General features: G+C 54.8%; 56 protein-coding genes and 1 pseudogene (1 of these 57 only partly in view). 37 read left to right on the top strand and 20 right to left on the bottom strand.

Going from position 1 to position 56,142, the window contains the following annotated elements; genetic code table 11:
• The 4 genes in view from mlaC to mlaF are tightly spaced (at most 11 nt apart) and all read right to left on the bottom strand, a layout consistent with a single transcriptional unit that may run on beyond the window.
• A protein-coding gene (gene mlaC / locus DZE2538_RS01605; RefSeq protein WP_012883044.1) for a phospholipid-binding protein MlaC crosses the window boundary here: on the bottom strand, positions 1 to 529 show its 5' portion. It extends 104 nt beyond the left edge of the window; 529 of the gene's 633 nt are visible here — the first part of the coding sequence; it begins with the start codon at positions 527 to 529; its stop codon lies off the left edge, out of view.
• 11 nt (positions 530 to 540) lie between these two features.
• Positions 541 to 1,140, bottom strand: coding sequence for an outer membrane lipid asymmetry maintenance protein MlaD (gene mlaD / locus DZE2538_RS01600; protein WP_012883043.1), 600 nt, complete (start codon positions 1,138 to 1,140; stop codon positions 541 to 543).
• Positions 1,141 to 1,144: 4 nt separating this feature from the next.
• Positions 1,145 to 1,927: a lipid asymmetry maintenance ABC transporter permease subunit MlaE gene (gene mlaE, locus DZE2538_RS01595; RefSeq protein WP_038915416.1), complete on the bottom strand. Its 783-nt coding sequence runs from the start codon at positions 1,925 to 1,927 to the stop codon at positions 1,145 to 1,147.
• A gap of 7 nt (positions 1,928 to 1,934) precedes the next feature.
• A complete protein-coding gene (gene mlaF, locus DZE2538_RS01590; protein ID WP_019843569.1) occupies positions 1,935 to 2,741 on the bottom strand; it encodes a phospholipid ABC transporter ATP-binding protein MlaF in 807 nt (268 codons plus the stop codon).
• Positions 2,742 to 3,019: 278 nt separating this feature from the next.
• Here mlaF and DZE2538_RS01585 point away from each other — a divergent pair, with 278 nt between their 5' ends.
• The 12 genes from DZE2538_RS01585 to rnk all read left to right on the top strand — a co-directional run bounded on the left by DZE2538_RS01585 (position 3,020) and on the right by rnk (position 11,725).
• Positions 3,020 to 3,982, top strand: coding sequence for a calcium/sodium antiporter (locus DZE2538_RS01585; RefSeq protein ID WP_038903080.1), 963 nt, complete (start codon positions 3,020 to 3,022; stop codon positions 3,980 to 3,982).
• 30 nt (positions 3,983 to 4,012) lie between these two features.
• Positions 4,013 to 4,999 (top strand): arabinose-5-phosphate isomerase KdsD, encoded by a 987-nt coding sequence (gene kdsD / locus DZE2538_RS01580; protein WP_038915415.1) that lies wholly within the window; start codon positions 4,013 to 4,015, stop codon positions 4,997 to 4,999.
• A 55-nt stretch (positions 5,000 to 5,054) separates the two neighbouring features.
• Complete coding sequence (kdsC, locus tag DZE2538_RS01575; RefSeq protein ID WP_012883038.1) at positions 5,055 to 5,621, top strand: 3-deoxy-manno-octulosonate-8-phosphatase KdsC; 567 nt, start codon at positions 5,055 to 5,057, stop codon at positions 5,619 to 5,621.
• Positions 5,618 to 6,187, top strand: a complete 570-nt coding sequence (gene lptC / locus DZE2538_RS01570) for an LPS export ABC transporter periplasmic protein LptC (protein ID WP_038915414.1) — start codon at positions 5,618 to 5,620, stop codon at positions 6,185 to 6,187. The genes kdsC and lptC overlap by 4 nt, the downstream gene beginning before the upstream one ends.
• A complete protein-coding gene (gene lptA / locus DZE2538_RS01565; RefSeq protein ID WP_019843564.1) occupies positions 6,165 to 6,743 on the top strand; it encodes a lipopolysaccharide ABC transporter substrate-binding protein LptA in 579 nt (192 codons plus the stop codon). Before lptC ends, lptA begins: the two co-directional genes overlap by 23 nt.
• A 15-nt stretch (positions 6,744 to 6,758) precedes the next feature.
• Positions 6,759 to 7,484 carry an LPS export ABC transporter ATP-binding protein gene (lptB, locus tag DZE2538_RS01560; RefSeq protein ID WP_016943103.1) on the top strand — a complete coding sequence of 242 codons (726 nt, stop codon included), beginning with the start codon at positions 6,759 to 6,761 and terminating at the stop codon, positions 7,482 to 7,484.
• Between the two features lie 48 nt (positions 7,485 to 7,532).
• Positions 7,533 to 8,966, top strand: coding sequence for an RNA polymerase factor sigma-54 (gene rpoN, locus DZE2538_RS01555; protein WP_023638711.1), 1,434 nt, complete (start codon positions 7,533 to 7,535; stop codon positions 8,964 to 8,966).
• Between the two features lie 24 nt (positions 8,967 to 8,990).
• Positions 8,991 to 9,278, top strand: coding sequence for a ribosome hibernation promoting factor (gene hpf / locus DZE2538_RS01550; protein ID WP_012883033.1), 288 nt, complete (start codon positions 8,991 to 8,993; stop codon positions 9,276 to 9,278).
• Between the two features lie 93 nt (positions 9,279 to 9,371).
• A complete protein-coding gene (ptsN, locus tag DZE2538_RS01545) occupies positions 9,372 to 9,863 on the top strand; it encodes a PTS IIA-like nitrogen regulatory protein PtsN (RefSeq protein WP_016943107.1) in 492 nt (163 codons plus the stop codon).
• A 137-nt stretch (positions 9,864 to 10,000) separates the two neighbouring features.
• Positions 10,001 to 10,855, top strand: a complete 855-nt coding sequence (rapZ, locus tag DZE2538_RS01540; RefSeq protein WP_012883031.1) for an RNase adapter RapZ — start codon at positions 10,001 to 10,003, stop codon at positions 10,853 to 10,855.
• Positions 10,852 to 11,124, top strand: coding sequence for a PTS phosphocarrier protein NPr (npr, locus tag DZE2538_RS01535; RefSeq protein ID WP_019843562.1), 273 nt, complete (start codon positions 10,852 to 10,854; stop codon positions 11,122 to 11,124). Before rapZ ends, npr begins: the two co-directional genes overlap by 4 nt.
• Positions 11,125 to 11,314: 190 nt before the next feature.
• A complete protein-coding gene (gene rnk, locus DZE2538_RS01530; protein WP_019843561.1) occupies positions 11,315 to 11,725 on the top strand; it encodes a nucleoside diphosphate kinase regulator in 411 nt (136 codons plus the stop codon).
• Positions 11,726 to 11,787: 62 nt separating this feature from the next.
• On the opposite strand, the gene pmbA is transcribed toward rnk, so the two are convergent.
• Positions 11,788 to 13,128, bottom strand: coding sequence for a metalloprotease PmbA (pmbA, locus tag DZE2538_RS01525; RefSeq protein ID WP_038915411.1), 1,341 nt, complete (start codon positions 13,126 to 13,128; stop codon positions 11,788 to 11,790).
• A gap of 190 nt (positions 13,129 to 13,318) precedes the next feature.
• Between pmbA and yjgA the strand changes: the two genes are divergently transcribed.
• The gene (yjgA, locus tag DZE2538_RS01520; protein WP_012883027.1) at positions 13,319 to 13,867 is read left to right on the top strand and encodes a ribosome biogenesis factor YjgA; all 549 of its coding nucleotides are present in this window, start codon (positions 13,319 to 13,321) and stop codon (positions 13,865 to 13,867) included.
• Positions 13,868 to 13,927: 60 nt separating this feature from the next.
• On the opposite strand, the gene DZE2538_RS01515 is transcribed toward yjgA, so the two are convergent.
• Complete coding sequence (locus tag DZE2538_RS01515; RefSeq protein WP_012883026.1) at positions 13,928 to 14,554, bottom strand: LysE family translocator; 627 nt, start codon at positions 14,552 to 14,554, stop codon at positions 13,928 to 13,930.
• A 115-nt stretch (positions 14,555 to 14,669) separates the two neighbouring features.
• On the opposite strand from DZE2538_RS01515, the gene DZE2538_RS01510 reads away from it, so the two are divergent.
• The gene (locus DZE2538_RS01510) at positions 14,670 to 15,170 is read left to right on the top strand and encodes a DUF1543 domain-containing protein (RefSeq protein ID WP_038915410.1); all 501 of its coding nucleotides are present in this window, start codon (positions 14,670 to 14,672) and stop codon (positions 15,168 to 15,170) included.
• Positions 15,171 to 15,176: 6 nt separating this feature from the next.
• On the opposite strand, the gene aaeB is transcribed toward DZE2538_RS01510, so the two are convergent.
• The 3 genes from aaeB to aaeX are packed head-to-tail and all read right to left on the bottom strand — an operon-like array spanning position 15,177 to position 18,300.
• A complete protein-coding gene (gene aaeB, locus DZE2538_RS01505) occupies positions 15,177 to 17,129 on the bottom strand; it encodes a p-hydroxybenzoic acid efflux pump subunit AaeB (RefSeq protein ID WP_080638382.1) in 1,953 nt (650 codons plus the stop codon).
• 12 nt (positions 17,130 to 17,141) lie between these two features.
• Entirely contained in the window at positions 17,142 to 18,044 is a 903-nt protein-coding gene (gene aaeA, locus DZE2538_RS01500; protein ID WP_230474235.1) for a p-hydroxybenzoic acid efflux pump subunit AaeA, read from the bottom strand.
• A 52-nt stretch (positions 18,045 to 18,096) separates the two neighbouring features.
• Positions 18,097 to 18,300 (bottom strand): p-hydroxybenzoic acid efflux pump operon protein AaeX, encoded by a 204-nt coding sequence (gene aaeX, locus DZE2538_RS01495; RefSeq protein WP_012883022.1) that lies wholly within the window; start codon positions 18,298 to 18,300, stop codon positions 18,097 to 18,099.
• A 344-nt stretch (positions 18,301 to 18,644) separates the two neighbouring features.
• Here aaeX and aaeR point away from each other — a divergent pair, with 344 nt between their 5' ends.
• Complete coding sequence (gene aaeR, locus DZE2538_RS01490) at positions 18,645 to 19,589, top strand: HTH-type transcriptional activator AaeR (protein ID WP_019843556.1); 945 nt, start codon at positions 18,645 to 18,647, stop codon at positions 19,587 to 19,589.
• 98 nt (positions 19,590 to 19,687) lie between these two features.
• Here the strand turns inward: aaeR and tldD are convergent, their stop codons facing one another.
• The 8 genes from tldD to csrD all read right to left on the bottom strand — a co-directional run bounded on the left by tldD (position 19,688) and on the right by csrD (position 32,225).
• Positions 19,688 to 21,133, bottom strand: a complete 1,446-nt coding sequence (gene tldD, locus DZE2538_RS01485; RefSeq protein WP_038912911.1) for a metalloprotease TldD — start codon at positions 21,131 to 21,133, stop codon at positions 19,688 to 19,690.
• A gap of 45 nt (positions 21,134 to 21,178) precedes the next feature.
• Positions 21,179 to 25,015: an AsmA2 domain-containing protein YhdP gene (gene yhdP / locus DZE2538_RS01480; protein ID WP_038917084.1), complete on the bottom strand. Its 3,837-nt coding sequence runs from the start codon at positions 25,013 to 25,015 to the stop codon at positions 21,179 to 21,181.
• 110 nt (positions 25,016 to 25,125) lie between these two features.
• A complete protein-coding gene (gene rng / locus DZE2538_RS01475) occupies positions 25,126 to 26,595 on the bottom strand; it encodes a ribonuclease G (protein ID WP_012883018.1) in 1,470 nt (489 codons plus the stop codon).
• Entirely contained in the window at positions 26,585 to 27,178 is a 594-nt protein-coding gene (locus tag DZE2538_RS01470) for a Maf family protein (protein ID WP_038915409.1), read from the bottom strand. Before DZE2538_RS01470 ends, rng begins: the two co-directional genes overlap by 11 nt.
• 24 nt (positions 27,179 to 27,202) lie before the next feature.
• Positions 27,203 to 27,691 (bottom strand): rod shape-determining protein MreD, encoded by a 489-nt coding sequence (gene mreD / locus DZE2538_RS01465; RefSeq protein ID WP_016943119.1) that lies wholly within the window; start codon positions 27,689 to 27,691, stop codon positions 27,203 to 27,205.
• The gene (gene mreC, locus DZE2538_RS01460; RefSeq protein ID WP_038915407.1) at positions 27,688 to 28,818 is read right to left on the bottom strand and encodes a rod shape-determining protein MreC; all 1,131 of its coding nucleotides are present in this window, start codon (positions 28,816 to 28,818) and stop codon (positions 27,688 to 27,690) included. Before mreC ends, mreD begins: the two co-directional genes overlap by 4 nt.
• A gap of 102 nt (positions 28,819 to 28,920) precedes the next feature.
• Positions 28,921 to 29,964, bottom strand: coding sequence for a rod shape-determining protein MreB (mreB, locus tag DZE2538_RS01455; protein WP_012883014.1), 1,044 nt, complete (start codon positions 29,962 to 29,964; stop codon positions 28,921 to 28,923).
• 314 nt (positions 29,965 to 30,278) lie between these two features.
• Complete coding sequence (csrD, locus tag DZE2538_RS01450) at positions 30,279 to 32,225, bottom strand: RNase E specificity factor CsrD (protein ID WP_038915406.1); 1,947 nt, start codon at positions 32,223 to 32,225, stop codon at positions 30,279 to 30,281.
• 151 nt (positions 32,226 to 32,376) lie between these two features.
• Between csrD and acuI the strand changes: the two genes are divergently transcribed.
• From acuI to fis, 11 genes are all read left to right on the top strand, one after another.
• A complete protein-coding gene (acuI, locus tag DZE2538_RS01445; protein ID WP_038915405.1) occupies positions 32,377 to 33,363 on the top strand; it encodes an acrylyl-CoA reductase (NADPH) in 987 nt (328 codons plus the stop codon).
• 202 nt (positions 33,364 to 33,565) lie between these two features.
• On the top strand, positions 33,566 to 34,567 hold the full coding sequence (gene msrP / locus DZE2538_RS01440) for a protein-methionine-sulfoxide reductase catalytic subunit MsrP (protein ID WP_019843549.1): 1,002 nt from the start codon (positions 33,566 to 33,568) through the stop codon (positions 34,565 to 34,567).
• A 77-nt stretch (positions 34,568 to 34,644) separates the two neighbouring features.
• Entirely contained in the window at positions 34,645 to 35,244 is a 600-nt protein-coding gene (gene msrQ / locus DZE2538_RS01435; protein ID WP_019843548.1) for a protein-methionine-sulfoxide reductase heme-binding subunit MsrQ, read from the top strand.
• A 239-nt stretch (positions 35,245 to 35,483) separates the two neighbouring features.
• Positions 35,484 to 35,936 carry a type II 3-dehydroquinate dehydratase gene (gene aroQ, locus DZE2538_RS01430; RefSeq protein WP_012883009.1) on the top strand — a complete coding sequence of 151 codons (453 nt, stop codon included), beginning with the start codon at positions 35,484 to 35,486 and terminating at the stop codon, positions 35,934 to 35,936.
• 35 nt (positions 35,937 to 35,971) lie between these two features.
• Positions 35,972 to 36,439 carry an acetyl-CoA carboxylase biotin carboxyl carrier protein gene (gene accB, locus DZE2538_RS01425; protein ID WP_019843546.1) on the top strand — a complete coding sequence of 156 codons (468 nt, stop codon included), beginning with the start codon at positions 35,972 to 35,974 and terminating at the stop codon, positions 36,437 to 36,439.
• 11 nt (positions 36,440 to 36,450) lie between these two features.
• Positions 36,451 to 37,794, top strand: coding sequence for an acetyl-CoA carboxylase biotin carboxylase subunit (gene accC / locus DZE2538_RS01420; protein WP_012883007.1), 1,344 nt, complete (start codon positions 36,451 to 36,453; stop codon positions 37,792 to 37,794).
• Positions 37,795 to 37,967: 173 nt separating this feature from the next.
• On the top strand, positions 37,968 to 38,210 hold the full coding sequence (locus DZE2538_RS01415; protein ID WP_016943127.1) for a YhdT family protein: 243 nt from the start codon (positions 37,968 to 37,970) through the stop codon (positions 38,208 to 38,210).
• Positions 38,200 to 39,651, top strand: a complete 1,452-nt coding sequence (panF, locus tag DZE2538_RS01410; protein ID WP_038912907.1) for a sodium/pantothenate symporter — start codon at positions 38,200 to 38,202, stop codon at positions 39,649 to 39,651. The genes DZE2538_RS01415 and panF overlap by 11 nt, the downstream gene beginning before the upstream one ends.
• A 14-nt stretch (positions 39,652 to 39,665) precedes the next feature.
• Positions 39,666 to 40,553 carry a 50S ribosomal protein L11 methyltransferase gene (gene prmA, locus DZE2538_RS01405; RefSeq protein WP_012883004.1) on the top strand — a complete coding sequence of 296 codons (888 nt, stop codon included), beginning with the start codon at positions 39,666 to 39,668 and terminating at the stop codon, positions 40,551 to 40,553.
• Between the two features lie 333 nt (positions 40,554 to 40,886).
• On the top strand, positions 40,887 to 41,852 hold the full coding sequence (dusB, locus tag DZE2538_RS01400; protein ID WP_016943130.1) for a tRNA dihydrouridine synthase DusB: 966 nt from the start codon (positions 40,887 to 40,889) through the stop codon (positions 41,850 to 41,852).
• A 23-nt stretch (positions 41,853 to 41,875) separates the two neighbouring features.
• A complete protein-coding gene (fis, locus tag DZE2538_RS01395; RefSeq protein WP_012883002.1) occupies positions 41,876 to 42,172 on the top strand; it encodes a DNA-binding transcriptional regulator Fis in 297 nt (98 codons plus the stop codon).
• Between the two features lie 85 nt (positions 42,173 to 42,257).
• Here the strand turns inward: fis and DZE2538_RS01390 are convergent, their stop codons facing one another.
• A complete protein-coding gene (locus tag DZE2538_RS01390) occupies positions 42,258 to 43,037 on the bottom strand; it encodes an SDR family NAD(P)-dependent oxidoreductase (protein WP_038912905.1) in 780 nt (259 codons plus the stop codon).
• A 246-nt stretch (positions 43,038 to 43,283) separates the two neighbouring features.
• Between DZE2538_RS01390 and DZE2538_RS01385 the strand changes: the two genes are divergently transcribed.
• Genes DZE2538_RS01385 through DZE2538_RS01370 form a run of 4 tightly spaced genes read left to right on the top strand, consistent with a single transcriptional unit; the run spans position 43,284 to position 47,533 of the window.
• Positions 43,284 to 43,916 carry a TorD/DmsD family molecular chaperone gene (locus tag DZE2538_RS01385; protein ID WP_236616988.1) on the top strand — a complete coding sequence of 211 codons (633 nt, stop codon included), beginning with the start codon at positions 43,284 to 43,286 and terminating at the stop codon, positions 43,914 to 43,916.
• A complete protein-coding gene (locus DZE2538_RS01380; RefSeq protein ID WP_038915404.1) occupies positions 43,909 to 46,206 on the top strand; it encodes a molybdopterin-dependent oxidoreductase in 2,298 nt (765 codons plus the stop codon). The genes DZE2538_RS01385 and DZE2538_RS01380 overlap by 8 nt, the downstream gene beginning before the upstream one ends.
• A complete protein-coding gene (locus DZE2538_RS01375; RefSeq protein ID WP_016943134.1) occupies positions 46,203 to 46,757 on the top strand; it encodes a 4Fe-4S dicluster domain-containing protein in 555 nt (184 codons plus the stop codon). Before DZE2538_RS01380 ends, DZE2538_RS01375 begins: the two co-directional genes overlap by 4 nt.
• Positions 46,758 to 46,759: 2 nt before the next feature.
• On the top strand, positions 46,760 to 47,533 hold the full coding sequence (locus tag DZE2538_RS01370; RefSeq protein ID WP_038915403.1) for a dimethyl sulfoxide reductase anchor subunit family protein: 774 nt from the start codon (positions 46,760 to 46,762) through the stop codon (positions 47,531 to 47,533).
• A gap of 95 nt (positions 47,534 to 47,628) precedes the next feature.
• Here the strand turns inward: DZE2538_RS01370 and DZE2538_RS01365 are convergent, their stop codons facing one another.
• Positions 47,629 to 48,771: an endonuclease/exonuclease/phosphatase family protein gene (locus DZE2538_RS01365; RefSeq protein WP_038915402.1), complete on the bottom strand. Its 1,143-nt coding sequence runs from the start codon at positions 48,769 to 48,771 to the stop codon at positions 47,629 to 47,631.
• Positions 48,772 to 49,016: 245 nt separating this feature from the next.
• Between DZE2538_RS01365 and DZE2538_RS01360 the strand changes: the two genes are divergently transcribed.
• The 7 genes and pseudogenes from DZE2538_RS01360 (at position 49,017) to DZE2538_RS01330 (ending at position 55,748) form a co-directional block, all read left to right on the top strand.
• Positions 49,017 to 49,787 (top strand): amino acid ABC transporter substrate-binding protein, encoded by a 771-nt coding sequence (locus DZE2538_RS01360; RefSeq protein ID WP_023638691.1) that lies wholly within the window; start codon positions 49,017 to 49,019, stop codon positions 49,785 to 49,787.
• Between the two features lie 27 nt (positions 49,788 to 49,814).
• On the top strand, positions 49,815 to 50,480 hold the full coding sequence (locus DZE2538_RS01355; protein ID WP_019843536.1) for an amino acid ABC transporter permease: 666 nt from the start codon (positions 49,815 to 49,817) through the stop codon (positions 50,478 to 50,480).
• A gap of 123 nt (positions 50,481 to 50,603) precedes the next feature.
• Positions 50,604 to 51,296 carry a CTP synthase C-terminal region-related (seleno)protein gene (locus DZE2538_RS01350; RefSeq protein ID WP_023638689.1) on the top strand — a complete coding sequence of 231 codons (693 nt, stop codon included), beginning with the start codon at positions 50,604 to 50,606 and terminating at the stop codon, positions 51,294 to 51,296.
• 300 nt (positions 51,297 to 51,596) lie between these two features.
• Complete coding sequence (locus tag DZE2538_RS01345; protein WP_038917083.1) at positions 51,597 to 52,622, top strand: amino acid ABC transporter substrate-binding protein; 1,026 nt, start codon at positions 51,597 to 51,599, stop codon at positions 52,620 to 52,622.
• A gap of 72 nt (positions 52,623 to 52,694) precedes the next feature.
• A pseudogene (locus DZE2538_RS01340) lies at positions 52,695 to 53,874 on the top strand (amino acid ABC transporter permease).
• Positions 53,875 to 53,883: 9 nt separating this feature from the next.
• Complete coding sequence (locus DZE2538_RS01335; protein ID WP_038915401.1) at positions 53,884 to 54,978, top strand: amino acid ABC transporter permease; 1,095 nt, start codon at positions 53,884 to 53,886, stop codon at positions 54,976 to 54,978.
• Positions 54,979 to 54,986: 8 nt separating this feature from the next.
• Entirely contained in the window at positions 54,987 to 55,748 is a 762-nt protein-coding gene (locus DZE2538_RS01330) for an amino acid ABC transporter ATP-binding protein (RefSeq protein ID WP_038915400.1), read from the top strand.
• A 1-nt stretch (position 55,749) separates the two neighbouring features.
• Here DZE2538_RS01330 and DZE2538_RS21155 read toward each other — a convergent pair.
• Positions 55,750 to 56,142, bottom strand: a 393-nt coding sequence (locus DZE2538_RS21155; protein WP_236616987.1) for a hypothetical protein, incomplete at its 5' end; no start/stop codon positions are given.

The raw sequence follows: 56,142 nt of genomic DNA, 5'->3' as shown, positions 1-56,142 counted from the left end.
TCTGCTTGGTGGTAATCATGCTCACCCCTTCGGCGATCATGTCATAAGCCTGCCAGTAGCCGGTTTTGGTGTTTTTACGCCACTGAAAGTCCAGTCGAATCGGCGGACGACCACCATTGTCAATAATAGTGACGCGGATAGACACAATCTCGGCGTTGCCCAGTGGTTGTTCCGGCGCTATCTCGTAAGTCTGTCCATGGTAAGACGCCAGCGCCTGACCGTAGGCTTGCTCCAGATACGATCCAAACGCCGTGAAATAGGCTTCGCGCTGTTCTGGCGTGGCACTCTTGTAATACTGCCCCAGCACCAGCGCACCAGCGTATTTTATCTGCACGTAAGGCAGCAGTTCTTCACGTACCACGGTGCGCAGATAGTTAGGGTCCTGCTGAATATGCGACTGTTCGTTTTTAAGACGATCAAACGTTTTCTGCGCCGCATCGCGCATCAGGCTGTAAGGATTAGTTTGATCCGCTGCACTGACAAACGGGGCCACCACCAACAAAGCCACCATCAATAAACGTTTTAACATGCTGTGTCCTCTCAAGGCTGTTGGGCCGGTTTTTCGCTGGCTTCAGGTTTTGCCGCATCACCGTTTTTCTCGGCCGGTTTAGGCGCGGTCGGTTCGGTATGCCCCTGATTCGCATTATTCTGGCTGGCATTGTCAGTATTGTTGCCACCGCTCTTATATAGGAATTGACCGATAAGATCCTCCAGAACCATAGCAGGCTTGGTATCCTGAATAGTCCCGCCGTCCTGCAGAATCGAGGTGCCCATGTCCTCGTCTTCAAAACCAATATTCAACGCCAGATACTGTTCCCCCAGCAGACCGGAAGTACGAACCGCCAGCGAGCTGGTATCCGGAATGTGGTTGTAGCGCTTATCGATATCCATCGCTACCCGCGGCAGATAGGTCTTGGTATCCAGCGAAATATCCACGACACGGCCAATCACCACACCGCCGACTTTTACCGGCGAACGCACCTTGAGGCCGCCAATATTGTCGAACGTGGCATACAAACGGTAAGTCTGCTGTTGCCCGAGCGATTTCAGGTCCGCCACCTTCAGGCATAAAAAGATGATGGCGCACAGTGCGATCAGCATGAACACGCCAACCCCTATTTCATGTTTCTTTGTTTGCATCGACTTATTTCCCAAACATCAGTGCCGTCAGCACAAAATCCAATCCCAGTACCGCCAGCGACGAGTGCACCACCGTGCGGGTCGTCGCGCGGCTGATGCCTTCTGACGTCGGAATCGCGTCATAACCGTTAAACAGCGCAATCCAGGTAACGGTAATGGCAAACACCAGGCTCTTAATCACACAGTTAAGTAGATCTTTCTGCCATTCCACCGCGTTTTGCATCGCCGACCAGAAAAAACCACCGTCGATTCCTTTCCAGTCCACGCCAACCAGTGCGCCGCCCCAAATACCAACGGCGACAAAAATCACCGTCAGCAAAGGCATGGAAATTACCCCGGCCCAAAACCGCGGCGCGACGACACGGCGCAACGGGTCTACCGCCATCATTTCCATACTGGATAACTGCTCGGTCGCCTTCATCAGTCCGATTTCCGCCGTCAGGGCAGAACCGGCACGCCCGGCGAACAACAACGCCGTCACCACCGGCCCCAGCTCACGTAACAATGACAGCGCCACCATCATGCCCAGGCTGGCTTCCGCACTGTAGGTGGTCAGAACCAGATAGCCCTGCAGACCCAATACCATGCCGATAAACACGCCGGATACCATAATGATCAGCAATGATTGCACGCCAACGCTATAGAGTTGCTTACGCAACAGCGGCCACTGTCTGGCCGGTTCCGGCTTGCCCACCAGCGCATTGAACAACATCAGCCCGGCACGCCCGAAAGAGGCACAAACCTGGATGCCAACACGTCCTAGCGACGCTAATGCCTGTACTAGCATGAATTACTTACTCCCCCAAACCTAACAGCCCACGCTGGTAATCGCCCGCCGGATAGCGGAACGGTACCGGGCCATCGGCAATGCCATCGAGAAACTGCCTGACACGCGGATCGTCATTCTGCTGCAGTTCAGCCGGTGCGCCCTGTGCCACGACACGCTGATCGGCAATAATGTAGGCATGATCGGCGATACTCAGCACTTCCGGCACATCGTGAGACACCACGATACAGGTCACGCCAAGCGCGTGATTTAATTCATCGATGAGCTTCACCAGCACCCCCATCGTGATCGGGTCCTGGCCAACGAAAGGCTCATCAAACATAATCAGTTGCGGATCCAGCGCAATCGCACGCGCCAGTGCTGCACGCCTTGCCATACCGCCCGACAGTTCTGACGGCATCAGTTGTGCCGCACCGCGCAACCCCACCGCTTCCAGCTTCATCATCACCGTGCTTTGCAGCAACGGTTCAGGCAGACGCGTATGTTCCCGTAGCGGCCAGGCAACATTGTCGAACACATTCAGGTCGGTAAATAACGCACCGGACTGAAACAACATGCTCATTTTCTTACGTGTTTCATACAAACGGGAACGGGAAAGTGTCGGAATATTTTCCCCGTCGAACCAGATTTCACCGCTGTCTGGTTGCAGTTGACCGCCAATCAGCCGTAACAGCGTGGTTTTACCGATGCCGGACGGCCCCATGATGGCCGTAATTTTTTGCTTTGGCACATTCAGCGAGACATCCGAAAAAATCGGCCTGCTGCCTCGCCGGAAACTGAGCCCGCGAATTTCTACCAGATTTTCGTGGTTCATGGTCTATTCCTCAACGATCACCCACTGTGACCGCCCGTTTTCACATTTTCGCACCGTTACGCCCTGAAATCGTCTTTCAGAGTGTTACGCTGGCTGTTCACTGTTACAGAATCAGGACACCGGTTCGTGACCAAAATTGCCATTGGTTTTACTTTTTCGCCCTGCGCAGTCAGAATTAGCGCCAACGAGGAAAAATGGCGGTTTTGCTTATTATTCGTCCAGAAATGCTGGTTTGTGCGCCAATAAACCGGTGATTATACCTGAATAAAGGACGCTGCATGCTTTTTGCGACAGTACTGTTAATTGTTGGTTTAGTGTTACTGGTTTATGGCGCCGACCGAGTGGTGTATGGCGCGGCTGTACTGGCGCGTACATTGGGTGTACCGCCGATGATTATCGGCATGACGATCGTGGGTATGGGGACCTCGCTACCCGAATTGATGGTCTCGGTTACCGCAGCGCTCAACCATCAGACCGACATGGCGGTAGGCAATGTATTAGGGTCGAATATTGCCAACATCCTGTTAATCCTCGGCAGCGCCGTGCTAATCCGCCCGCTGACATTGCATTCCACGCTGCTGCGTCAGGAACTCCCACCAATGCTGGTGGTCACGCTGTTGTGTGGTGTTCTGCTGCATGACAGTTTTCTCAGCCGCTTGGACGGCGTGATCCTGCTGCTGACCGCCTGCGGTTGTATCCTGTTGATGTTACGTATGGCTCACGCCGCTCAACGTCGTGGTGACGACAGCCTGACACGCGAACAAATGGCTGAGTTGCCCAGAGAGAACAACCAAACCGTGGCGTTGTTATGGTTGCTACTCGGCCTGATTATTCTGCCGATGTCGGCGCGTATTGTGATCGATAACGCCACAGTTATCGCTAATTACTTTAATATCAGCGAACTGACCATTGGGCTCACCGTGTTGGCCGTCGGCACCAGTCTGCCGGAATTGGCGACCGCTATCGTCGGCACACTAAAGAAAGAAGACGACATCGCGCTCGGTAACCTGATTGGTTCGAATATCTTTAATATCGTGATAGTGCTGGGCGTGCCCGCTCTCTTGTCCCCTGGCGCGGTCAATCCGCTCGCGTTTACGCGCGATTACTGGGTGATGCTGGGGGTCAGCGCGCTCCTGACGGTTCTCTGTCTCCGCCAGAAACGGCGCATCGGTCAGGGTGCTGGCGCATTGTTGTTGTGTGCGTTCATCGCGTACCTTTCGGTGCTGTTCTTGTTCTCATAGCCAGAGCATTGGCAACGCAGGATGTTTTACATGTCACATTTCGAGTTACAACCGGGTTTCGACTTCCAGAGTGCGGGTCGGCAGGTTTTATCCATCGAGCGCGACAGCCTCGCGCAGTTGGACCAGTACATTGACCACAATTTCTCCCGCGCCTGCGAGAAAATGTTTTACTGCCACGGCAAAGTCGTGGTGATGGGCATGGGTAAATCCGGTCATATTGGTTGCAAGATGGCCGCGACCTTTGCCAGTACTGGCACTCCCGCTTTTTTTGTTCACCCCGGCGAAGCCAGCCACGGTGATTTGGGGATGATCACCGCGCAAGACATTGTGATCGCTATTTCCAACTCGGGTGAATCTCATGAGATTCTGGCGCTCATCCCGGTGTTAAAACGCCTGCAAGTGTGTCTTATCTGCATGACCGGTAACCCGGAAAGCACCATGGCGAAAGCCGCCGATATCCATCTTTGCGTCCACGTCTCCCAGGAAGCCTGCCCGCTGGGTCTGGCACCGACCTCCAGTACCACCGCGACCCTGGTGATGGGCGATGCGCTGGCAGTGGCGCTATTGAAAGCGCGCGGCTTTACGGCTGAAGACTTTGCATTGTCACACCCCGGCGGCGCACTCGGTCGCAAACTGCTGTTGCGAATCAACGATATCATGCACACTGGCGACGAGATCCCCCGTGTCGGTCAAGACGCCTCACTGCGCGACGCCCTGCTGGAGATTACCCGCAAAAATCTGGGGATGACGGTCATTTGCGGTCCGGATGATCGCATCGAAGGCATTTTCACCGACGGTGACTTGCGCCGGGTGTTCGATATGAATATCGACCTTAACAGCGCGGGTATCGCCGATGTGATGACGCGCGGTGGTATTCGGGTGACACCGCAAACCCTGGCGGTGGATGCCCTGAATCTGATGCAGTCCCGCCATATTACCTCGCTGCTGGTCGCAGAGGGCGATCGCCTGCTGGGGATTGTCCACATGCACGATATGCTGCGCGCAGGTGTGGTATAAACCTGACGCGCGCGCCGCTGAGGCCGCAGAGAATGAAAACCAAGGATACGAGTGAATGAGTGAAACCCGGTCGCAAACCGATACCTGTTACGGGCCTGTCGATACCCTGGTGATGCAGCGTGCCCGTGATATACGTCTGTTAATCTGCGATGTCGACGGTGTCCTGTCTGATGGCCTGATTTACATGGGAAATCAGGGCGAAGAGCTGAAAACCTTTCATGTCCGCGACGGTTACGGCATTCGCTGCCTGCTGACGTCGGATATCGACGTGGCGATTATCACCGGCCGCTCATCGCAGTTACTCATCGACCGCTGCCAGACATTGGGAATACGCCACTTATATCAGGGACAATCAGATAAGATTTTGGCCTTCCGCGAGCTGTTGGATACACTGTCGCTCACTGCCAGCCAGGTGGCGTATATCGGCGACGATCTGATCGACTGGCCGGTGATGGCCGAGGTAGGGTTAAGCGTCGCCGTCGCGGACGCCCACCCACTGTTGCTACCCCGAGCGCATTACGTCACGCGTATCGGCGGCGGCCGTGGCGCAGTACGAGAGATTTGCGATCTTATTCTGCTGGCACAGGGTAAACTGGACTTTGCCAAAGGGCTGTCGATATGAGTAAAACGAAACGCTGGCTGACGTTGTTGCTGGCATTGATTGCGCTGGTGCTTATCGGGTTAAATTTAACGACCCGACGGGAAGGAAGCGGGCCGACTGAAGTACAAAATAATGACCCGGCCTACACCATGCAGCAAAACACCACGATGGTGTATGACCCGACCGGGAAACTGAGTTATAGGCTGGTAGCTGAAAAAGCCGAGCACTACAACGCCGAACAAGTCAGCTGGTTTACTCAACCGGTGGCGACCATGTTCAACGAACAGGCTATCGCGACCTGGTCGGTGCGCGCGGATCGCGCCAAGCTGACAAAAGATCGCATGTTGTATCTGTACGGTCATGTCGAGGTCACCAGCCTGACCGACGATTCGCAGTTAAAGCGGATTAAAACGGATAATGCACAGATTAATCTGGTTACGCAGGACGTGACATCAGATGATGAGGTCACCCTGTACGGTGCCAACTTTACCTCTAACGGACTGAAAATGCGCGGAAACCTGCGCAGCAAAACCGCTGAGTTGATCGATAAGGTAAAATCCTATTATGAAATCCAACCAAAAAATTAATGTGTTACACAGCATCCTGATCGCCAGCTCGCTTTTTGCCGTCAGTATTCCGGCACTGGCACTTACCGGAGATACCGAGCAACCGATCCACATTACGTCCGACCAGCAGGCGCTGGATATGCAAGGCAATGTGGTGACGTTTACCGGCAACGTTATCGTCACGCAGGGGTCGATAAAAGCACAGGCCGACAAAGTCGTCGTAACCCGTCCTAACGGCCAGCAAGGTCATGAAATTATCGAAGGCTACGGCAATCCGGCAACCTTCTACCAAATGCAGGACAACGGTAAACCCGTTAAAGGTCATGCTCAGAAAATACGCTATGAAATGGACAAGCAACTGGTCACGTTGACCGGCGATGCTTATCTGGAACAGCTGGACAGCAACGTCAAAGGCGACCGCATCACCTATCTGGTACAGCAACAGCAGATGGAAGCGTTCAGCGACAAAGGCAAACGAGTCACTACCGTGCTGGTCCCGACGCAATTGCAGGACAAAGGCGCGCAAAATGGCGCCAAGCCCGGCAGCAACACCGGCAAGCCCACCAAACAACAGTGAGTAACGCGCTAACCCATGGCAACACTAATCGCCGAAAATCTGGCCAAGGCGTATAAAGGCCGCAAAGTGGTGGAAAACGTCAGCCTGAATGTCAATTCCGGCGAAATCGTTGGGCTGCTTGGCCCTAATGGGGCCGGCAAGACAACCACTTTCTATATGGTTGTCGGTATCGTCCCGCGCGACGAAGGCCGTATCGTAATCGACGATGAGGACATCAGCCTGCTGCCGCTGCACGATCGCGCCCGCCGCGGTATTGGTTACCTGCCGCAGGAAGCCTCGATTTTCCGGCGACTGAGCGTCTACAACAACCTGATGGCGGTACTGGAGATCAGAAAAGATCTGACCCGCGAGCAACAGCAGGATCGCGCCAACGAACTGATGGAAGAGTTTCATATTGTTCACCTGCGCGATAGTCTGGGACAATCGTTGTCCGGTGGTGAACGCCGACGGGTGGAAATCGCCCGGGCGCTGGCTGCCAACCCCAAATTCATCCTGCTGGACGAACCCTTTGCGGGGGTAGATCCGATTTCGGTTCTCGACATCAAGAAAATCATTGAGCATTTGCGCGATAGTGGGTTAGGTGTACTGATTACCGACCATAATGTCCGTGAAACGCTCGATGTCTGTGAACGTGCCTATATCGTGAGTCAGGGCCAGCTTATTGCCCACGGCTCCCCGATGGATATACTGGCGAATGAGCAGGTAAAACGAGTCTATCTGGGCGAAGGCTTCCGACTCTAACCACGTCATGTTTTAGGTTGATAATTCAAAAGGAAGTTAACGCGCGTTATGAAGCAAGGTTTGCAACTCAGGCTCAGCCAGCAACTGGCTATGACACCGCAGTTACAGCAGGCCATCCGCCTGCTGCAGTTGTCCACGCTTGAACTCCAGCAGGAAATCCAACAGGCGCTGGAAAGCAACCCGTTGCTGGAGCAGGCCGATATTCATGACGAAATAGAAACCCAGGAAATCAGCGACAGCGAAGCGTTGGACACCCGCGAGGCGCTGGAGCAAAAAGAGATGCCCGACGAGTTACCGCTCGACGCCGCCTGGGATGAAATCTACACCGCCGGTACACCTTCCGGCACCAGCACTGACTACCGTGATGAGGAATTACCGGTCTATCAGGGTGAAACCACGCAGACACTGCAGGATTACCTGATGTGGCAGGTAGAACTGACGCCGTTTTCCGATACCGATGCCGCGATTGCCACGTCCATCGTCGATGCGGTGGACAACACCGGTTACCTGACGGTATCGCTGGATGACATCCGTGAGAGCATCGGCAATGAAGAGGTGACGCTGGAAGAAGTGGAGGCGGTGCTCAAACGTGTGCAACGTTTTGACCCTGTCGGCGTGGCCGCCCGCGATTTGCGCGAATGCCTGCTGGTACAGCTATCGCAGTTCAGCAGCGACATTCCTCGCCTGAGCGAAGCCAGGCTGATTGTCAGCGACTATCTTGATTTGCTCGCCAACCATGACTTCCGCACCCTGATCCGCACCAGTCGCCTCAAAGAGGACGTATTGAAAGAAGCGTTGGCGCTGATTCAGTCACTGGATCCACGCCCCGGGCAGTCTATCAACACCGGCGAATCCGAGTATGTCATTCCAGACGTCCTGGTGCGCAAGGTACAAGGCCACTGGATGGTAGAACTCAACACCGACAGCGTGCCACGGCTGCAAATCAACCAACAGTATGCTGCGCTTGGCAACAGTGCGCGTAACGACAGCGACGGGCAGTTCATTCGCAGTCATTTGCAGGAAGCGCGCTGGCTCATCAAGAGTCTGGAAAGCCGTAACGATACCCTGTTGAAAGTCACCCGTTGCATTGTGGAGCAACAACAGGCGTTCTTCGAACACGGTGAAGAATTTATGAAACCCATGGTGCTGGCGGATATCGCTCAGGCCGTGGATATGCATGAGTCCACCATTTCCCGCGTGACAACCCAGAAATTTTTGCACAGTCCGCGTGGTATTTTTGAGCTGAAGTATTTCTTTTCCAGCCACGTCAATACAGACAGCGGCGGCGAGGCATCGTCCACCGCTATCCGTGCGCTGGTGAAAAAACTCATTGCAGCGGAAAATCCCGCTAAACCGCTGAGCGACAGCAAGCTGACCACTCTGCTTTCCGAACAGGGAATCATTGTGGCCCGCCGTACCGTCGCCAAGTATCGAGAGTCTTTATCTATCCCGCCGTCAAACCAACGCAAACAGCTGGTTTGACCCCTACATGAGAAGGAAGACGATATGCAGCTTAACATTACCGGACACCACGTCGAAATCACGGATGCTATGCGCGAATTCGTGACCTCAAAATTCGCCAAACTTGAGCAATACTTTGATCGTATCAATCAGGTGTACGTGGTACTGAAAGTGGAGAAGATCCTGCACATTGCAGATGCCACGATCCACGTCAACGGAGGTGAACTGCATGCCACATCGGAAGCGGATGATATGTATGCCGCCATCGATCTACTGATCGACAAGCTGGCGAGACAGTTAAACAAACATAAGGATAAACTGAAACAGCACTGATGTTGCCGTTTCAGGTGCAGGGACAGCAACCAGCCTGCTTGCTTTATGGCAGGCTGGTAACCGAAGGCAACCGTGTCGTTAAGTGAACGCATCATGAACAACGAGCCCGTTATGCAACTTAGCACCGTCCTCCGTAAGGAGTGCACGCGTAGCGCCGTCCACTGTCAGAGCAAAAAGCGCGCGCTGGAAATTATCAGTGAACTGGCCGCCAGACAGCTCAATTTGCCGCCGCAGATGGTGTTTGAAGCCATTCTGACCCGCGAGCGCATGGGCAGTACCGGAATCGGCAATGGTATCGCCATTCCGCACGGCAAGCTGGAGGACGACAATACGCTCGGTGCAGTCGGCGTCTTTATCCAGTTGGAACAACCGATAGCGTTTGATGCCATCGATAACCAGCCGGTCGATCTGCTTTTTGCCTTGCTGGTTCCTACTGAACAATGTAAAACCCATTTGCATACGCTATCGCTTGTCGCCAAACGACTGGCGGATAAAACCGTGTGTAAGCGCCTGCGCGCTGCCCAAAGCGATGAAGAGCTCTATCAGATCATGATCGAAGCGGATGATCTGCCCGACCAGCCCTGACGGCAGGCTTCGGACGTTATCCAACGTATGAATGGCTCAGGTGTAAGCCTGACAGATGCCGGCCTGGCCGGGAAAACGAAGTTAGCTAACTGTGGCGGTGGACATTCACCATCCCGCTGCCAGGGGGGAGTCGTCAGATGGTGCTGATGATTGTCAGTGGTCGCTCAGGCTCGGGAAAATCCGTAGCTTTGCGCGCGCTGGAAGACATGGGTTTCTATTGTGTAGATAACCTGCCGGTGGTGCTGTTGCCCGAGCTGGCGCAGACGCTGGCGGAACGGAATATTTCCGCCGCTGTCAGCATTGACGTGCGTAACCTGCCGGAAACGCCGGAAGTGCTGGAACATGCCCTGACTCGTCTGCCACAGAGCTTTTCACCGCAATTGCTGTTTCTGGATGCCGATCGCAACACGCTGATTCGGCGTTACAGCGACACCCGCCGTCTGCATCCTCTTTCCAGCAAAAATCTGTCGCTGGAAAGCGCTATCGACGAAGAAAATGACCTGCTGGAGCCGCTGCGTTCCCGTGCCGACCTTATCATCGATACGTCGGAAATGTCGGTACATGAACTGGCGGAAATGTTGCGTACCCGTTTGCTCGGCAAGCGCGAGCGTGAACTGACCATGGTATTCGAGTCATTCGGCTACAAGCATGGCATTCCGATTGATGCCGACTACGTGTTTGACGTGCGTTTCCTGCCAAACCCGCACTGGGATCCCAAATTGCGCCCGATGACCGGTCTGGATAAACCGGTGGCGGCGTTTCTGGACCGGCACACCGAAGTCCACAATTTTATTTATCAGACCCGCAGCTATCTGGAACTGTGGCTGCCAATGCTGGAAACCAACAATCGCAGCTACCTTACCGTCGCTATCGGTTGTACCGGCGGTAAACACCGCTCCGTCTACATCGCGGAACAACTGGCGGACTACTTTCGCTCCCGTGGCAAGAATGTGCAGTCACGCCACCGAACGCTGGAAAAACGTAAATCATGACCGTCAGGCAAACCGTTGAAGTGAAAAACCGCTTAGGGATGCACGCGCGCCCGGCCATGAAACTGTTCGAGCTGGTGCAAAGTTTTGATGCTGAGGTGTTGCTACGCAACGAAAGTGGCACCGAAGCTGATGCCAGTAGCGTCATTGCCATGCTGATGCTGGATTCCGCCAAAGGCCGCCATATCGAAATAGAAGTCTCTGGGCCAGATGAAGAACACGCGTTAGCAGCGGTCATTCAGCTGTTTGAAGCCGGGTTTGACGAAGATTAATCTGCCGCTGTGCCCCTGGGTGGCGCAAGTCGCCATCTGTGATCCCTGTCGATTCCTGTTTATGCGGTACGTTTTTATGCGGTAAGTTCCCTGCATCCCTGATACCATCGGATTAACTTATACCAAATTATGCCCCTGCCCTTCACGGCGGGGGTGTTGTTATCTGCTATTGCAAAAACTGGAGAAACATATGGACAAACCGCACCTGACGATTAGCGAGCTGGATGCCGAACGCCTGGATGCGCTGCTGGAACAACCCGCTTTTGCCGATACAGAGGTTGCGCAGGCTCTGAGCGAGGAACTGGATCGGGCGGATATCGTCCAGCCGGTCGAGATGCCCGCTGATGTCGTCACCATGAACAGCAGGGTCCGGTTCCGCGATCTACTCACCACAGAAGAACATATCCGCACGCTGGTCTACCCGGCCAGTCTTAAGGACAGTCGGGAACAAATTTCGGTGATGGCACCACTGGGAGCGGCACTGCTCGGCATGCATGTCGGCAACAGCATCGCCTGGCCGCTGCCTAACGGCGAAGAAACGCGCATTGAAGTGATGGAACTGCTCTACCAGCCGGAAGCAGCAGGTGAGTATCACCGCTAATCAGGCCGTTATACGCCAAAAGGCTGCCCTGATATCGGGCAGCCAATCGGTAAAGTCAGGCGTTATACCCCGGCAATCTTCATTGACGGCAGTAACACCGAACCGCACTGGATGTTGCTGCGCGTTTCGATATCATCCCCGATGGTCACCATATTACGCAGCATATCTTTCAGGTTACCGGCAATCGTGATTTCACTCACCGGGTACTGAATCTCGCCGTTTTCTACCCAGAAACCGGAAGCACCACGGGAATAATCCCCGGTTACCGCGCTGACCCCTTGCCCCATCAGACTGGTGACCAGCAGGCCGGTCCCCATTTCTTTGAGCATACCGTCAAAATCCAGCCCACGTCCGGCAATGTGCCAGTTATGAATGCCACCCGCATGGCCGGTGCTCTTCATGCCCAATTTCCGACCGGCATAGGTGGTCAGCAACCAGGTTTGCAGCACGCCATCTTTGACTATCTCCCGCTGTTCGGTACGCACGCCCTCGCTGTCAAACGGCGTGGAGGCCAGCCCTTTGCGTAAATGCGGCAACTCCTGAATGGTCAGCCATTCCGGCAGAATCTGTTTGCCCAGGCTATCCAACAGGAAGGTGGATTTCCGGTAGACGTTGCCACCGCTGATAGCACCGACTAAATGGCCGAATAAACCGGTCGCCACCTCGGCGGCGAACATCACCGGGGCCTGCATCGTCGCCAGCTTACGCGGCGACAGACGTGCCAGTGTACGGCGCGCGCATTCTTCCCCAACCCATGCAGGGGATTGCAAGTCGCCCAGCGCACGACCGATGGTGTAAGCGTAATCGCGCTCCATATCGCCGTTGTGCTCGGCAATGACGCTAACCGACATGGAATGGCGACTGGAGCAGTAGCTCTGCAACATACCGTGGCTGTTACCGAATACTTTGATACCGTAGTGACTGTTGAAGCTGCCACCTTCGGTGTTGGTGATGCGTTTATCGGCTTTCAGCGCCGCCTGTTCGGCATCGGCGGCCAGTTCGATACCGCGATCGGCATCCAGTTCAGCAGGGTGGAATAAATCCAGGTCTGGCGCGTCAAACGCCAGTAGCTCCTTGTCTGCCGGGCCGGCAAAAGGGTCAACCGAGGTATAACGGGCAATATCCAGCGCTGCCTGCACTGTGCGTGCGATAGCGTCCGGACTCATATCCGTGGATGACGCGCTACCTTTACGCTGCTGATAGTAGACGGTAATGCCAAGCGCGCCATCGCTGTTGAATTCGACGTTTTCAACTTCACCATACCGGGAGCTGACGCTGATACCGGTTGTTTTCGTGACGGCAACTTCCGCCGCATCAGAACCGGCACGGGCCAGTTCCAGCGCCTGTGATACCGCCTGTTCCAGCACTTTACGCTGTTCTGCAACCTGAGTGATTATTGTCATCGATTTGCCATAATGAGTAAGAAAACATTCAGATAATCTATGATGCAACGAATGCCGTCCGCCTGCTATTCGTTACCTGACCTCAGTTTTACCATGAGGTAACCTGTGATTGAGTCTAACAGGATCGGCGGACAATTTCGCACAAAGCCCATAACCTGATAGGATCAGCCTCTTTTATTGGGGAGCTACCATGAACAAACATCCCGAAGACTGGCAGGACGAGATTCCTGACGCCAGCCAGGACGATGAAGACGAAGAAATAATCTGGGTCAGCAAAAGCGAGATTAAGCGCGATGCTGAAGCCCTTAAAGCGCTGGGTACCGAATTGGTCGAGCTGGGTAAAAACGCGCTGGAACGTATTCCGCTGGATGACGATCTGCGCGCCGCGATTGAGCTGGCGCAGCGCATCACCAAAGAAGGCCGCCGTCGCCAGTTGCAGTTGATCGGCAAAATGCTGCGCGCCCGCGACCCGGAGCCGATTCAGACCGCACTGGACAAGCTGCGTAACCGCCATAACCAGCAGGTGTCACTGTTCCACAAGCTGGAGCAATTGCGCGACAGGTTGATAGCCGAAGGTGATGGCGCAGTTCCCGACATCCTTGCGCTTTACCCGCAGGCCGACCGCCAGCAACTGCGCTCGCTGGTGCGTAACGCCCAAAAAGAAAAAGCGGCCAACAAGCCCCCCAAATCAGCCCGGCAGATTTTCCAGTATCTACGTGAACTGGCAGAAGCGGAGTGATTTCAAACCGGCCTCGGTGAGACTGCCAACAAACAGCCTCACCGACACCGGGTAGGGGAATTATTTGGTTGATGCCACCAGCGCAGAGCCTGCAAAAATAAACAGGGTGCCGGTTGCACGGTTAAACAACCGCAAGCGTCGTGGGTGGGCAAACAGCGTGGAGACACGGTTCCCCATGCAGGCGTAAGTAAACATGATGCTGCAATCCAGCACCGCCCAGGTCAACGCCAGCAATGCAAACTGCATCGCCTGTGGCGCACCCGTGTCGATAAAATTGGGAAACAATGCGGCAAAAAACAGGATGTCTTTGGGATTACTGACGCCCACCATAAAACCACGTCGATACAACCCCAGCGCCCCTGGTGCACTCTCTTCTACCTCAGAGGAAGGCGTCAGGGTGTTTTCCTGCGTTCGCCAGGCGGAAATACCGAGCCAAATCAGGTAGAGCGCCCCCACGACTTTTAGTACCAGAAACGCTGTCGCCGATGCGGCCAGCACCGCCCCTAACCCCAGTGCCGACGCGGTCATCAGCAACAGTGAACCGGTCGCGCCGCCCAATATAGTCGCCAGTGCACGTCGTTGCCCGTAGCGCAAACCATGCGTCATACTGAGTAAGGCCGATGGCCCCGGAACCGCAATCAACACGGTGATCACACCGAGGTAAACCAGCCAAAGATGCAGTGTCATTATCCTGTTTTCCGTTGATATCAATTTATTTTACAAGCGGTTAATTCAACCGTTTTGTTACACAATCAGTAATACAGCGAAAATAGCAGACCCAAACCTGGAGGAGCCACGGCGCATGACAACGCTATTTATGTATTACGTGGGCGGGCGCGCCCAGGGTGCGAATATCGAATTGCATGACATCCAGTTCGCCGCAGTGGAACACCCACAAGATGGGTTTCCCCTCTTAAAAGCCAACTGGTTCGGCGATAAAAACCAGATCCACGTCGATAGCTATACCCCCTGCCATTGGGCAGACGGCTATGATATCACGCTCAGCCGCCAGCCGTTTCAGGGTAGAGAAAAACTCTGGTTCATCAACATGGGAGGCTATCTGCCGCACAATCCGGCGGAGGTGCATCAGTTCGGGCTGTTTGTCGCAACAAACGCGGAACAGGCTAAACAACGAGCCAAAGCGGTGCTACTGACCGACGTGTTTCAGCAGCACAAGGACGACCTGCGCGATGTGGACGACTGCCTGCCGCTCACGCTGCTGGACCGCTGGTATATCCACCTCACCGCTAACCCTACCGGGCAGGTTTTGCCGCCGCAGTGGCAGGGTTACCACCCGCTGTAATGCGGTTTAGTCACCGAGCGCATGTTGATGGCGATGCAATAACGCGGTGAGCCGACCGACCGCATCAATCGCCTCATCCGATACCTGATGGTCACGCAACAGTTGCTGGTACTCATCCATTTGTGCCAGTAATCGGGAAAAATGCAGGCTACGATCGCGAGTAGCGCCGATGACCTGCTCAGCTGTCGCTCGCATCTGGCGGTGAAAAGCGGACAGCGCAGGGCTGACCGGCAACACTAACGTCCGCAAGCGCTGGTGCATCATGATAAGCGACAGCGCCAGGCGATATTTGCCGATTTCACCGGGAAACAGGTTCAGCAACAAAAACAGGTGCTGGTACAGCGCGGGCAGGTGGTTCTCCTGACGCCGTGCCGGTCGGGTCGACAACGCCGAGACCGCGCCGAACACGAACCGGTTAAGCAGTGTACGGCCCGTTTGTTCACGGGTATTGTCACGGATAAGCAAAATAACGCTCAATGCCAGAATACAGCCGATCACCTGACCAATCGCATTATCCAGAAACTGAGACAGATTGAATTTCATCGGGTTGCTGAGTACCAGAATGTTGATGGTACTGGCCAACGCCCCCAGCGACCCCAGGCGTCGTTTCTGTACCTCAATGCCTATCACAAACGCGACACCGCCGAGGCTCAGACAAAGTAGCAGCAGACTTTGCTGGGTAGACGGCAGCACCAGCATAAACATCAGCGCCCCCAGCGGCAGCGCCACCAGCGTACCGATCAGAAAGTCTTTCGCCGCCATCAATGGATTGGGTAAGCGCATCGCCAGCGAGGTCACCACCGCCAGCATCACCATACAAACGCTGCCCGATGTCCAGCCGGTCCACAACCAGAACAGGCATCCAAGTCCTGTGGCGACAGCCGTACGCACACCGTTGATCATGGCATGGTGGGTTTCCGCCGAACTGGCCTTGACCGGGATATCAGCCTCCAGTAACGCCGCCTCACTCTGGCTGATGCGTACGTTAGTTTTCACGCCTTTCGCCAGCAATTGATAGCGTGCCGCCGCCCCCAGCCAGCTCACCAGTGTTGGCGGCAGACTGCGGCTATGCGCCGCCGCCAGATGGCGCAACTGCCGTAAACGCCGCTGTACGTCGGCGGGGGTCTCTGCCGGTTGTTCCAGCATCACGGCGATCGCCCCTTTGACGGCGTCTGGGTGATCCTGCAGCGTCAGGCGGGTTTCGCACGCCTGGGTAATCATGACCCAGGATTGGGTCAACAGCGTGGTTATCCGGCGACTGGCACCCTGCCAGCGTGACGACTCCATCATCAGTACGCTACGCATCCCATTGATGGCGTGGGTTTTACGCACCAGACCGTTCCAGACGGCGTCCAGTTCCTCTTTCGATATGCCATTCACGCAACGTTGCAGCAAGTGATATTGCCCGACCAACAGTTCCTCCACCGCACGGTCGATCTCTTGCTTGATCGAACGGGGCGAAAACAGCAGGTCAGCCAGAATGGCACACACGATACCCAGCACGATTTCGCTGCACCGTTCCACCGCAAATTGCAAAATACGCAACGGCTCACTCTGGCTGGTCACGATAATAATCAGCGTCGTGTAGCCTGCCAGCGCAAACACATAGGCGTTCTCTACTTTTACCAGCGACGAAATCCATACACAGACACCGGCCCACAAGCAGCACAGCAGCAGCATCAACGCCGGTGCCCGAACCGTGGCAATGATAATCACCAACGCCCCAATACAGCCGATAAACGTACCGATCACCCTGAGCATGCCACGGTGACGAATAGCGCCGGAAAACGGATCTCCGCCAGCCACAAAAGCCGGACCCGCCGCCACAATAGCGGCGGTAAGGGCCGCCCAGCGCGGGGTTTCCAGTTGCAGGTGAAAGCCCAGTACCAGCGACAACACGATGGCGGTACTGAGTTTGAACGCAAACCGCAGACGCAAAAACGCGGGACTGTTGATCATAAGGGGGCTCGCTTAGCCGAACTCACGCAGGCGATGCAGCAGTTGCAATAACGGCGACATCGGCGTGGTGTTACGGGTATGCTCACCGGTCACCACCACGGTGGCGGTGGTTCCAGCCGGATACAGGTCGCCCCATTGCCGGTCGAGGCGAATTTTTACCGGTACCCGTTGCGCCAGCCGCACCCATTCCAGATTGGAGTCCACCGTCGCCAGTCCTTTGATATCAGAGGAACTGCTGCTGTTGGTGACCCCCGCCGCGATGCTGTCCACCGAGCCGAACAAAATCTGGTTGCTGCCCAGCGGCGTGATTTCCACCCGATAACCGGGACGTACACCCGCCAGCTTGGTTTCTTCCATGTAGGCCAGCAGATAGAACGAGTCTTTCTTCACCAGCGCCACCGCCGTAGAACCACGGGTAATGAACTCACCGGCATGCACATGTAAATTGGTGACCCAGCCATCCGACGGGGCTCTCACCACTGTGCGCGCCAGATCGAGCTTCGCCTGTTCCAGCTCCGCCTGTGCCTTCGCCAGTTGGTGCTGCGTGGTCTGCAACGCATTGCCGGATTGTTCTATTTCTTCGCGCGACATCGCCTGCACGCCGAGGTGTAAACGGCGCGCCGACTCTCGTTTTTTCTCATCGACCAGCGCCTGATAATAGCCCACATCAGCCTGAGCCTCTTCCAGCGCCTGCTGGTAACGTGGTTGATCGATGACGAACAACACATCGCCTTGTTTCACCGGCTGGTTATCCTGCACTTTTACCTCGGTCAACAGGCCGCTGACATCAGGGGCTATCGCGACGACATCGGCGCTAAAACGAGCGTCACGCGTCCAGGGGGATTCGGTGTAAAACGACCATACGCGCACCAGTGCTACCGCCGCCAACAACACCAGTAACAGTGTTATTGCCATGCGGCTGAATTTTTTGAAAATCACTTTCACAACAGATGTTTTCACAACAACCTCAAAGACCGAAACGGAACAGCAGATAGAACAGGCAGATAAACAGTGCGGTATTAAACAAGGCCGGGTGCCACACCAGGTCATAAATCCCCGTGGGATGCAGCAGCCGAATGCAGACAAAAAATAACGCCAGCGTCACCAGCAGTACAAAAAATACCGGTGGAAACGACAAACCAAACAGCACCATAACCGGGAGTGAATTCATCCTCTTTTCCTTATATTCCCCATTTTCCCCTCACCACGTGCCACTCTCGCCCGTCTCCTGAAACACCGGGAAGACCGGGAAAACAGGATGAACGTCCGTTTCCGCCAACAGGGTTGCCGACGAATGAAAACAGAGCATTAACTGAATAATCGCGATGGTGGGTTCTGGTGTAATGGGTATCGCTTACCATGTTACATCAGCGTTTTTAACCCTTTGAAACAACCACAGCAGTGAAGACGGGTAATCAAGGCCACGCGGTGTAGCCAGACAAGCTATATTATGAAACGTTATTATTGTGTTATCTACGCAGCGTGATCTAAATCACTTTTAAGCCAGGGTTAACAATGGAACGATTAAAGAGTATGTCAGTGTTCGCCAGCGTGGTGGAATTCGGCTCGTTTACCGCCGCCGCACGCCAACTGGCAATGAGCGTCTCCGCCGTCAGTCAGACGGTGACCCGGCTGGAAGATGAACTACAGGTGAAGCTGCTCAACCGCAGCACCCGTAGCATCGGGCTGACGGAAGCAGGCAGGATCTATTACCACGGCTGCCGACGTATGCTGCACGAAGCCCATGAAGTGCATGAGCAGTTATACGCGTTCAACAATACGCCAATCGGTACCTTGCGCATCGGCAGTTCCTCCACCATGGCGCAAAACGTACTGGCCACGATGACCACAGAAATGCTAAAGGAGTACCCCGGATTATCAGTTAATCTGGTGTGTGGGATCCCAGCACCAGACCTGATTGCCGATGGGCTGGATATCGTTATTCGCGTCGGCGCGTTGCAGGATTCCAGCCTGTATAGCACCCGCCTGGGTTCGATGCCCATGGTGGTGTGCGCCGCCAAAAGCTATCTGGCCCAACATACCACGCCGGAAAAACCCGGTGATGTAAGCAACGCCTCCTGGCTCGAATACAGCGTTCGCCCGGACAGCGAATTCGAACTGATCGCCCCGGAAGGCATCACCACCCGACTGACGCCGCAAGGGCGCTTCGTCACCAATGACCCGGTTACGCTGATTCGCTGGCTGAAAAACGGCGCTGGCATCGCTTATGTACCGTTAATGTGGGTATTTGAAGAGATCAAACGTGGCGAGATAGAAATCCTCTTTTCGCGCTACCACTCCGATCCACGCCCGGTGTACGCACTTTATACCCGCCGCGACAACCTGCCGCTGAAAGTTCAGGTGTGCATCAACTACCTGACTGAGTACTTCAACAAGGTGGCGCTGATTTATCAGGGATACCGGCAGGAGCACCCGCAAACCGGGCTACCGCAGAAATAACGCAGGCCGCGCAAAGGCGGCCTGCATTCATACTATTAGTTGCATAACTTCTAGTTGCATAACTTCTAGTTGCATCACGTCTAGTTGCATCGCCTCACTCAGGCGGTACCGCCTACCGTAATGCTATCGAGCTTCAACGTTGGCTGACCGACGCCTACCGGCAGGCTTTGCCCTTCTTTGCCGCACACCCCGACGCCTCTGTCCAGCGCCAGATCGTTGCCGACCATCGAGATCTGCTGCATGGCCTCAATACCGGAGCCAATTAACGTCGCTCCTTTCACCGGCGTGGTCACGCGTCCCTTCTCAATCAAATACGCTTCAGACGTGGAGAACACAAATTTACCGGAGGTAATATCCACCTGACCACCGCCAAAGTTCGGCGCATACAGGCCATATTCCACGCTGGCGATAATCTCCTCGGGGGTCGATTGACCGGCCAGCATGTAGGTGTTGGTCATCCTTGGCATCGGCAGATGCGCGTAAGATTCGCGGCGGCCGTTGCCGGTCGGCGCGACGCCCATCAGACGGGCATTCAGCTTATCCTGCATGTAGCCTTTGAGGACGCCGTTTTCGATCAGCACATTGTATTGGCCGGGAACGCCTTCATCGTCCATCGCCAGTGAACCGCGACGCCCTTCCAGCGTGCCGTCATCCACCACCGTACATAGCTCGGACGCCACCAGCTTGCCGACCTGACCACTGAACACCGAGGTACCGCGACGGTTAAAATCGCCTTCCAGACCGTGCCCGACTGCTTCGTGCAACAACACGCCTGGCCAGCCTGCGCCCAGCACCACTGGCATTGACCCGGCCGGTGCCGCGACCGCCGACAAATTCACCAGCGCCATACGCACCGCTTCTTTAGCCCAGGCTTCCGCCCGTGCTTCACCATCGGCCTGCTGCCAGAAATAATCGTAACCGGTACGTGCACCACCGCCGCTCGAACCACGTTCACGACGGCCATCCTCTTCCACCAACACACTGACGGATAAGCGTACCAACGGACGGACATCCGCCGCCAGCGTGCCATCGGTAGCGGCCACCAATACCAGTTCATACACGCCGGTTAAACTGGCGGTGACTTCCTGCACGCGCGAATCGGCCGCTCGGGCGGTGGCGTCAACGCGTTGCAACAGGGCAATCTTATCTTCACGACTCAGACTATCCAGTGGGTTAGCTTGCGGGTACAGACCACGATGCGGCACCTCACCCAGCGTTTTCACCGTGCCGTTACCCTGCTCACGCACAATGCTGCGTGCCGCCTGCGCGCTTTGCTGCAACGCATTGAGCGTTATCTGGTCAGCGTAGGCAAAACCGGTCTTTTCCCCGCTGATAGCGCGGATCCCGACCCCTTGGTCGATATGATAAGAACCGTCCTTGATAATGCGGTCTTCCAGCACCCAGGACTCGTGGTAACTCGACTGAAAATACAGATCGGCGTAATCAAGACGCCGCTCACTCAACGTACCCAGAATGGACTGTAAATCCTGATGGCTCAGTTTATTAGCCGTGAGTAATTGCTCACTGACAAATGTCAGACTCATAGAATGTCACTCTTATTGTCAATGTCTCAGATAACCAGACCGCCGTTACTGGCCTGCCGCACCGGCGGCATTGGCTTTTTGCGGTTCACGCACTACTTCCTGAATCTTTGGTTGATCCACACTACCGGAAATGTGGTAACGAATCAGGGAAATTTTACTCCACAGCGGCCCCAGCACTTTACTGGCGGCAAACACCGCCGCCCCGATAACCGGGTTCACCGCAAAGGCCGTGGCCACACCGACGGTAGCGGAAATTTCCGGCGCCACCACCGCCTCCATCGAAATATCACGCTTCACCAGGTCAACATCACCCTTCATGGCGATATCCGCCTCGAGGCCGTCCACCAGCAGATTATCGGTGTGTAGCACGCCATCTTTTATCCACGCCGTGCTGCGAACCGAATCGAAGTAAAACCCTTTACCGAACGTATCGCTGAAATCAAACTGTAGCTTACGCAGCAGTGCATCGAAACTCACCAGACGTAATAATTGCCCGGCCTGACCGGTACCGACGTTAACAATCTCACCCTTGCCGATATCGGTTTTCAAAATACCGCTCAGGCTCGGGATATGCGGAGCCCACGGCGAGCCGCGCCAGTACAGGTCATAGTCGATCTTGAACGCCCCGGCACGCAACGGTGTTGCCAGCCCCAGCCAGTCAGCATTGTCACTCAGGCTGTTGCCAGACAACTGCCCTTTTATCGCCGTGCGGGTGCCTTCGCCGCTTTCCTGCCAGCTGCCGTCCAGCGTTAATTTGGCTTTGCCGTTATCAACCAACCCATTGGTCAGCACCAGCTTGTTGGGTTCTGGTTGCAATGCGCCTCTCACCTGCCCGATATTCTGCCCCATCAGCCAGCATTCACGGCACTCGAACTGCAGTGCCGGTAAGTCTTCAAAGCGAATACTGGGATCATTGAGCGGTGATTTTTTCTCCGCCAGCGCGGCTGGGTTGGTGGCATCATCCCCCTGCCATTGCGGGTTGTAATACAGATAGCGCACATCGCTGCGCCACTGCCCAGCGGCGGGAATCAGCAATCGACCGTCAATCTCTCTGCCGGCAGCGGTGATTTCACGGCCGCCGTTCTGGGTACGACTGGTAAACATCAGGTCATGCCATTGCTGGCCCAGTACCTTCAATTCTGGCGTCGTCAGCGTGACCCGCTCCGGCCACTGGAAACGGCTGGCTCCTGCCTGTGCACTGGCTGCGTTGCGTACACCGGGCAACAGCGCCAGCCAGCGCTCGCCATCCAGCGGTGGCAATGCCAGTGTCAGCGATGAATCGTCCGGCAGCGAAGGCGGTTTCGCGCCTTCCTGCCAGGCGGCTCGCACCAGCATGACTTTGCTGTCTTTCAGCAGCCACTGGCTGTTGAAGGACTGTTTTTTCCCCAGGGTACCGCCAAGCGAGAAACCACGCTCATCCCCTTTGGCGTTCACCTGAAGCCCCAGCGCAGTACCTCCCGCTTTATTCAAGGGAGAAGGTAAGTGGCTACTTACTTCTTTGAGATCGCCGTGCACAGCAACGTCATAACTGGCGGGGCCGTGACGTGGCAGAGTGACCTGTACGTTACCCTGCCAGCCGGTATTGCCGTCTAACGACGCGACTACCGGTTTGGGTAGCCCCGGCAAGCGGGACAACGCCCAACTGCCCTGCAACCCGACATTCACCAGAAACGCCTTTTCCTGCTCCTGGGTCGAAAAGTTGAACGTGAGTGGCTGATCAAGCCAGCGCGCCTGCAACGTCTGGCTGGCAAGATTACCGTTATCGTAGTGGAATCGCCCGCTGACTGACTGGAGTGAGACATCCAATGGCTTGATAAACAGTGGGTTATTATTTAATGCGACATCGCCACTGGCTTTTACCTGCCCACCATTGAGCGGAATATCCAGATGCAGATTCCCCTGAACCTCTCCGCCAATCTGGATTTGCGTCAACGCGCTACCAATCGAGTCCTTCATGGGCGTTTGATCGAAGTAATCGCTCACTTCTTTACCGCTTCCGCTGATATCGCCGTCGATCAACAACTTCTCTTTGCTGTAATCCGGAATGATGGCGTTGATGTTGTGCCCGTCGGCATCGCCCAGCTTTATCTGCGGTGCCTGCATCCACAAGCCGTTGTTAAGGAAATTCAGTGTGATATTCAGGTCATCCAGCGCAGGCCAGCCGGGCTGAAACTCAAAGCGTGACTTCTCAAGCGGCACCCAAACCTGAAACTGCCCTTCCTGATGCTCGAACGGAAACTGCGCCGGATTCCCCGCGAATACCAGTGTGGCGTTGTCCACCTGACCGGATTTGATAGCGCCGGTCAGGTAATCCACCAGGTTTTTGCCCATGAAATACTCGGGGTAGTAGCGCCAGGCGTCAGCCGCATCACCAAGCCGGATCCCGGCAAGAATATCCAGCCGGGGTTCTCCCTGAGCCGGGTGACGGTAATGGAAATCCCCATTCGCCCACAGCGAATGAGAGCGCACGTCCAGCCCCTGCCCCCACAATTCCCAGCCTTGTGCGTCATTACGCCAGTCCAGCGTGGCGTTCGCCTGCTGAATATCCAGCGGTGCACGGAACATGTCCTGATACGGCAACGTACTCTGCGTCAGGCTCACCTTTGTCCGCCCACGCGCCAGACTACCGACTGCATCACCAGAGACATGATTGGCGCCTGGCAACAATTGCCAGTTTTTCCAACCGACATCCTGCCAGCTCACCTGAAAACGGGTTTGCTCCGGCTGTTGTAACGGAATATCCAGCGCCAGCGTGGTCAGTTGCCCTTGCGGTTGCAACGCCTGCCAACGGTTTTTTAGCTCCGGCGTGGTGGTACTGAGCAACGGCAGCAACGGTCCCAGCCGCTCCAGCGCCAGATGACGGCCACGAATACGCAACTCAGCTGAGCGATCAGGGCCCAGTAGCTGGGTATCTTCCGGCTGCCACAACGCAGACAGTTGCCCTTTCGGCCACGCGACACCATCGGTGGACAGATTCAGCGACGGTACATCCAACTGCCAACCGCTCTGGTAACGACTGACGTGCAACGCCAGGCCGTTAACCCCTAACTGGTGCAAGGTGTCGCCATCGCGCCAACTGGCATCACCCTGATTGAGCAGCAGGTCGCCGCCGTAAATATCGCCTTCTCGCACCTGCAACCAGGCGGCCAAGCTGAACCTGGCACTCTCCAGACCGGTGTTACTGCGGATCCAACGGCCCAGCCACGGTTTCATGTCGATGTTATCGGCTTGCAGATACACCACGCCGTTATTCAGCCAGCCCTGTTCATCACGCAAATCCATGCGGACCTGCACCACACCGTGCTGGCCATTGAAACTCGATAAACTAATCTGCCCTTCCGCACGGTGCCGGTTTTTACCGTTCAGCCAGGTCAATTGGGGGATTTGTAACTCAGCCTGAGAGCCCGACGGCGTCAGAAAGCGGATGCGGCTATTGCGTAGATCGAAGTGATCGAACTGGCGCAGAAACAGCGAGCCAAGTTGATCAGGCTCCCAGCTACGGGTGCGCTGTCTCTCAGGGTCGATCGGTTTTTTGAGGTCGAGTTGCAGGTGATAAAACGTAAGATCGCGGAATTTCCACTTCAAATGCAGCAATGACTGCCAGACATCCAGCGCCACTGAAATGCGCTCGGATTGCCACTCGGCATCGGGATGATGAATTCGCAGGTTAGTGATATCCAGCGTCGGCCCAAAGGTTTCCCAACTGCCGCTGAGGCTATCCACTTCCATCGGCAAACCGGTGGCAGACTGTGCCCAGGCCACGATCTGTGGCCGGAAAGTATCCAACGTCGGCAGCACCATTCTCAGGCCGCTGACCAGCAACGCGGCCAGCACAACCAGAACGGCACCCGTCGCTGCTACTATTCCAGGCAATCGCTTTATGCCGGGCAGTCGCCTCACACCTGTCTCCTTCATTATTCATCACCGGCGACGAGCGAAAACCGTCACAGAGAAAACCCGTCAACCAGTATCCGGCGACGGGCGGCATGACGTTACATCATGACCACATCAAACTGTTCCTGACTGTACAGGGGTTCTATCTGAACCTTGACCTGTTTGCCGACGAAAATTTCCACTTCCGCCAGCGCATGTGATTCGTCGCTTTTTAGTGCCTCGCCCACCGCAGGTGAAGCGTAGACCAGGAAACGATCAGAGTCATAGGCATGATGCACACGCACGACTTCGCGCATGATTTCATAGCACACGGTTTCCACGGTTTTGACCGACCCACGACCGTGACAGGTTGGACACTCGCTGCATAACACATGTTCTATGCTCTCACGGGTGCGCTTACGCGTCATCTCCACCAGTCCCAATTGAGAGAAGCCGCTGATACCGGTTTTGACCCGATCCTTGCTGAGTGCCTGCTCCAGCGAATGCAGTACGCGGCGGCGGTGATCTTCATTCGCCATATCGATGAAATCGATGATGATAATGCCACCCAGATTGCGCAGCCGAAGCTGACGAGCGATTGCCTGCGTCGCTTCGATATTGGTGTTAAAAATGGTTTCGTCCAGATTGCGGTGGCCCACAAACGCGCCGGTGTTGATGTCGATGGTAGTCATCGCTTCCGTCTGGTCGATAATCAGGTAGCCGCCGGATTTCAGTTCCACCTTGCGATCCAGCGCCCGCTGAATCTCGTTTTCGACGTCGTACAGGTCGAAAATCGGCTGCTTGCCGCTGTAGTGCTCCAGCTTGCTGGTCATCTCCGGGATATATTCCGCAGTGAACTCCAGCAGGGAATCGTACGTCAGCTTTGAATCAACGCGGATGCGATCCAACGATGCACCGGCAAAATCCCGCAGAATACGGTGTGCCAGGGCCAGTTCACCGTACAATTTGCACTTGGTCTGGTTGCGTTTTTTACGCTCCATCACCTTGGTCCACAAGCGCTTGAGGAAGGCGGCATCCTGTGCCAGTTCTTCTTCACCCACGCCTTCGGCGGCGGTACGGATGATAAAACCGCCCTGCTCGTCGCAGTAATCGGCTACCGTCTTTTTCAGGCGCTCGCGCTCAGCTTCACTTTCAATACGCTGAGAAACGCCGACATGGGAAGCCCCCGGCATGAAAACCAGATAACGCGACGGCAACGTGATATCGGTGGTCAGACGCGCGCCCTTGGTGCCAAGCGGGTCTTTCACCACCTGTACCATTAAATCCTGCCCCTGACGCACCAGCTCGGCGATATCGCGTACATGAAAGTTTTTCTGCTCGTCGCCTGCTACGCATTCGGTATGCGGCATGATATCGGACGCGTGCAGAAACGCCGCCTTATCCAGACCGATATCGACGAAGGCAGCCTGCATCCCCGGCAACACACGGCTGACGCGACCTTTATAAATATTGCCGACAATCCCGCGCCGGGCTTCACGTTCAATATGGATTTCCTGCAAGATGCCGCCGTCGATATAGGCGACACGCGTTTCTGAAGGGGTAATATTTACCAGCAATTCAGCGGTCATGGGTTCCTCGTTCTTTACGCTGTGCAGAAAAATGTGTGAACAATTCAAGCGTTTCCACCAATGGCAACCCTACCACGGCGTGGTAACTCCCGAAAATCGATTTAACGAAACATCCGCCTTTTCCCTGAATACCGTAAGCGCCCGCTTTATCCATCGGTTCGCCGCTGGCGATATAGCGTCTAATTTCGTCATCGGAAAGCGTGCGGAATTGCACCTCGGTGACGACACGCGCCGATACGCTCTCACTGCGGTCTGCCAGCGTCAGCGCCGTCATCACCTGATGACGCTGACCCGACAACGATCGCAGAATGCGAACAGCATCGTCTTCATCCCGGGGTTTTTCCAGCACCTGACCGTTTAGCACCACAATCGTATCCGCACCCAGCACCGGCAAATCCAGCGGTGCCACCACGACGCCAGCCGACGCCTTGTCGTGCGCCAGACGGCTGACATACTGTTCCGGCGCTTCACCGGGCTGACGCTGCTCGGCGACATCAATCTTCACGATATCGAACGACAACTCCAGCAGGGTTAGCAACTCTCGACGGCGGGGCGACGCAGAAGCCAGATACAGATCGATCATCACATTTCTCTTATTATTTTCTGGTTATTGAATAGCAAACTGGCGACGAATCTTGCGCATCAGCAGGAACAGCCACGGCCACAGCACCCCGTCGACCACACTATTCCAGAAAATTTCCGGTCGTAAAGAGACATTGATCACCAGGAACTCAGCCCAAAACACCACTAAATCCAGCACCAGCGACAACAGCATAACGATCAACGCCTGCTGCCATAACGCCATGTTACGGAACAACTGGAATTTGAATGCCACCAGATAGGCGACGATGCTAAGCCCCAACGCCCGAACCCCCAGCGTAGAACCGAGAATCAGGTCGGTTACCATGCCCAGAACAAACCCGGTTCCGACGTTAACCCGATGCGGCAACGCCATCACCCAGTAAATCAACACCAGCGTCAGCCAGGAAGGGCGGTACATGTACAGATCGTCCGGCCAGGGCATGATCTGCAAGACCATCGCGACCAGAAAAGAGAGCCAGATAATCCAGTAACCTTGACGATGATAGCTACTCATCGGTTTCCTCCCGACGTAACGGGCGCAGGCGTCGTTCCCTGCGGCGGCGTCGCCTGATTCGTCGGTTTAGATGGCGCATTACCATTCGCTTTCACGGATGAGGATCTCGCCGATGACGCTTTCGCTGGAGCGACTTTCGCAGGCGGTGCGGGCGGGCCGACAAAATCAGGCGCTGGCGTATTGGCTGACGGCGGGGCTGGTGGCCCCATTTCTTCCGGCGATGGCAGTACGTGCGGCATCATCTGCATCAGACGCTCATTCGCCACCTGATGCACCTCATCTGGCGGCAACGCAGCACGGGAATTGCTGTCTACACCCCACATCAGCAACAGATAACGCAAACGCTGCAATTCAGCGGTCGGGCGTGCCTGAATCACGGTATAAGCACGCTGGGTATCCACTTTCACGGATGAAACCACGGCAACCGGGTACCCTTCCGGAAAACGTCCCCCCAGACCGGAGGTGACCAGAACATCACCCACCCGGATATCGGTATTGTTGGGCAGGTGTTCCAGTTGCAAATCTTCGTTGCAGCCATTACCGGCGGCGATAACGCGGATATCGTTGCGCAGCACCTGAATCGGCAGCGCATGAGAGGCGTCACAAATCAGCAGTACGCGGCTGGTAAATTGCCCTACGGCGACAACCTGACCGACCACACCTTTATCGCTGATGACTGGCTGCCCTTCGTACACACCGTTGACATTCCCTTTGTCGATCACCACTTGATCGCTGTAAGGGTCGGTACCCGAGGAGAGCACCTGTGTGACCATCTTCTGCTCTTCCTGACGCAGCGGGGATCCTAGCAGTTCACGCAGGCGGGCGTTTTCCTGACGGAATTGCCCCATCAACAGCAGATCGCTGTTTTTCAGCAACAATTCCTGGCGCAGCGCTATATTTTCACGCTCCAGTTGCTCATGAGAGGTCAGATTGGCAGACAGCTTATCCAGCATGGCACGCGGGCCATTAGCCAGAAAATAGAAAGGGCTGACGGCAGTGTCCATGTACGTTCTGATTTTGACAAACGTACCGAGCCGACTGTCAGCAAAGATAATCACAATTGCGGTAATGACAGTAAGAAAAAGGCGCAGTTGCAGGGAGGGGCCCCGGCTAAAAATCGGCTTCATAAAATTGCGTATTCCTCGACAATAAAAAGGGGGCTACCACGCGGGATGAATCCAACAGATTTTCATCCATGCGATAGGTCCCCCTTCTTTACTCTGGCCGGTTTATTCTTCGCTGAACAAATCGCCGCCATGCATGTCGATCATTTCCAACGCCTTACCACCGCCGCGCGCTACGCAGGTCAACGGGTCTTCCGCCACCACGACAGGAATGCCGGTTTCTTCCATCAGCAGGCGATCGAGGTTGCGCAGCAACGCGCCACCGCCGGTCAACACCATACCGCGCTCAGAAATATCGGACGCCAGTTCCGGCGGGCACTGCTCCAGTGCCACCATGACGGCGCTGACGATACCGGTCAGCGGTTCCTGCAACGCTTCCAGAATTTCATTGGAGTTGAGGTTGAAACCGCGTGGTACGCCTTCCGCCAGGTTACGACCGCGCACTTCGATTTCGCGCACTTCGTCGCCCGGATAGGCAGAACCGATTTCATGCTTAATACGTTCAGCGGTAGCTTCACCGATCAACGAGCCGTAGTTACGGCGAACATAGTTGATGATGGCTTCATCGAAACGGTCACCACCGATACGCACGGAGGAGGAATACACCACGCCGTTCAGGGAGATCACCGCGACTTCGGTCGTACCACCACCGATATCCACCACCATAGAACCGGTTGCTTCAGATACCGGCAAACCTGCACCGATCGCAGCCGCCATCGGTTCCTCAATCAGGAACACTTCACGGGCGCCAGCGCCCTGAGCGGATTCGCGGATAGCACGACGTTCAACCTGGGTTGCGCCTACCGGCACACACACCAGCACACGCGGGCTCGGGCGCATAAAGCTGTTGCTGTGCACCTGCTTGATAAAATGCTGCAGCATTTTTTCGGTAACGAAGAAATCGGCGATCACACCGTCTTTCATCGGACGAATGGCTGCAATATTACCCGGTGTACGGCCCAACATTTGTTTGGCTTCATGACCAACGGCGGCCACGCTTTTAGGAGAACCGGCACGATCCTGGCGAATAGCCACCACGGAAGGCTCGTTCAGTACAATGCCTTGTCCTTTTACATAAATCAGGGTATTGGCGGTACCCAGGTCGATGGACAAGTCGTTGGAAAACATGCCACGAAATTTCTTAAACATAACTAAAGGATAATCCTGCAAGCTGGGGGCGGAAATGAAATCCGCTTACTGTACCAACCACACGCAGCAGCGACAAGGCGCTAACCGGCTCTGCTACGGTGAAAAAATGATGTTTACGTAAATTGCCATGATAATGAATGCCTGCAGAACGGCTACCCTTCTGGCAGCGACTGGGGTTCTCGCGAGCTGCCCCCGAAAATTGCACGAACCACCGACATAAAATCTAACATTTTCGTGCGCGCTAGCCCGTTCAGCAAACCGGTCAGCAACGCTATGGCGCCAACATTCTACGCTAGTTTGTTCGGATTTTGACATCAAACATGCGTACGTGGTGAATATTTTTTCAGCGTGTTACTCACAGGTTCCGACAACGCGAACAGATCGCCCTGTCCGCCGCAAACGCCTTTATCCAGCAACGTCTGCCACTCCTCACGCGTACGCACACCGGAGGCGAACACATGGGCGTTTGTGCCCTTGCACGCTTCGGTCAGGCTACTGACAAACAGCTGATTCTCCGGCCGCTTATGCAGACTACGCACCAACCCCGGATGGAGCTTGATCACCTCCACCTGCAGGGACTTGATGTAGGCGGTGCTGACCAGCGTCAGCCCGGCCTGCGTCACCGCCAGTCGGCAACCCAAACCCGTTATCATCGCCAGTATCGGGCGCAAACGGCCGATATATTGACACACATCCGCCTCGGCAAGTTCAAACAATAATCGCGTACGTTGCTTTTTCGGACACTGGAGTAAGGTTTCGCGCAGCCAGCGCAGGAACGGCCGTTGCAGCAGCGAATCCACCGTAATCGGGAAAGCCAGTACCGAATCCTGCCAGCTGACGGTCAGGGCAATCACCCGGCTGATCAACTGCCGGTCATAACCGGAGGTCAGGCCAAGCTGGCGCACCAGCGGCATGTACTCGGCCTCCAGCAATTCCTGGGTGCCATCATAAATTCGGCTAAACATTTCCCGGTGGTGTACCCCGCCTTCACGGGTAATCGCCGGTTTTTGATACAAACGAGGCCCGCCGCGCAACAGGGTGTGTTCCAGCAGCGTTCGCCACTTCACGCTACCCCGGCCTTTTTCCGGTACCCGACGGTCATACACACACCATCCATTCCCCCCCTGCAATACCGCGTTGCGGGTCGCGTCCTCCACACATTCCATTACCTGTTCGGTGGTTTGCCCGCCGTGGTAGGCAGAAATGCCGATGTGCAAAATATCTTCCCGATCGATAAGCGAGGTCGTCGGCAAGATATCAATGGCTTTCACCAGTTGACTGGCGATGCAGTCCGCTTCTTTCAGGTTGCAATGCGGCAGCAGTACCGTGAAATCACTGTGGTAATAGCGCGCCAGCAGCGCGGCGGGGTAGCGTAAGACAAACGTGGACAACAGGTTAATCAGGGTATTGCGATACTCATCAAGTACACCGCCATAACCGTGCGTTTCCTGCAAGGTGTCGAAGTCCGGCAGGCGAATCATCATCACTACGCCATGGGTGCCGACGTCTTCCGTGTCGTCCAGTTGCGTCGCGAGCTGATTTTCAAAAAATAACCGGTTATTCAAGCCGGTTTGCGAATCCTGCGCCGCGAATGATCGAATCAGGGTATCGACCCGGCTACGGGCCTCACGCGCTTCGGCCAAATCCAGCAGCAACTGGTCCAGCGCGCCACTGGCCATCGCAGGCCACTCATGCACCGAGCCATGCATCACGGTATCGCGCTCACCGGCCAAAATCCGCCGGGCGCGGGCCTCTAACTGTTCCTGCCCGGCCATCTGCCGTCGCAGCCAGCGCACGCCATGAAAGACGATTATCGCGATCAGCAGTATCGTCAACACAATCGACAACGCGGATTTAAGATAACGTGGCATGCCAAATAACGGATCAACGTAGGTGACGTTGACCTTGACGTCCGCGTGGTGCAACAGCGATAAGCTGGTGTGCCGGTACAGCAAGGCCCGCTCCCCACCGTCAGACATGACTTCTGGTAACCGTAGCCAGTAGAGCCTTTCATGGCCGTCGCGCAGATCCAGTTCCACAATGCCTGCCGCCTTCATCACCGCGGGCAACCAGAACTGGATATTATCGGGAGCCTGAACCAACAGGGCCTGATCAATGCTCGCCGCCACGGCCCTGAGCTGATGATCCATCCGTTGCTGGCTATAACACACAAAACTAAAAATGCTACTGGCCAACACCAGACCCACGGCCAGTGTCGTCAGCAGCGTCATTACTATTGATATTCTGGCAGTCAACCCCATCCCTGCGCCTAACTCCGTATCAATGAATTGAAAAGTGCTTTCATGAGAGACTTGTGTGTTGTTTGCGATTTATCAGTTCGCATACTACCCGTTACAAATATAGTCCTTAAATGATTTACCTCTATTTTTGTCCCCGATAAGGAGAGTTTTTATGCGTGCAATCGTGCTCGGGCAGCAAGACGGCCAGACAGTAGCCAACGTTAGTACTATTGAACCATCACAATTACCTGATGGCGATGTCACTGTCGACGTCGATTGGTCCGGCATTAATTATAAGGATGCATTGGCGATTACTGGCAAAGGTAAAATCATTCGCCAGTTCCCGATGGTGCCGGGCATCGATTTTGCCGGCACCGTGCGCCATAGCGCTCATCCGGATTTTCAGGCCGGGCAGTCTGTGGTGCTGACCGGTTGGGGCGTGGGTGAAAATCATTGGGGTGGTCTGGCAGAACAGGCTCGCGTCCAGGCTGACTGGTTGGTGCCATTGCCACAGGGCCTGACACCGCGTCAGACGATGATCATCGGCACCGCCGGGTTTACCGCAATGCTGTGCGTGATGGCGCTGGAAGAAGGTGGCGTCACCCCGGCGAGTGGCGATGTGGTCGTCAGCGGTGCCAGCGGCGGCGTCGGCAGTACTGCCGTCGCGCTGCTGCATGCGCTGGGATATCAGGTAACGGCTATCAGCGGCCGGGCGGACAATAGCGCCTATCTGCAGCAACTTGGTGCCCATCAGGTACTGGACCGCGCAGAATTCGCTACAGTTGGTCGTCCGCTGGAAAAACAGCGTTGGGCGGGGGCTATCGACACGGCAGGCGACCAGGTACTGGCAACGCTGCTGGCCCAAATGCATTATGGTGCCACCGTTGCCGCCTGCGGGCTGGCGGCTGGCGTCTCACTGCCCACCACGGTGATGCCATTCATTCTGCGCAACGTGCGCCTGCAAGGTGTCGATTCGGTGATGACGCCACGCGCACGTCGTCAGGAAGCCTGGCGTCGTCTGGCGACACTGCTGCCCGACTCCTTCTACCAGCAGGTGACTCAGGAAATCTCGCTGGAGCAGGTTCCCGCCGCCGCCGCCGCGCTATTGGAAAACCGGGTAACCGGCCGCACGCTGGTACGCATCGGTAGCGCGAACTGAAAACCCTTAGGACGGGCGGTCTCTCGCCCGTCTTCATTCCTATTTTGTAAAAACCGGTAAAATATACCGCCTGCTAAAAAAGAACGATTCCCCGCCACATTATTTCACCGCATACTGCTTCCACGCCCATCACTCACCAGCAGGGCGTAGCGTTAACGCGAATCCCCAGCCTGACACCAATAATCAAAAGCGGGAGTTCACCATGTCCAGACATCGCAAACTGACTGGCGCCGACGTGACGCCAGAATCGCTGTTCTATCAGCGCCGCACCGTTCTTAAGGCGTTGGGGCTGACTGCAGCCACGCTGAGCCTGTCACCCGCCGCCCGCGCCGACCTGCTCAACTGGTTCCAGGGAAAACGAGCCCCTGCCGCCCCACCCGGCAAGCCGCTGACATTTAGCCAGCCGCCACAGTGGCACCCTGATCTGGCGCTAACGCCGGAAGACAAAGTCACCGGTTATAACAATTTCTATGAATTCGGTCTGGATAAAGCCGACCCTGCCGCTAACGCGGGTGGTCTCAAGACTGAAGGATGGACGGTGCGGATCGACGGTGAAGTCGCCAAACCCATCACACTAGATATCGACGATATTCGCCGCCGTTTCCCGCTGGAAGAACGCATCTACCGCTTTCGCTGCGTCGAAGCCTGGTCGATGGTGATCCCGTGGGTCGGGTTTGAGTTATCTCAATTGATAAAACTGGCCGAGCCGACCAGCCATGCCCGTTATGTCGCCTTTCAAACCCTGTATGACCCGGCACAAATGCCTGGCCAAAAAGATAGCTTTATGGGGGGTGGTCTCGATTACCCGTATGTCGAAGGGTTGCGTTTAGACGAAGCCATGCACCCGCTGGCCTTGCTGGCCGTTGGTGTTTACGGCAAGACGCTGCCACCGCAAAACGGCGCGCCGATACGGCTGGTCACACCGTGGAAATACGGTTTCAAGAACATAAAGTCCATCGTACATATCAGCCTGACACGTCAACAACCGCCCTCAACCTGGAATCTGGCGGCACCCAATGAGTACGGGTTTTACGCCAACGTTAACCCTAATGTCGATCATCCTCGCTGGTCGCAAGCCAGTGAACGGGTCATCGGTGCCGGTGGGTTACTGAACGTTCAGCGTCAGCCGACGTTATTGTTCAACGGCTATGCCGATCAGGTCGCCTCGCTGTATCAGGGGCTGGATTTACGGGCCAACTTTTGATCGACTCAACCTATGACTTCCGCCGCGTTGCGGGCGTTCATCCTTCTATATAGGAACATGAATAGGAACATGACGGTATGCGTCTGACTTCCCGACACATCATCGCTCTGAAAGTCGTGCTGCATCTGGCGGCGCTCCTGCCGCTACTCTGGCTGGTGTTTGCTGTTAGTCAGGGTGCGTTCAGCGCCGATCCGGCAAAAGATATTCAGCATTTTACCGGCAGAATGGCACTGAAACTGCTGTTGGCGACACTGATGGTGACGCCGCTGGCACGCTACGGTAAACAGCCGCTGCTGATCCGCTGCCGCCGTCTGTTGGGGCTGTGGTGTTTTGCCTGGGCTTGCTTACATCTGCTCAGCTATGCGCTGCTGGAGTTGGGGGTTAATCATCTCGATTTGTTGGGAAAAGAGGTTCTTCTGCGCCCTTACCTGATGCTCGGCATGGCAAGCTGGCTGATACTGCTGGCATTAACCGTGACTTCCACCCAGTCAGCACAGCGAAAACTGGGATCAGGCTGGCAAAAGCTGCACAATCTCATTTATCTGGTCGCGATCTTAGCCCCTGTTCATTATCTTTGGTCGGTAAAATCGCTGTCGCCATTACCGATCATGTACGCTGCCGTTGCCGTCATATTGCTGCTTTTTCGCTACCAGAAGTTGCGCCGATGGCGTCGTTAATCAGCACTATCTGTACGCAGAAGACGGTATTTTCCGCGTATTTTCGTAAAATTTTGTCAATAGCGTCGCGGGTAACTCCGCAGATAAGACCAGTATTTGGCTGCTAACTGCTACGATATGGCTATAATGTTCAAACCGTGCGGATGGAAAGGGACATTTTCGCTCCGCAAAGGGTGACAAACGGATAGCTTCGCGTTATGTTGTGCGCCACTGAGCCAATCGAGGGAGATAGCAGCACAATGGCAGACAAGTTTCACATTTTGCTCCTTAACGGTCCAAACCTGAATCTGCTGGGAACCCGTGAGCCGGATAAATACGGTCATACGACGCTGGCGGAGATCGTGAGCCGACTGGAACAAGATGCGGCAGCGCTGAACGTGCGGCTTTCCCATCTGCAGTCAAATGCGGAACATGAGCTGATTGACCGTATCCATCAGGCCAGAGGAAACACTGACTTCATTCTGATTAACCCGGCAGCATTTACCCACACCAGTGTGGCGCTACGGGATGCTCTGTTGGCGGTCGCCATCCCGTTTATCGAGATCCACCTGACTAACGTGTACGCACGTGAACCTTTCCGTCATCACTCTTACCTGTCTGATGTATCAGCAGGGGTGATCTGCGGTCTGGGGGCAGATGGATACCATTATGGTTTACAGACAGCGGTAAAACGCCTGTCAACGTCCAATTAACCATTTCCAATTAACAAGAGTACGGAACCACATTCATGGATATTCGTAAAATCAAGAAACTGATCGAACTGGTTGAAGAATCCGGCATCGCCGAACTGGAAATCTCCGAAGGTGAAGAGTCGGTACGCATCAGTCGTGCTCCGGCACCGGGTAGCTACCCGATGATGCAACAGGCCTACGCACCGATGCCGCAGCAGTTCGCACCAGCGGCCGCTCCGGTAGCCGCGCCAGCCGCTGCTGCTGAAGCCGCCGCACCCGCCGCCATCAGCGGTCATGTAGTACGTTCACCGATGGTAGGTACCTTCTACCGTACGCCGAGCCCGGACGCGAAACCGTTCGTGGAAGTCGGCCAGCAGGTCAAAGTCGGCGATACTCTGTGCATCGTTGAAGCCATGAAAATGATGAACCAGATCGAAGCAGACAAAGCGGGTGTGGTGAAAGCCATTCTGGTTGAAAGTGGCCAGCCGGTTGAATTTGACGAGCCATTGGTTGTCATCGAATAACGAGGCTTACCATGCTAGATAAAATTGTCATCGCCAACCGTGGTGAGATTGCGTTGCGCATTTTGCGTGCCTGTAAAGAACTGGGCATCAAAACCGTCGCCGTGCATTCCACTGCGGACCGCGATCTGAAACACGTATTGCTGGCGGATGAAACCGTGTGTATCGGTCCGGCTCCGTCAACAAAAAGCTACCTGAATATTCCGGCTATCATCGCAGCAGCGGAAATCACCGGTGCCGTGGCTATCCACCCGGGTTACGGTTTCCTGTCTGAAAACGCTGACTTCGCTGAACAGGTTGAACGTTCCGGTTTTATCTTCATCGGCCCGCGCGCTGACACCATCCGTCTGATGGGCGACAAAGTGTCTGCTATCAGCGCCATGAAAAAAGCCGGTGTTCCCTGTGTACCGGGTTCTGACGGCCCGCTGGGCGACGACATGGATAAGAACCGCGCTATCGGTAAGCGCATCGGTTATCCGGTCATTATCAAAGCCTCTGGCGGCGGCGGCGGTCGCGGTATGCGTGTCGTGCGTAGCGAAAAAGAGCTGGAACAATCGATCGCGATGACCCGCGCGGAAGCGAAAGCGGCGTTCAACAACGACATGGTCTACATGGAAAAATACCTGGAAAACCCGCGTCACGTGGAAATCCAGGTACTGGCCGATGGTCAGGGCAACGCCATTTATCTGGCGGAGCGCGACTGTTCCATGCAGCGTCGTCACCAGAAAGTGGTGGAAGAAGCGCCAGCACCGGGTATTACCTCCGATCTGCGTCGCTATATCGGTGAACGCTGCGCCAAGGCGTGTGTCGACATCAACTACCGTGGCGCGGGTACATTCGAGTTCCTGTTTGAAAACGGCGAGTTCTATTTCATTGAAATGAACACCCGTATTCAGGTAGAGCACCCGGTAACCGAAATGATCACCGGTGTGGACCTGATCAAAGAGCAGTTGCGTATTGCTGCCGGTCAGCCGCTGTCTATCAAGCAAGAAGAAGTGAAAGTGCGTGGTCATGCGGTGGAATGCCGTATCAACGCCGAAGACCCGAACACCTTCATGCCAAGCCCAGGTAAAATCACCCGTTTCCACGCACCGGGCGGTTTTGGCGTACGTTGGGAATCGCACATTTATGCGGGCTATACCGTACCGCCGCATTACGATTCCATGATCGGCAAGCTGATCACTTACGGCGAAAGCCGCGACATCGCCATTTCCCGTATGAAAAATGCGTTGGCTGAGCTGATCATCGATGGCATCAAAACCAACGTGGAATTGCAGATGCGCATCATGTCCGACGAAAACTTCCAGCATGGTGGGACTAACATCCACTATCTGGAGAAGAAACTCGGTCTGCAGTAATTCTCTGCACCAATAAAACGGGTCGGCCTGCGTCGGCCCGTTTTTGTTTCCCACAGCTCACCGCGTTCTACGCCACTACACCAATTTTCGCTGGGCAATTGGCTAACATGCCGTAAAATCCCCTGTTTTGTGTCACCTATAACACTGATTCCTGCAGGACTTGAGGGGAAATCATGGATAAACGCTTTCTTCAGGCTCACCGCGAAGCCCGCTGGTCACTGGTGCTAACGCTGGCCTATCTGGTGGCCTGGGTACTCTTTGCCTATCTACCCGACAACCATCCCGGCCTGACGGGCCTGCCGCACTGGTTCGAGCTGGCCTGCCTGCTGCTGCCGCTACTGTTCATCGGTCTGTGCTGGCTGATGGTACGCGTCATCTTCCGCGACATATCACTGGAGAATCACGATGCAAAGTGATGTCATCCTGCCGTTGATAGCTTACCTGTTATTGGTATTCGGTCTGTCCGTTTATGCCTGGCGGCGTCGCCAGCAGGGTAACTTTCTCACCGAGTACTTTATCGGCAACCGTTCGATGGGCGGCTTCGTACTGGCGATGACGCTGATAGGCACGTATGTCAGCGCCAGCTCGTTTATCGGTGGCCCCGGTGCGGCCTATAAATACGGGTTAGGTTGGGTACTGTTGTCGATGATTCAGGTACCGACGATGCTATTGTCACTGAGCATTCTCGGTAAGAAATTCGCGATTCTGGCACGCCGCTATAACGCCATCACACTGAATGACATGCTCTACGCCCGCTACGGCAGCCGCTTGCTGGTGTGGTTTGCCAGCCTAAGCCTGCTGGTGGCGTTCATCGGCGCGATGGCGGTGCAGTTCATCGGCGGTGCCCGGTTGCTGGAAACCGTGGCGCATGTGCCCTATAACGTCGGACTGTTGATTTTCGGCATTACCATCCTGCTCTACACCGCGTTCGGCGGCTTTCGCGCCAGCGTACTGAACGATGCATTGCAGGGCATCGTGATGCTGATAGGTACGCTGTTGCTGCTGGCTGGCGTGATCTACGCCGCAGGTGGATTGCCCGCCGCCGTCGGCAAACTGGCGCAGATCAACCCGGCGTTGGTCGATCCGCACGGCAGTAACCAGATCCTGTCCGCCCCATTTATGACTTCATTCTGGATACTGGTGTGTTTTGGCGTGATTGGCCTGCCCAATACCGCCGTGCGCTGTATTTCCTATCGCGATAGCAAGGCGCTACACCGCGGTATCCTGATCGGTACGGTGGTTATCAGCATACTGATGCTGGGGATGCATCTGGCTGGTGCGCTGGGGCGTGCTATCCTGCCAAACCTGACCATTCCAGATCAGGTATTGCCGGAACTGATGCTCACCGTGCTGCCACCGCTGGCCGCCGGGATCTTTCTGGCTGCGCCGACTGCCGCCATCATGTCGAACATTAACGCGCATTTGCTCCAGGCTTCCGCCACGATCGTGAAAGATCTCTACCTGAGCGTCTATCCTCAGAAGATCAACAACGAGCGTTATATCCGCCATCTATCCAGCCTGACCACCCTGCTGCTCGGCCTGCTGGTACTGCTGGCGTCATGGCGACCGCCGGAAATGATCATCTGGTTGAACCTGCTAGCGTTTGGCGGGCTGGAAGCGGTATTCCTGTGGCCGCTGGTGCTGGGCCTCTACTGGGAACGCGCTAACGCCGCAGGAGCGCTGAGTTCGATGTTCAGTGGGGCTATCAGCTATACCCTGCTCGCCAGCTTCAATATCCAACTGGCGGGCTTTCATCCGATTGTGCCATCACTGCTGTTAAGCCTGGTGGCGTTTATTCTGGGTAACCGCTTAGGGCGTCAGCCTGCATCAGCGGTTGCTGCATCTTCATCACTTTAAGGTCAGAGGCTGCTATGCCGTGGATTCAACTGAAAATTAATACCTCCGGCGCACATGCGGAGCAATTAGGCGACGCGCTGTCTGAAAGCGGTGCCGTCTCAGTCACGTTTCAGGACACGCATGACACGCCGGTGTTTGAACCCCTGCCGGGTGAAACCCGTTTGTGGGGCGATACCGACGTGATTGGCCTGTACGACGCCGAAACCGACATGGCCGAGGTGGTAGCCATACTGGAGCAGGAGCCGCTGCTCGGTGCTGGTTTCCAGCACAAAATCGAACAACTGGAAGACAAAGACTGGGAACGGGAATGGATGGAAAACTTTCATCCGATGCAGTTCGGCAAGCGCCTGTGGATTTGCCCAAGCTGGCGTGACGTACCAGACCCGAATGCGGTCAACGTCATGCTGGACCCCGGTCTGGCATTCGGCACCGGCACCCATCCCACGACGTCGTTGTGCCTGCAATGGCTCGACGGGCTGGATCTGGCAGGCAAAACCGTCATCGATTTTGGTTGCGGCTCCGGCATTCTGGCCATCGCCGCGCTAAAACTCGGTGCCGCGCACGCTATCGGCATCGATATCGACCCACAGGCGATTCAGGCCAGCCGTGATAACGCGCAGCGTAACGGCGTGTCTGAACGGCTGGAGCTGTACCTGCCAAAAGATCAACCCAAAGACTTATCTGCCGATGTGGTGGTCGCCAATATCCTGGCAGGCCCGCTGCGCGAGCTGGCACCGCTTATCAGCGTGTTGCCAAAAGCAGGTGGCCATCTCGGTCTGTCCGGCATTCTGGCCTCACAGGCACAGAGTGTGGCGCAAGCCTATGAAGCGCAATTCCAGCTCGACCCGGTAGCAGAAAAAGAAGAGTGGTGCCGCATTACCGGTATCCGTAAACCACTCTGACCTCGTTGTATTCACCTGACGGAACATCGCCGTTGCGTCAGGTGATTCGTACGGATATTTCGTTGGACAAACCGACTCCCCTTACCATCAATCACTGTTTCTATGCGGTGAAACAGCATATTCAGGCGGATGTTTAATTTCTCCGGCGTGTACACAAAATCAGCGGAATAAGAATAACCATCTGTTAATAAAGGAAAAATAAAAACAGCGCAGTAGCAATGCAGCATTTCCTTGATCTGTTCCGCTCAATTGCTCAAAGTTTGGCCTTTCCTATCGCGTAAAAAATGCGTAATATACGCGCCCTTGCAGGCACAGTATGGTCACTCTTTGTCTATGCGCATTGGACAATTTCAGCTTCCCAATCGTTTGATTGCCGCCCCGATGGCGGGCGTAAGCGATCGCCCTTTCCGGGCACTCTGTTACGCGATGGGCGCTGGAATGACGGTTTCCGAGATGCTCTCTTCCAATCCGGAGGTGTGGCGTTCGGACAAATCGCGCTTGCGCATGGTGCATAGCGATGAGCCCGGTATCCGAGCAGTACAGATAGCCGGCGGTGATCCAGATGAGATGGCGGAAGCGGCGAGAATCAACGCCGAAAGCGGTGCGCAGATCATTGACATCAACATGGGATGCCCGGCCAAAAAGGTTAACCGCAAGATGGCGGGTTCCGCGCTGTTGCAGTATCCAGCGTTGGTCAAGCAGATCCTGACAGCGGTGGTAAATGCTGTCGATGTACCGGTCACGCTGAAGATTCGTACCGGCTGGGCACCAGAGCACCGTAACTGTGTAGAGATTGCCAAATTGGCTGAAGATTGTGGTATTCAGGCGCTGACCGTTCATGGACGCACGCGTGCGTGTTTGTTCAATGGCGAGGCGGAATACGACAGCATTCGGACAGTTAAGCAGAGTGTTTCCATTCCCGTTATCGCGAATGGCGACATTACTGACCCGCGCAAAGCCAGAGCGGTTCTTGATTACACCGGGGCTGATGCCCTGATGATAGGACGAGCTGCTCAGGGAAGACCCTGGATCTTTCGGGAAATCCAGCATTATCTGGACACAGGGGAGTTGCTGCCGCCCCTGCCACTGGCAGAGGTCAAGCACTTGTTGATCGGGCATATACGGGAATTGCACGACTTTTATGGTCCAGGCAAAGGATTTCGTATAGCACGTAAACACGTGTCCTGGTATCTCCAGGAGCACGCCCCAAACGACCAGTTTAGGCGCACATTCAACGCCATAGAGGACGCCAGCGAACAGCTGGAGGCGTTGAAGGCATATTTTGAAAATCTTGCGTAAACAGAAAAAGAGCTGACAGAACTATGTTCGAACAACGCGTGAATTCTGACGTACTGACCGTTTCCACTGTAAACTCTCAGGCTCAGGTAACCCAAAAACCCCTGCGCGACTCGGTTAAACAGGCACTGAAGAACTATTTCGCTCAACTGAATGGTCAGGACGTGAATGACCTGTATGAGCTGGTACTGGCTGAAGTAGAACAGCCGCTGTTGGACATGGTGATGCAATACACCCGCGGTAACCAGACCCGCGCTGCCCTGATGATGGGTATCAACCGCGGTACGCTGCGTAAGAAACTGAAAAAATACGGCATGAACTGATACTCATCCGTTCATCTCTAAAGAAAGGCGCTTCCTTCACGGTAAGCGCCTTTTTTATTGGCGGTATCACGCTGTAGCCTGCGGTTTACAGACACGAGCCTCCTGACGCATCCAACACCTGCCCCGTTATCCAACGGGCATCCGCCGAGGCAAGAAACACCGCCACCGCCGCGACATCCTGCGGTTGACCAAGACGCGAAAAAACGGAATAACGCTCCGCTTTCTGGCGAATGGCCGCATCCTCCAGCATCGTTTTCACCATCTCGGTTTCCGTCACACCGGGGGCAATCGCATTAACAGTAATATGGCGTGCGCCGTACTCCGGTGCCAGCGAGAGGGTCAGGACATTAATGGCACCTTTTGACGCGGCATATACCGCCCGGTTAGCCGCCGCAATTCGGGTACGGGCAGAAGAGATGTTGATAATGCTCCCCCCTGAACGCAGATGCGGCCCGGCCGACTGTATCAAGAAAAAGGGGGCCGTCACGTTAATCGCCATGACCTGGTCGTACAGATCATCTGAGGTGTCCTCCACCGTCGCCAGGGGGGAGATACCAGCGTTATTAACCAGAATATCCAGGCCACCACCCCCAGCCTGCTCAAGCGCCTGGTGGAATCGCGCCCACAGCGCCCGGCTTTGTTGCTTCGGATCAACGGCGAAGTCAGCGGGTATCACCACCGCCTGCGCCCCCAGCTCCCGTGCTCTTGCTGCTGTTTCCTGTGCTGCGTGCGAATCGTCAATATCATGAATACCAATAAAAGCGGCACCCTCCGCCGCCAATCGCTCAACAATCGCTTTTCCAATGCCACGGGCACCACCCGTCACCAACGCGGTTTTACCTTCCACCCGATACTGATTTGTCATTCCCTTTTCTCCACTCTGCCGATTAGAAAACGCCCCTGTCATCACACAGGTAGCCTGGATAGCGGTGGACTATTTAACGCACATCCTTTTTTCGCCTGCCAACGGCAAACTGTGATCACAATCGCATCAACAGATTATTGTCGCGTCACCAACAAATATCAGTACAAACCATGTGGTTAATCAAAAAATGAACGATCCACATAGTTCTATAGTGTGATTATTCATCAGTACATGAGAACGTCCGTTATGAATGCGCACACCCCCTCCTTTAGCGAAGAGAACCCTTCTGTGCCGTCTTCAATACCGCTTGCGCCTTTCTCCCGTGAGGAGTGGGTATCCATCGGCATGTGCCTGCGTGATTTTTTTGCGTTTCCAGTATCTGGCTCGCTGTCTTCGGTCTGTACCCGCCTTCATCCCCTCTGCCAGCACCGGGTGACGCTGCCAGTTAACCTGACGCAGGATGACTGGCTGGAAGTCGAGTATGACTTTAACCGGTTGTTCGTCGGCCCAATGACGCTGCCAGCGCCACCTTATGCCGGTATTTATCTGCATGCAGAGCCGCAGGTGATGGGGAAATGTACGCTGGAAGTCCGCCAGCTGTACCATCAGCTCGGGTATGAGGTACCGCAGGAGAATAGCCTTCCTGACGACCATATCGCTTACGAGATTGACGCCTGTTTACTGCTCTTTTCCTGTCTCTCTCCCACACCAGCACAGCATGATGCCCTGTACTGGCTGGCCCATGACCATCTGGGACAGTGGTTACCGCGTTTTATCGATCGCATCAACAACCATGCGCCAACACCGGTAATTTCATCGGTGGTCGACGTGCTATCGCTTTGGTTTTTCGATTTGCAACGGAGAACATCACATGCGTGACACCCCCAATTCCCCCGACAGACGGCGATTTATAAAGACACTCGCCATTACTGGTGTTGCGGCCAGCTTACCCGGTGGCTTGTTACTGCCTCGTCAGGCTCGTGCGCAAGCTCCTATTCCTTACAACCCGAACAGCTATACGATTTTCCGGAACTCATGTCCGCGAAACTGCTATGACACGTGCAGCCTGAAAACCTATGTGAAAGATGGCGTTATCGCCTACATTGACGGCGCAAAAGAGTCTACTTTTACCCACGGAATGCCTTGCCTTAAAGGGCTCACCTACCCTCGCCGCGTCTACAGCCCTGACCGGATCAAATACCCGATGATTCAGGATGGCCGCGGCTCGGGAAAATGGCGTCGTATTTCCTGGGATGAAGCGATGGAGCGCATCGCCAACAAAATACTGGAAATCAAAAAGAAAGACGGGTCATTACTGGGTCTGGCACTCACCAAGTATTCAGGCAACCTCGGCATCCTCAACTATGGCGTTGAAGGCATGATGTCCTCGCTAGGTTACACCACCCGCTTTGTCGGTACGCCGTGTTGGCCAGCTGGTATTGATGCTCAGAGCTACGACATGGGCGATATGTGGTGCAACGACCCTGAAGATTTGGCCAAATCCAAATATATCATTGTCTGGGGCGCTAACCCGGCCTGGTGCTCCCTGCACAGTATGAAATACCTTTATCAGGCGCGGGAGCGCGGAGCCAAAGTGGTGGTCATCGACCCCATTTTGACCCAGACCGCCGCCAAAGCGGATTTGTACTTACGGATCCGCCCGGCTTCCGACGGCGCACTGGCGCTGGGTATGGCACGACATCTGCTGGATAACGGGCTGGTTGATAACGAATTTGTCACGCAATACGCGCTGGGGTTCCCAGAGTTTGCGCAATACCTGCGGGAAAATGTCACGGTTGAATGGGCATCTGAACAATGTGGCTTGCCTGCACAGACGATTCGCCAGCTGGCAGAAGAATTTACTGCCGTCAAACCCGCGACAATCTGGATAGGCTACGGTATGCAGCGACATATCAATGGCGGTGCCAATGTGCGGGCCATTGACGCGTTGGTCGCCATGAGCGGCAACATCGGTCTGGAGGGCGGTGGCGCTCGCTACGGCCACCTCTATACCTGGGGGTTCAACTACCACGCCATGATGCAGAAACAACCCGCCGGTTCTGTTGGTTTTACCGGCCAGAGCGGGCCTAAAGGGGAGTTCGACTTCGGCGCTAAAGAAGCATCCAGCTATACCGATCGCAGCCTGAATATCAATAAAACCGCACAATCGATACTGGATACCAACGATCCGCCGATCCGCATGCTATGGGTGTCTTGCAAAAACCCACTCTCCCAGGACTTCGACCATAACAAGATGTTGAAAGCCTTCAATAAACTGGAGATGGTGGTCTGCGTAGACCAGTTCTTTAATCAGACGGTGGAGCAGGCCGATATCGTGTTACCGGCGACCACACAGATGGAAGAGTGGAATATCTCGGTCTCGTATTGGCACTACTGGCTGACTATCAATCAGCCAGCGATTAAACCGATGTACGAGTGCAAATCCGACCTGGACATCGCGGCTGCGCTTTCGCGCACTATGAACCGGTTATCTCCTGGCTCCTGCACCTTCCCGCAGGATATTGACGGCAAAGAATGGGTAGCAAAAGAGTTTAACGACAGTATCTACAAGCTGTTTGGTATCTCGTCATGGGAAACGTTGCTGGATGGTCCGGTCAAAGCCAAACTTCCCCACCCGGCAGCCTGGCATGATCGCAAGTTCAAGACGCCGTCCGGCAAATACGAATTTACATCGGCCTTGTGTAAGGAGAATGGTCATGCTCTGCTGCCCGAGTACCGGCCGGGAAGAGAGAAAAATTTACCGTTCCAACTCTTTACCCCCCACACGCTATACGGCCTGCATTCTCAGTTCATCAATCTGGACTGGATGCAGGTCTTCTACCCGGAACCTTTTGTCTACCTCCACCCGCTAGCAGCGCAACAAAAAGGTATCCGTGAACTCGATTGGGTACGCGTCTTTAATGGCATTGGCGACGTCACCGTCAGAGCCAGACTGACCACCAACGTACCGCAAGACATGCTGCTGATGTACGAGGCCTGGTTTAACAAACAAGCGTTTAACGTACAAAACGTCGTCGATGATACCTCATCAGATATGGGAAAAATGAAGACGGGTGCGCCGGGCTCCGCCATTCACTGTCAGTTCGCTGATATCGCCTTAACGTCGGCACCGGCGCAAAGCAGAGTGATGGGAGGAACCAGAGCATGAGACGCGCATTCCTGGTCGATAGTGAAAAATGTATTGGGTGCCGTGGCTGCGCCATGGCCTGCAAAAGTTTTAATCAGTTAGAGCCGGACCTGTTCTGGCGCTATGTTTACCCACTGGGGAAATCTATCTACCCGCACGAAGAGAGGGCGTTTTATTCTCTGGCGTGCAATCACTGCGAGCATCCCGCCTGTCTGGATGCCTGCCCGGTCGAAGCCTATACCAAGCGTGAAGACGGCATTGTGGTGCACGACCCGGCGCGCTGCATCGGTTGCAAAAACTGCCTGCGCAGCTGCCCCTACGGTGCCCCTAAATTCAACGAGGTCACCCACAAAGCCGAAAAATGCAGCATGTGCTATGAACGATTGGATGTGGGGTTACAGACAGCTTGCGTTGAAGCCTGTCCGGTGGGCGCATTAACCATGATAGACCTTGACGAACAGGCCGTTCCCGCCAACGCCGTACAATACCCGCCGGGCTACCCGGTTATGCCATCGCTGAACCCCGGAACGCGTTTCATCATGCCTCGCACGCCAAAACAGGCTGGAGAATAATCATGGAACACTATGAGCTACCTTTGGTTTTCTTTACATCATTAAGCCAGACCGCTGTTGGCATGGCACTGTTTCTGGCCTGGCGGCGTCTGTGCGATCACACGGTGCCACAACGCAAAGCCTGGTTCATCACCGGCGTGGTGCTAGCCGTGTCATTGATTGGCGCGACCTTCCATCTGGCAGACCCGTTGCACGGTTATAACGCCTTTATCAATCTCAAGCATTCATGGCTTAGCCGGGAAATTCTGGCAGCAGTACTCTTTGCTGCCACTATCGCACTGGCACTGTTGACGGATGGAAAACAGGTGACGGTGATAGCCGCCGCCGTGATGGGGATCGTGCTGGTGATTGTGCAGGGGCTGACCTACGCCGCACCTGCGATGGTCGCTATCAACAATGGACTCCCGATGATTTTATATTTGCTGACGGCCTGGGTGATGGGCGCGGCGGCCCTCCCGCTACTGGATAAAACCTCGGCCATTTCGCCCCTACGTCACGGATTAACGTTGCTGATTCTGGCGCTGATCACCGCACCGTTAATCTGGCGTAGTGGCGGAACCATCATGCGTATGACGTCAGAGCAATGGGGGTCATCGCCATTTTTCTGGGGTGGGTTAATCTGTTTTATCATTGCATTCGGTTTATCCTGCCAGCGGCAAAAAACAGCCGTCTCCGTCGCAACGGTCGTGATTGCGCTGCTGGGTATCTTCCTGAGTCGAGTGACATTCTTTGGCGATACCATCAGCACTATCATCAACATCGGACAACCTTACTGACAGAGAAAAAACAGCGAACACCTACAGATGACACTGACAAAGAACAACGGGCCTGCCAAAAAGCGGGCCCGTTGCTTTCGCAGTACTCATCCGGCTCAGTGCAGATCACATTCCACCCAGATAGCGGCGTGATCCGAGGCGGCGGTATCCCAGGAGGTCACGGTCGGGAACGGCGTCACCGGATCAGCCCCTTCTTTCGCGGCAATCTTATCGATGTTATAGATACCGCGCCGTTCAATGCCCCAGTCGACCTTTGCCTGATGTAACGGCGTGGAAACGAAAATATAGTCCAGTTGGTTCAAACGTTCGCCAGACTTACCGCCGGAGAAATAATAGGTATAGCGTGCTGTTTCTGGCAAAACGGGATCGACCACCGGGTGCAAATCCGGCACAGAAAACAGCGGCACCAGGCTGTGCCAGGGGTTGGCGCTATCCTCGTTCAGATCGCCCATCAACACCACATACTCTTGCTGCAGGTTGTATCCGCGCACGATATCGGCCACACGCTCCGCCTGAGCGAGCCGCCGTCTGGCAGACCGCTCGCGTTCTTCATCGTTACGTCCGTTCTGGCTTTTGAAGTGATTACACAGCACATGCACTGGCTGCGTCAGGCCAATATCGATCGTCACTTCCAGACAATCACGGCTAAACAGCGGGGAAAACGACGCGCTGGTATCAAAAATGTGGGTGCGTAGTTGGGTAATGCGGTGGCGCGTCAGGCAGGCGACATCAATACCACGCGGATCATTCGGACTGTCGATCATGACATACTGAGCAAAGGCCTGGTCTGCCAGAATCTGCTGGTTGAAATCATGCAGCACCGCCATATTTTCCACTTCGGCTGCACACAGGATGTCAGCCTTCAGTGCGTTGATCACCCGCCCGGTATTTTTGCGCTGCTTGTCGCTAAACGCCTCGGAACGAAACACCAGCTCGCCTAACCAATCACCTCGTCCCCGGCAGCTTTTGTTAATCCGAAAACTGGTCTTGCCAGCTTCACTTTTCCAGCTACCCAGCGAACCGCCATCAACACGCAGGTCGATATAAGGCTGGAGATTACTGGTCAGGGTAAAAACCCGCTCTTTCAAGGCATCGTCATAGTTATCATTTTCCAGCAGCATTTGTAGCTGGCGTACTTTTTCAAGCAGTTCACTGCTTTGCTGGGGGTCAGGCAGGTTAAGAATCGCGGTACGATGAAACAGGTTTTCAACGTTATAGCTGGCAAGTCTGAGCTTCATAGCTCCTCCTCAGGCAACAGGCTATGGCGGGAAAGCACAAGTCTGGCAACCGATTGTTACCACCGTATATCACGACCGCCCGTCACCCCAACCTGTGACACGCTGTGGTAAAAAATGCGGGTACTCACTATATTCATAGCAGATATAAGCCATGTCTTTATGGACTTGGCAAACATCACGACATCACGTAAATTCGCAGCATTTCTGACTCACAACGGCAACAGCCATATCTGGCAGGAACAATGATGAAAAAATCTCGCTTAGCATTACTTACCGGCGCTTTACTGGTTACCAGCGTACTGGCTCAGGCACAGGACGACCTTAGCGCTATCAAAGCCGCCGGTGTGATTAAATTCGGTACGGAAGGCACTTACGCGCCTTACACTTACCACGATGCCTCCGGCAAGTTAGTCGGTTTCGATGTAGACGTCGGCCGTGCGGTAGCAGAAAAACTGGGCGTAAAAGCAGAGTTCGTTGAAGGCCGTTGGGATGGGCTTATCGCAGGTGTGGACGCCAAACGTTATGACGCCGTCATCAACCAGGTGGGTGTCACCAAAGAACGTCAGGTAAAGTATGACTTCTCCAAGCCGTACATCGATGCCAAATCCGTGCTGATCGTGCGTGGTGATAACACCAGCATCAAATCGTTCAACGATCTGAAAGGCCATAAATCGGCCCAAAGCCTGACCAGTAACTACTCCAAACTGGCCACCAGCTACGGCGCGGAAATCGTCCCGACCGATGGCTTTAACCAGTCACTGGAGCTGGTACTGAGCGGCCGCGCGGAAGCGACCCTGAACGATAACTTGTCGTTCCTGGACTTCAAAAAACACAAACCTGACGCCAATGTGAAAGTGGTCGCCACCGCAGAAAGCGGCGATCCGTCCGCCATTCTGGTACGCAAAAATCAGCCGCAACTGGTTGATGCACTCAATAAAGCATTGGATCAAATCAAAGCAGACGGCACCTATAAGACGATTTCTGTGCGATACTTTGGACAAGACGTTTCCAAATAATGCATTGATATCGGAGCTATTGTAGATATGCCATCATGGCTACAACTTATGGCAGACTCCTTCTGGAGTCTGCTTTCCGCCGGACTGACCTTCACCGTTCCTCTCGCGATTCTCTCCTTTATTCTCGGTTTGATGATCGGCGTATTGGTGGCGTTGTTACGCCTGTACGGTGCCACTCCGCTCAAAAAGATCTGTGACTTTTATGTGTGGGTGATTCGCGGTACGCCGCTGCTGGTCCAGCTCTTTCTGATTTTCTATGGCTTGCCCAGTGCCGGTATCACGCTGGATGCCTTTCCGGCCGCGCTGATTGGCTTTAGCCTGAACGTGGGTGCCTATAGTTCAGAGATAGTACGTGGTGCGATTCTTTCCGTACCCAAAGGCCAGTGGAACGCGGCCTATTCGCTCGGTATGAGCGGCGCACAGGCTATTCGCTGGGTGATTGTGCCGCAGTCGGTATTCGTATCGCTGCCGCCGCTGGCTAACACCTTTATTTCGCTGGTCAAGGATACCTCGCTGGCTGCCGTGATCACGGTGCCGGAAATGTTTCTGGCCGCGCAACGGATTGTCTCGGTCACCTATGAACCACTCATCCTGTATATCGAAGCCGCGCTCATCTACCTGATGTTCAGTACGGTACTGAGTAAATTACAGACGCGACTCGAAAAATATTACCAACGTCACGTCGTGCATTAATATTGCACATAGCGCATTAATCCTCGTTCGGCAGGCTGTCCAGCCTGCCACGCTCATCATCAAACAAACTCGACATTTTCCCCGGTTTTCTGTAGCCTTCTTTTTTACCAGCCGGAGAATGTCATGAAACAGACTGTCAATATCGCGCTGATAGGTGACTACACCTCAACCGTCACCGCCCATCAGGCTATTCCCCCTGCTCTTGCCCTTGCTGCCCGCCAGTTAAATCTCACGATGCACTACCAATGGATAGACAGTGAGCAGTTGTCGATCGCCCAGCTTCATGCCTTCGATGCAATTTGGTGCGTTCCCGCCAGCCCATACCGTCACGACGACAATATCCTGCAAGCCATTCGGTTTGCCCGCGAAACACGTATCCCCTTTCTGGGCACCTGTGGCGGTTGCCAGTACGCCCTGCTGGAATATGCCCGCCATGCGCTCGGCTGGCACGACGCCAACAATGCGGAAGTGACGCAGGAAGGCCGTTCGGTAATTACCCCGTTACAGTGCGAAATGGTGGAAAAAGAGGGAGATATCCGTCTGTTGCCTGATTCACGCATCGCACGCGCCTACGGTCATGAGGCGATCACCGAAGGCTACCGTTGCCGCTACGGCATCAATGAAGCGTTTCGGGATGCGTTCATCGCCGCCGGCATCCGGGTGTCTGGTGTGGATGACAACGGCGATATTCGCGCCATCGAAATCATCGATCACCCCTTTTTTGTCGGCACCCTGTTTCAGCCGGAACGCGCTGCACTAAAACAGATAACACCACCGCTGGCTATTGCTCTCCTTGAGGCAGCGGCAGCGCATTAACCGCAGTTTTTTACACAAGTTGCACCAAATTGGATCAATGGGAGAACAATTCCACCATTTTGGTGCACCCTATGCCTTTGCTTTATCCCCCCATACCACCCATTTATCCCGATTCGCCACGGATACGATTTAGTTTTCTGCCTGTACTACCGTTATGACAAGCTGGCACCGTTTTTGCTTATTGTTAATGACGGTGTCCGGCTCATCATGCCGACCCACTGACAGACAGAGCAGGCGCAGCCATGACTGCGCCACAACACAACAAGCACATTACAATTACATTAGGCACATACGATGATTATGAAAAAAGTGATTATGTCCACGCTGGTAGCCAGCGCTTCACTGTTCGCCTTCATCAACCAGGCACATGCGGGCGCAACGCTTGATGCCATTCAGAAGAAAGGCTTCATACAGTGTGGTATCAGCGATGGGCTTCCTGGTTTCTCGTATGCCGATGCCAACGGCAAATACTCCGGTATCGATGTTGACGTCTGCCGTGGCGTCGCAGCAGCCATTTTTGGTGATGCCAACAAAGTCAAATACACCCCACTGACAGCTAAAGAGCGTTTCACCGCTCTGCAATCCGGCGAAGTGGATGTGCTGTCCCGTAACACCACCTGGACCTCATCCCGTGACGGTAGCATGGGCCTGCTGTTCACCGGCGTGACCTACTACGACGGTATCGGCTTCCTCGCTCATAACAAAGCTGGGCTGAAAAGCGCCAAAGAACTGGACGGTGCCACCGTGTGTATCCAGGCCGGTACCGACACCGAGCTGAACGTAGCCGACTACTTCAAGACCCACAATATGAAGTACACCCCGGTGACCTTTGACCGTTCTGACGAAAGCGCCAAAGCACTGGACTCAGGCCGTTGCGATACGCTGGCTTCCGATCAGTCACAGTTGTACGCCCTGCGTATCAAACTGGGTAAACCGGCCGACTTCGTCGTGTTGCCGGAAGTGATCTCCAAAGAACCGTTGGGACCGGTTGTACGTCGTGGTGACGAAGACTGGTTTGCCATTGTTCGCTGGACACTGTTTGCCATGCTGGACGCCGAAGAGATGGGTGTGACCTCTCAAAACGTCGATCAGATAGCTGCCAAGCCGACCACTCCGGACATGGCGCACCTGTTGGGTAAAGAAGGTAACTTCGGTAAAGATCTGAAATTGCCGAATGACTGGGCGTATAAAATCGTTAAGCAGGTCGGTAACTACGGTGAAGTGTTTGAGCGCAACGTAGGTCAGGGCAGTGAGCTGAAAATCAAGCGCGGCCTGAACGAACTGTGGAACAAAGGCGGTATCCAGTACGCCCCTGCTGTTCGCTAACTCCTGATGCAAAAACGGGCACGTGCTGCGAACCAGCCGTGCCCTTGCTTTATCCGTCACTGAGGCTCCAACATGCTGCAACGCCCAACCGTGAAAGGTGATTTATCACTGACTAATCCAGCGGTGCGCGCCTGGTTGTATCAAATCCTTGCTGTCATCATCGTGGTGGTTGCCGCCGCTTACCTGCTGCACAATACCGTCACGAACCTCTCACAGCGTGGAATTACGTCAGGTTTTGCCTTTTTAAATAACAGCGCTGGCTTTGGCATCGTTCAGCACCTGATTGACTACGATCAGGATGACACCTATGCCCGCGTTTTTTGTTATTGGCCTGCTTAATACGTTGCTGGTTTCAGCTATCTGTATTATTTGCGCCTCACTGCTGGGGTTTATCGTCGGTCTGGCACGTCTGTCTGATAACTGGCTGCTGCGTAAACTTTCAACGATTTATATCGAAACGTTTCGTAACATCCCACCGTTACTGCAGATCTTCTTTTGGTATTTCGCGGTATTACGCAATCTGCCCGGCCCTCGTCAGGCAGTCAGCGCGTTCGATACCTTTTTTCTTAGTAACCGCGGCCTGTACATTCCAGCAGCGGAGTTTGGCCCAGGGGCACTCCCGTCTTTGCTTGCGCTACTCATCTCTCTGGGATGTGCGATCGCGTTGTATCGTCGGAATAAACGCTACCATGAGCTGACCGGCCAGCGACGCCGTTACTGGCCTATTCCTATCGCAATGTTGGTAGTATTGCTCGGCCTCTCTCATCTGGTTTTTGGCCGGGCACTGCACTGGGATTTCCCCGCCCTGAAAGGGTTTAACTTTAGCGGTGGTCTGGTACTTATTCCGGAACTGGCGGCGCTGGCGCTGGCATTATCGGTGTACACCTCGTCGTTTATCGCTGAGATCATTCGCTCCGGTATCCAGTCTGTTTCTCACGGGCAGCATGAAGCAGCACTGTCGCTGGGTCTGCCAAAACCGGTCACCTTACGCAAAGTCATCCTGCCGCAGGCACTGCGCGTCATCATTCCGCCGTTAACCAGCCAGTATCTGAACGTCGTGAAAAACTCGTCACTGGCGGCTGCCATTGGTTACCCGGATATGGTGTCGCTGTTTGCCGGTACGGTGCTGAACCAGACCGGACAAGCCATTGAGACCATTGCCATCACCATGTCGGTCTACCTGATTATCAGTCTGCTGATCTCATTACTGATGAACATCTATAACCGGAAAATCGCCTTAATTGAGCGTTAAAGGAACAGGATGACTATGACAACACACACACCATCCAATCCGACGCCCATTAGCAACGCCATCGTCTGGGCGCGGCGGAACCTGTTCTCCAATGTCACCAACAGCGTGTTGACGCTGGTCTGCCTGTGGTTACTGTGGACCCTGATCCCACCGTTACTCAATTGGGCTATCTTCAAGGCCAACTGGGTCGGTTCAACCCGTGCAGACTGCACCAGTGATGGTGCCTGCTGGGTATTCGTCCATGCCCGTTTCGAGCAATTCATGTACGGGCTTTATCCACGGGAAGAGCTCTGGCGCATTAACTTCGCACTGGTACTGGCGTTGATCAGCATCCTGCCGATGTTCTGGCGTAATCTGCCGCGCCGTGGCCGTTATATCGCCATCTGGTGCATAGTCTATCCGCTACTTGCCTGGTGGTTGCTGTTTGGCGGCTTTGGTGGCCTGAGCCGGGTGGAAACTCGTCAGTGGGGTGGCCTGACACTGACTATCATCATCGCGGCGATCGGCATCGCGGGTGCGTTACCGCTGGGGATATTGCTGGCGTTGGGGCGTCGTTCCAACATGCCGGTACTGCGCGCGCTCTGCGTGATTTTCATCGAGTTCTGGCGCGGTGTTCCCCTAATCACAGTGCTGTTCATGTCCTCGGTGATGCTGCCTTTGTTCCTGACGGAAGGCACCAACATCGACAAACTACTGCGCGCCTTGGTGGGGGTAATCCTGTTCCAGTCGGCGTATGTCGCAGAAGTGGTGCGTGGCGGCTTACAGGCACTCCCGAAAGGACAATATGAAGCAGCCCAATCCCTGGCTCTGGGATACTGGCGTATGCAGGGGTTGGTCATTCTGCCTCAGGCGCTGAAAATGGTGATCCCCGGTCTGGTCAACACCATTATCGCCCTGTTCAAGGACACCAGTCTGGTGATCATCATCGGTCTGTTCGACCTGTTTAGCAGTATTCAGCAGGCAACCGTTGACCCGGCATGGCTGGGGATGTCCACAGAAGGCTATGTTTTTGCCGCCATTATCTATTGGATCTTCTGCTTTAGCATGTCGCGCTATAGCCAGCATTTAGAAAAACGTTTTGATACTGGACATAAGTCCCATTGAGGTTATCCATGAACCAGGACACATTGACATCTTCATCCAACCACATGATTACACTGGAAAATGTAAACAAGTGGTATGGGCAGTTCCATGTACTGAAAGACATCAACCTGCAGGTCAGCCAAGGCGAGCGTATCGTGTTATGTGGGCCGTCTGGCTCTGGTAAATCAACCACAATCCGTTGTATCAACCATCTGGAAGAGCACCAACAAGGTCGGATCGTCGTTGACGGCATCGAACTCAACCATGACAGCCGTAATATTGAGAAAGTCAGGACAGAAGTCGGCATGGTATTCCAGCATTTCAACCTGTTCCCGCATCTGACGGTTCTGCAAAACTGTACGCTGGCCCCGTGCTGGGTGCGTAATATGCCGAAAAAAGAAGCGGAAGCATTGGCAATGCATTACCTGGAGCGTGTTCGTATCGCCGCCCACGCCCATAAATACCCAGGCCAGCTTTCCGGCGGCCAGCAACAGCGCGTTGCGATTGCCCGCTCATTGTGCATGAAACCGAAAATCATGTTGTTTGACGAGCCGACATCCGCACTGGATCCGGAGATGGTCAAAGAGGTGCTGGATACTATGCTGGGTCTGGCAGAAGATGGTATGACTATGCTGTGCGTTACCCACGAAATGGGCTTCGCGCGAACCGTAGCTAATCGGGTGATCTTTATGGATCAGGGTGAGATCGTTGAACAAGCCCCACCGAATATCTTCTTCGGTAGCCCACGTTCAGAGCGCACACAAACGTTTCTGGCGCAAATCCTGCACTGATTCACCGCCAACACACAATATACAACGTCCCAGCCCGCCCACGATGTGCGGGCTTTTTTATGTCCCCATTTTGTATATTAAAATCAGCGATAAATACTCTTCGGTGGACAGCACTGTCCCTGAAGATGTTTTCATGCACACAGAACAGCAGGGATGTATAGAAGAGAACGGATGAGGTATGAGAGCGAGGGTGGAACCGATGCCCAGGTGAAGAAGCCCACATATAAATCAGCGTAATCAAGGCACTGTAGAAGTGACTGACCCGCTGTCTCAGGCTGCCGCCCGGACGATATCCAGTAAGCCCCGGTGTTAACCAGCGCTCGCTGGGCGCCTTGACCCGGCTCAGCCGGTCATTGACCACCCGGTCATTCACCCGAAAACCCAAAACAAAGGG

The sequence above is a fragment of the Dickeya zeae NCPPB 2538 genome, from assembly GCF_000406165.1.
GTDB classification, from domain to species: domain Bacteria; phylum Pseudomonadota; class Gammaproteobacteria; order Enterobacterales; family Enterobacteriaceae; genus Dickeya; species Dickeya zeae.
This window is presented reverse-complemented; position numbering and strand designations above follow the sequence as displayed.

What these genes read in the sequence shown, in the direction of transcription:
- mlaD (WP_012883043.1), bottom strand. Translation starts at nt 1,140, where the DNA reads ATGCAAACAAAGAAACATGAAATAGGGGTTGGCGTGTTCATGCTGATC.
- mlaE (WP_038915416.1), bottom strand. Translation starts at nt 1,927, where the DNA reads ATGCTAGTACAGGCATTAGCGTCGCTAGGACGTGTTGGCATCCAGGTT.
- mlaF (WP_019843569.1), bottom strand. Translation starts at nt 2,741, where the DNA reads ATGAACCACGAAAATCTGGTAGAAATTCGCGGGCTCAGTTTCCGGCGA.
- DZE2538_RS01585 (WP_038903080.1), top strand. Translation starts at nt 3,020, where the DNA reads ATGCTTTTTGCGACAGTACTGTTAATTGTTGGTTTAGTGTTACTGGTT.
- kdsD (WP_038915415.1), top strand. Translation starts at nt 4,013, where the DNA reads ATGTCACATTTCGAGTTACAACCGGGTTTCGACTTCCAGAGTGCGGGT.
- kdsC (WP_012883038.1), top strand. Translation starts at nt 5,055, where the DNA reads ATGAGTGAAACCCGGTCGCAAACCGATACCTGTTACGGGCCTGTCGAT.
- lptC (WP_038915414.1), top strand. Translation starts at nt 5,618, where the DNA reads ATGAGTAAAACGAAACGCTGGCTGACGTTGTTGCTGGCATTGATTGCG.
- lptA (WP_019843564.1), top strand. Translation starts at nt 6,165, where the DNA reads ATGAAATCCAACCAAAAAATTAATGTGTTACACAGCATCCTGATCGCC.
- lptB (WP_016943103.1), top strand. Translation starts at nt 6,759, where the DNA reads ATGGCAACACTAATCGCCGAAAATCTGGCCAAGGCGTATAAAGGCCGC.
- rpoN (WP_023638711.1), top strand. Translation starts at nt 7,533, where the DNA reads ATGAAGCAAGGTTTGCAACTCAGGCTCAGCCAGCAACTGGCTATGACA.
- hpf (WP_012883033.1), top strand. Translation starts at nt 8,991, where the DNA reads ATGCAGCTTAACATTACCGGACACCACGTCGAAATCACGGATGCTATG.
- ptsN (WP_016943107.1), top strand. Translation starts at nt 9,372, where the DNA reads ATGAACAACGAGCCCGTTATGCAACTTAGCACCGTCCTCCGTAAGGAG.
- rapZ (WP_012883031.1), top strand. Translation starts at nt 10,001, where the DNA reads ATGGTGCTGATGATTGTCAGTGGTCGCTCAGGCTCGGGAAAATCCGTA.
- npr (WP_019843562.1), top strand. Translation starts at nt 10,852, where the DNA reads ATGACCGTCAGGCAAACCGTTGAAGTGAAAAACCGCTTAGGGATGCAC.
- rnk (WP_019843561.1), top strand. Translation starts at nt 11,315, where the DNA reads ATGGACAAACCGCACCTGACGATTAGCGAGCTGGATGCCGAACGCCTG.
- pmbA (WP_038915411.1), bottom strand. Translation starts at nt 13,128, where the DNA reads ATGACAATAATCACTCAGGTTGCAGAACAGCGTAAAGTGCTGGAACAG.
- yjgA (WP_012883027.1), top strand. Translation starts at nt 13,319, where the DNA reads ATGAACAAACATCCCGAAGACTGGCAGGACGAGATTCCTGACGCCAGC.
- DZE2538_RS01515 (WP_012883026.1), bottom strand. Translation starts at nt 14,554, where the DNA reads ATGACACTGCATCTTTGGCTGGTTTACCTCGGTGTGATCACCGTGTTG.
- DZE2538_RS01510 (WP_038915410.1), top strand. Translation starts at nt 14,670, where the DNA reads ATGACAACGCTATTTATGTATTACGTGGGCGGGCGCGCCCAGGGTGCG.
- aaeB (WP_080638382.1), bottom strand. Translation starts at nt 17,129, where the DNA reads ATGATCAACAGTCCCGCGTTTTTGCGTCTGCGGTTTGCGTTCAAACTC.
- aaeA (WP_230474235.1), bottom strand. Translation starts at nt 18,044, where the DNA reads ATGGCAATAACACTGTTACTGGTGTTGTTGGCGGCGGTAGCACTGGTG.
- aaeX (WP_012883022.1), bottom strand. Translation starts at nt 18,300, where the DNA reads ATGAATTCACTCCCGGTTATGGTGCTGTTTGGTTTGTCGTTTCCACCG.
- aaeR (WP_019843556.1), top strand. Translation starts at nt 18,645, where the DNA reads ATGGAACGATTAAAGAGTATGTCAGTGTTCGCCAGCGTGGTGGAATTC.
- tldD (WP_038912911.1), bottom strand. Translation starts at nt 21,133, where the DNA reads ATGAGTCTGACATTTGTCAGTGAGCAATTACTCACGGCTAATAAACTG.
- rng (WP_012883018.1), bottom strand. Translation starts at nt 26,595, where the DNA reads ATGACCGCTGAATTGCTGGTAAATATTACCCCTTCAGAAACGCGTGTC.
- DZE2538_RS01470 (WP_038915409.1), bottom strand. Translation starts at nt 27,178, where the DNA reads ATGATCGATCTGTATCTGGCTTCTGCGTCGCCCCGCCGTCGAGAGTTG.
- mreD (WP_016943119.1), bottom strand. Translation starts at nt 27,691, where the DNA reads ATGAGTAGCTATCATCGTCAAGGTTACTGGATTATCTGGCTCTCTTTT.
- mreC (WP_038915407.1), bottom strand. Translation starts at nt 28,818, where the DNA reads ATGAAGCCGATTTTTAGCCGGGGCCCCTCCCTGCAACTGCGCCTTTTT.
- mreB (WP_012883014.1), bottom strand. Translation starts at nt 29,964, where the DNA reads ATGTTTAAGAAATTTCGTGGCATGTTTTCCAACGACTTGTCCATCGAC.
- csrD (WP_038915406.1), bottom strand. Translation starts at nt 32,225, where the DNA reads ATGGGGTTGACTGCCAGAATATCAATAGTAATGACGCTGCTGACGACA.
- acuI (WP_038915405.1), top strand. Translation starts at nt 32,377, where the DNA reads ATGCGTGCAATCGTGCTCGGGCAGCAAGACGGCCAGACAGTAGCCAAC.
- msrP (WP_019843549.1), top strand. Translation starts at nt 33,566, where the DNA reads ATGTCCAGACATCGCAAACTGACTGGCGCCGACGTGACGCCAGAATCG.
- msrQ (WP_019843548.1), top strand. Translation starts at nt 34,645, where the DNA reads ATGCGTCTGACTTCCCGACACATCATCGCTCTGAAAGTCGTGCTGCAT.
- aroQ (WP_012883009.1), top strand. Translation starts at nt 35,484, where the DNA reads ATGGCAGACAAGTTTCACATTTTGCTCCTTAACGGTCCAAACCTGAAT.
- accB (WP_019843546.1), top strand. Translation starts at nt 35,972, where the DNA reads ATGGATATTCGTAAAATCAAGAAACTGATCGAACTGGTTGAAGAATCC.
- accC (WP_012883007.1), top strand. Translation starts at nt 36,451, where the DNA reads ATGCTAGATAAAATTGTCATCGCCAACCGTGGTGAGATTGCGTTGCGC.
- DZE2538_RS01415 (WP_016943127.1), top strand. Translation starts at nt 37,968, where the DNA reads ATGGATAAACGCTTTCTTCAGGCTCACCGCGAAGCCCGCTGGTCACTG.
- panF (WP_038912907.1), top strand. Translation starts at nt 38,200, where the DNA reads ATGCAAAGTGATGTCATCCTGCCGTTGATAGCTTACCTGTTATTGGTA.
- prmA (WP_012883004.1), top strand. Translation starts at nt 39,666, where the DNA reads ATGCCGTGGATTCAACTGAAAATTAATACCTCCGGCGCACATGCGGAG.
- dusB (WP_016943130.1), top strand. Translation starts at nt 40,887, where the DNA reads ATGCGCATTGGACAATTTCAGCTTCCCAATCGTTTGATTGCCGCCCCG.
- fis (WP_012883002.1), top strand. Translation starts at nt 41,876, where the DNA reads ATGTTCGAACAACGCGTGAATTCTGACGTACTGACCGTTTCCACTGTA.
- DZE2538_RS01390 (WP_038912905.1), bottom strand. Translation starts at nt 43,037, where the DNA reads ATGACAAATCAGTATCGGGTGGAAGGTAAAACCGCGTTGGTGACGGGT.
- DZE2538_RS01385 (WP_236616988.1), top strand. Translation starts at nt 43,284, where the DNA reads ATGAATGCGCACACCCCCTCCTTTAGCGAAGAGAACCCTTCTGTGCCG.
- DZE2538_RS01380 (WP_038915404.1), top strand. Translation starts at nt 43,909, where the DNA reads ATGCGTGACACCCCCAATTCCCCCGACAGACGGCGATTTATAAAGACA.
- DZE2538_RS01375 (WP_016943134.1), top strand. Translation starts at nt 46,203, where the DNA reads ATGAGACGCGCATTCCTGGTCGATAGTGAAAAATGTATTGGGTGCCGT.
- DZE2538_RS01370 (WP_038915403.1), top strand. Translation starts at nt 46,760, where the DNA reads ATGGAACACTATGAGCTACCTTTGGTTTTCTTTACATCATTAAGCCAG.
- DZE2538_RS01365 (WP_038915402.1), bottom strand. Translation starts at nt 48,771, where the DNA reads ATGAAGCTCAGACTTGCCAGCTATAACGTTGAAAACCTGTTTCATCGT.
- DZE2538_RS01360 (WP_023638691.1), top strand. Translation starts at nt 49,017, where the DNA reads ATGAAAAAATCTCGCTTAGCATTACTTACCGGCGCTTTACTGGTTACC.
- DZE2538_RS01355 (WP_019843536.1), top strand. Translation starts at nt 49,815, where the DNA reads ATGCCATCATGGCTACAACTTATGGCAGACTCCTTCTGGAGTCTGCTT.
- DZE2538_RS01350 (WP_023638689.1), top strand. Translation starts at nt 50,604, where the DNA reads ATGAAACAGACTGTCAATATCGCGCTGATAGGTGACTACACCTCAACC.
- DZE2538_RS01345 (WP_038917083.1), top strand. Translation starts at nt 51,597, where the DNA reads ATGAAAAAAGTGATTATGTCCACGCTGGTAGCCAGCGCTTCACTGTTC.
- DZE2538_RS01335 (WP_038915401.1), top strand. Translation starts at nt 53,884, where the DNA reads ATGACTATGACAACACACACACCATCCAATCCGACGCCCATTAGCAAC.
- DZE2538_RS01330 (WP_038915400.1), top strand. Translation starts at nt 54,987, where the DNA reads ATGAACCAGGACACATTGACATCTTCATCCAACCACATGATTACACTG.